The organism is Microbacterium aquilitoris, assembly GCF_031932285.1.
Classification (GTDB): domain Bacteria; phylum Actinomycetota; class Actinomycetes; order Actinomycetales; family Microbacteriaceae; genus Microbacterium; species Microbacterium aquilitoris.
The window spans coordinates 1-57,671 of the sequence record NZ_JAUZVT010000003.1; the positions used below are offsets into that span (position 1 = coordinate 1).

Consider the following 57,671-nt stretch of genomic DNA (forward strand, 5'->3'; position numbering starts at 1 on the left):
GCCCGCCGCCCCGGCGCCCGCCGCCCCGGCCGCCGCCGCGCCGGCCACGCCGCGCGCACCGCTCGCCGAGCGGCCGCTCGCGCACGCCGGCGTCGCCCGGCGGCCGTCCGCGAAGCCGGACTCCGCGCGCATCGGCCCGTTCACGAAGGTGCAATGGGCCGGCGTGGTCGTCCTCGGCGGCGCGGCCGTCCTCTACGTCGCGGCGATGGCGGTCCTCGCCGTCCGCTGGATCCTCAGTCTCGAGCCCCTCCAGGACTTCCTCGCCACCTACCCGGGCGAGTACCACCTGCCCGAAGGAGCGCCGGTCGGGTTCCCCGCATGGCTGAACTGGTCGCACTTCCTCAACGCGTTCTTCATCGTGCTCATCATCCGCACCGGGCTGCAGGTCAGGTCCGAGAAGCGCCCCGCGGCCTTCTGGATCTCGAAGAAGGACCGCAAGCGTCGCATGAGCCTGACGCTCTGGCTGCACCAGGCCCTCGACGTCCTGTGGCTAGCCAACGGTGTGATCTTCGTCGTGCTGCTGTTCGTGACCGGCCAATGGATGCGGGTGATCCCGACCTCGTGGGAGGTGTTCCCCAACGCGGTGTCGGCGGCTCTTCAGTACGTCTCACTGGACTGGCCGACCGAGAACGGCTGGGTGAACTACAACGCGCTCCAGCAGCTCGCCTACTTCGCCACCATCTTCATCGCCGCCCCCCTCGCCGCGATCACGGGTTACCGCATGAGTGCGGTGTGGCCGAAGCAGGCGACGACTCTGAACCGGATCTACCCCGTCGAATGGGCGCGCAAGATCCACTTCCCGACGATGCTCTACTTCGTCCTGTTCATCGTCGTCCACGTCGCTCTCGTGCTGTCGACCGGGGCCCTCCGGAACCTCGGCCACATGTACGCGGCGACCGGTTCGACCGACCCCGAGGCGTACGCCGACAATTGGACCGGCTTCTGGCTCTTCGCGCTCTCGATCGCCGTCACCGTCGCGGCCTACGTCGCGATGCGCCCGCTCGTCGTCGCCCCGATCGCGCGCCTCTTCGGTGAGGTCAAGAGCCGCTGACGCAGCGGGGGACCGGCCCCGGCGCACCGATTGCCTGACTGATGCACGATCGGTGGGGCAGATGTCACCGCCGTGCGCCGCCCGGGCGGCATCCGCCCCACCGGTCGTGCATCCGTCGCCTCACCGGCGCATCGGCAGAAAGTCCGACGGCGCGGCATCCGAAACGGGATGCCGCGCCGTCGAGTCTCGCGCTCGTGCGTCAGCGCACGAAGCGGACTTCCGTCAGCGTCTCGCCGAGGAAGGGTTCGGTGTGGTTCGCCCCGTCGAGCGTGAACCCGTTGCGCGTGTAGAACCGGTGCGCGCGGGGGTTGTCCTCGGCGACCCAGAGGTACAGGTCGGTGTCGTCCTCGGGCACGACGGCGTCGAACAGGCGCTGGCCGATGCCGGTGCCGTGCCACGCGTCGAGGAGGTAGATGAAGTACAGCTCGCGGTTGCGCGGTGCGTCGCGGTCGCGGGCGGGGCCGGACCCAGCGAAGCCCACGATCTCGCCGTTCACGAGGGCGGCGACCATGCGGAAATCGGGGCCCTGCTGAGCCCAGTGGGTCCACAGCTCGGCGAGTCGGCGGGCCGACACGTTCTCGAGGGCGGCCTTGCTGATGAGGTGGTCGTAGGTCTCGTGCCAGCACGTCGCGTGCACACGGCCGAGGGCTTCCGCATCCACGTCGCGAACGGGACGGACGACGGTGTCGGTCTGCAGTTCGGGCTCCATGGCCAGACTCTACGCACGGCTCGTCGGATCGTGAAATCGACAGTGGCGGGCCTGCGCGGGCCGCGCCGGCACTGTCGACAAGCGACAACGGATGCCGCACTGTGCGCGTGTACATGGCTAGGCTCACCGCTCGTGAACGTATGGTGGCGGACCCTGTTGACCCTGATGCGCGCGCGGGTGATGTATCGTCGCCGCGGACCGATCCCGCCCGATGCCGTCGGTCGCATCCGGCTCCGGACCCTGCCGACCGACATCGACCTGCTCGGCCACATGAACAACGGCCGGTACGCGTCGCTGTTCGATCTCGGCCGGTTCGACCTGCTGACCCGCACCGGCATCTGGCAGACGATGAACGAGCGCGGCTGGTACGGCGTGGTCGCGAGCGAGACCGTCACCTTCCGGAAGTCCCTCCAGCTGTGGCAGCGGTTCACCGTCGAGAGCCGCATCATCGGCCACGACGACAAGGCCGTCTTCCAGATGCACCGTGCCGTGGTGAAGGGAGAGGTCTACGCCGAGATGATCCTGCGGGTCCGGTTTCTCCGCCGCACGGGCGGGATCGTGCCCCTCGAGGAGCTCTTCGACGCCCTGCACCGCCCCGACACCCTGGCTCCGATCCCGCAGTGGATCCAGGACTGGGCCGCGGCATCCGCTCTGCCCTCGACCCGTGCGGAAGCGCCCAGCATCTGGCCCTAGCGCCCGGCCCTCGCGTGTCCCGCCGCGCGCGCCCGAGGCGCCCTTAGGCTGAGCCTCATGTCGGACACGTCTGTCGCGCCACAAGCGCCCACCGCCGACCTCGCCGAGCGGGCCATCGCCCTCGCAGAGCGCTGGGTCGCCGAATCCGCCGAGGTCGCTGTCGACCCCGCCGCCGAGCGTCTCGCGGGGGTGCTGAAGGACCCCAACGGCCTGCCGTTCACGCTCGGTTTCGTCGACGGTGTCATGCGGCCGGAGTCGTTGACGGCCGCGGCGACGAACCTGCAGCGGGTCGCCCCGCTCGCGCCGGCCTTCCTGCCCTGGTACCTGCGGGCCGCTGTCCGTGCGGGGGGTGTCGTCGCGCCCCTGCTTCCGACCCCGGTCGTCCCGATCGCCCGACGCGTGCTGCGCGAGATGGTCGGCCACCTCATCGTCGACGCCCGCCCCGACAAGCTCGGCCCGGCGCTCCAGACGCTGCGCGAGTCCGGCGCGCGCCTGAACCTCAACCTGCTCGGCGAAGCCGTCCTGGGCGAGTCGGAGGCGCTCCGTCGCCTCGAAGGCATCCACGAGCTCGTCCGCCGAGACGACGTCGACTACGTCTCGGTCAAGGTGTCGGCCATCGCCAGTCACCTCTCGATGTGGGCCTTCGACGAGATCGTCGAGCGCGTCGTCGAGCGGCTGCGTCCCCTCTACCTGTCGGCGGCGGAGGACGGCACGTTCCTCAACCTCGACATGGAGGAGTACCGCGACCTCGACCTGACGATGGCCGTGTTCATGCGCGTCCTCGACGATCCGCGCCTGCGCGACCTCGAGGCCGGCATCGTGCTGCAGGCCTATCTCCCCGACGCCCTCCCCGCCCTCCGCACGCTGACCGCGTGGGCGCGCGAGCGCGTCGCCGCGGGTGGTGCGCGCATCAAGATCCGTCTCGTCAAGGGCGCGAACCTCGCGATGGAGCACGTCGACGCCGTCATGCACGACTGGCCGGCCGCTCCGTACGACACCAAGCTCGACACGGACGCGAACTACGTCCGCTGCCTCGACGAAGCGCTCCGCCTCGAGAACACCGAGGCCGTGCGCATCGGCGTCGCCGGCCACAACCTCTTCCACATCGCGTACGCCTGGCTGCTCGCCGGTCAGCGCGGCGTGCAGCGCGATCTCGAGGTCGAGATGCTCCTCGGCATGGCGCAGGGCCAGGTGCAGGCCGTCGCGCGCGAGATCGGGCACGTCCTGCTGTACGTCCCGGTGGTGCGCCCCGACGAGTTCGACGTCGCCATCAGCTACCTCGTCCGCCGTCTCGAGGAGAACGCGTCGAGCGAGAACTTCCTCTCCGCCGCGTTCGACCTCGCCTTCGACCGCGCCATGTTCGTTCGCGAGCGCGACCGCTTCACGGCGTCGCTCGAGCGCGCCGCCGACCGCGCGCTGACCACGGGCCCGCGGCGCCGCCAGGATCGCACCGCGAACCCCGACGCCGGTGAGAACACGGTGACGACGGATGCCGCCCCCGCGACCCACGCCGACGACGCCGCTCTCACGCAGGTCGTCCTCGGGATCGCGGCCAGGGACTCCCGACCGACCGACCTCGGCGAGACTCAGCCCGCCGATGCCCCCGGACGTCCCGCCCTCTTCGGCGGCGACGCGTTCGTCGAGACCGCCGTGTTCTCCTCGCGCGAGACCGCGGTCTCCGCGGGTGCCCCCGGCTTCCGCAATACGGCCGACACCGATCCGGCGCTCCCCGCGAACCGTGAGTGGGCGCGATCGATCCTCGGCCGGGTCGCGACGTCGACGGCGGGGGATGCCGCGATCACCGCCGCCCGCATCGGCACCGAGTCGGAGCTCGGGGCGACCCTCGCCCGGGTGACGGCGGCGTCCGACGCGTGGGGTTCGCTGCCGGCTGCGGATCGAGCCGAGGTGCTGCTGCGTGCGGCGCGTGCGCTCGAAGGCCGCCGGGGCGAGCTCATCGAGGTCGCGGCATCCGAGACGGGGAAGACCCTCGCCGAAGCGGACGTCGAGGTCAGCGAGGCGGTCGACTTCGCCCGCTACTACGCCGCGACCGCGAGAGAGCTCGACAGCGTCAGCGGCGCGGTCTTCGTGCCGGCCCGTGTGACCGTGGTCACCCCGCCCTGGAACTTCCCCGTCGCGATCCCGGCGGGGGGAGCGCTCGCCGCGCTCGCGGCCGGATCGGGTGTGGTCTTCAAGCCCGCGCCCCAGGCGCGACGCTGCGCCGCCGTCGTCGCCGAGGCGATCTGGGAGGCGCTCGACGAGGCCGGTGTCGGTCGCGACGTCCTCGCCCTGGTCGACCTCGACGAGGGTGGGCTCGGAAAGCAGCTGATCACGCATCCGGTGGTCGACCGGGTGATCCTCACCGGGTCGTTCGAGACGGCGTCGCTGTTCCGCTCGTGGCGGCCCGACCTTCCGCTGCAGGCCGAGACGAGCGGCAAGAACGCCATGATCGTGATGCCGTCGGCCGACCTCGACATCGCGGCATCCGATCTCGTCCGTTCGGCGTTCGGTCACGCGGGTCAGAAGTGCTCGGCTGCGTCGATCGCGATCCTCGTCGGCCCGGTCGCCCGGTCGCAGCGTTTCTCTCGTCAGCTGGTGGATGCCGCGACCTCTCTCCGCGTCGGTTCGCCCGAGGACCCGCTGACCGAGGTCGGACCTCTCGTCGAGAAGCCCTCCGGCAAGCTCGCGTGGGCGCTCACGACGCTCGACGAGGACGAGCAGTGGCTCGTCGAGCCGCGCGAACTGCCGAGCGAGCGGTACGACGGTCGGCTGTGGAGCCCCGGCATCCGCACCGGGGTGAAGCCGGGGTCGCGCGTGCATCTCGAGGAGTTCTTCGGTCCGGTCCTCGGTGTCATGCACGCGCGTTCGCTCGAGCACGCGATCGAGCTGCAGAACGCGGTCGACTACGGGCTGACCGCGGGGCTCTACACGCAGAACCCCGACGACCTCGCGCTCTGGCTCGACCGCGTCGAAGCCGGCAACCTCTACGTCAACCGCGGCACGACGGGCGCGGTCGTCCAGCGTCAGCCGTTCGGCGGCTGGAAGCGCTCATCGGTCGGCGGGGGGGCGAAGGCAGGCGGCCCGAACCACCTCATCGGGCTCGGATCGTGGCGGCCGACGTCGGGCGCCGGAACGTCGTCGACGCTGCACCTGAAGGGTCTCGACTCGTCGATCACCGACGTCATCGAGGCCGCGCAGCCTGCCCTCGGCTACGAAGCGTTCGAGTGGCTCCGCCGGGCCGCGCTCTCGGATGCCATCGCGTGGAACCGCACCTTCGGCAAGGTCGTCGACGTGTCGCACCTGGTTGTCGAGCGCAACCTGTTCCGGTACCGGCCCGCGAGCGTCGAGATCCGTTCGACGACGGATGCCGCGCCTCAGGCGCTCGTGCGGGCGATCATCGCGGCGGTGCGCGCCGGCTCGGCGTTCACCGTCAGCACGCCGACGGGTCTTCCCGCCACGGTCCGCTCGGCGCTCACGGCGCTGGAGGTTCCGGTGTTCGTCGAATCGAACGAGCAGTGGATCGCGCGGATGGCCGGGCCTGCCGCGGAGGACGGCCCGTCGCGGGCCGATCGCGTGCGGCTGGTCGGGTCCCGCGCCGAGATGGACGAGGTCGCGGGAGCGCTCGCCGTGGCGATCGCCGGGGACCCCGACCTCGCCGTCTACGCCGACGAGATGACGCAGGCGGGGCGCATCGAGCTGCTCCCGTTCCTCCGGGAGCAGGCCATCTCCATCACCGCTCACCGGTTCGGGAACCCCGATCACTGGAGCGAATCGGTCATCTGACGGATGCCGGCGGTCTGATGTGCCTGGATTTATCGATCCGCAGAAGAAAACAACTTATCTTTCTGGATTCGACGGCGCTCGTGTTGTTTGAATAGTCGAGCGCTTCTGGGGAGCGCGCTTGGAACACTTCGGGGGGAGTGTGGCCCCGGGTCCGAGATCCTCTGGTCTCGGGCTCGGGGCATCCGTTCGTTCAGGCGTAACGCGGCAGGCGGACGGAGGCCTCGGGGTCCGCGTCGTCGCGTGGCGTCATGAACGAATCGACGAGCGCCCTCACCGTGAGGCCGAGCAGCGTCCACTCGCCCGCCGGGGTGCCGTCGGCTCCCGAGAGCTGATACGTCGGGTGGCCGAGTCGCTCGAGTGACCGGATCGCGAATCCCTCCGCCAGAGCGGCCATCGCCTCGGCGAAGTCCTCGATCGTCAGGCCCTCCCGGAGGCGCATGCCGTAGGCGTCGATGACGTACTGGTACACCTCGATGAAGGCTTCGATCGACTCCCGGTGCCGCTCGTAGCTGGCCTCGGTCAGCTCGGGCCACGTGTCCGCGGTCGTCCGCAGGGCGAGGGCGACACGGAACGACTGCGCGTCCAGGAGGTCGGTGGGATCCTCGGTCGTGAGCTCCGAGGCCTGCACGTGCGCGAGCGCTGCCCCGCGGATGATCTCCTCGCCCGAGGCGCCCGCGGCGATCAGCTCATCGACGCGGGCGCGGATCGCATCGGCCGGGCCGGCCACCCGCATCCGCACCATCGCCACAGCGAGGTCGCGGTGGTAGTCGGCCTGGTCGTCCCACAGGCGGTACGCCGCTCCGGTCGTCAGGCCTGCGCGGCGGAGGACGTCCTGCAGCCGGATGTGCTGCACTCCCGCGCTGACCCCGCGTTCGAGGAGCATCTGCATCCCGGCGCGCAGCAGGAGGGCTCTGGTCTGTTCACCCGTGCGTCTGGCCATGGTCTGCATCCTGTCAGTTACCGGCCACCCCGCGCGGCATGCATCCACCGGCTACGGCGTCGGTGCGACCTGCCATGATGGAATCCGGCGTGCCCGATCCGTCGGCTTCTGCAAGCTCCGTCGGGCCTCTGGACAGCGTCCGCCGCCCCGGAGACGAGGAGCGAGAATGACGACGCAGTCCGACACGGTCACCCGCATCGCCCAGCACCGTCGATACCTGATGTGCCGGCCCGAGCACTTCACGGTGTCGTACAGCATCAATCCGTGGATGGAGCCCTCGCGGCCCACCGACACCGCGAAAGCCGTACGCCAGTGGCAGGCGCTCCACGACGCGTACGTCGCGCTGGGCCACGAGGTCGAGCTCATCGACCCGGTGCCGGGTCTGCCCGACATGGTCTACACCGCAAACGGTGGTTTCATCGTGGGCGGTCGGGCGTTGGGCGTCCGCTTCCGCGTCGACGAAAGGCGCGGCGAGGAGCGTCCGTTCATGGACTGGTTCGCCGCGCACGGCTTCGAGGTCGTCGAACCCGTCGAGGTCCAGGAGGGCGAGGGCGATTTCCTGCTCGTCGGCGACACGATCCTCGCCGGGACCGGGTTCCGCTCCGTCGGCGACAGCCACCGCGAGCTGGGGCGGGTCTTCGAGCGCGAGGTCGTCTCGCTGCGCCTCGTCGACCCGCGGTTCTACCACCTCGACACCGCGATCACCGTGCTCGATCCCGTCGAGGGACCGGGCGGCGTCGAGCGGGCCAACATCGCCTACCTCCCCTCCGCCTTCGACGACGAGTCGCGTCGGATCCTCGCCGAGCGCTATCCCGACGCGATCCAGGTGTCGGATGCCGACGGTGCCGTCTTCGGGCTGAACGCGGCCAGCGACGGACTCCACGTCTTCGTCTCGCCCCGCGCGACCGCCTTCGCCGCGCAGCTCGAGGAGCGCGGCTACATCCCCGTCCCCATCGACCTGTCCGAGCTGCTGCTCGGCGGCGGCGGCATCAAGTGCTGCACGCTCGAACTGCGCGGAGGTGCGCGATGACCGATCTCGATCTGCCCACGTCGGACGCCGTGATCTCGGCCGAAGAGGCCCACGTCGCCCACAACTACCACCCGCTCCCCGTCGTCGTCGCCGAGGGCGAGGGTTCCTGGGTGACCGACGTCGAGGGCAAGCGGTACCTCGACCTGCTGTCGGCCTACTCGGCGCTCAACTTCGGGCACCGGCATCCGGCCCTCGTCGCCGCGGCGACCGCGCAGCTCGGCCGGCTCACGCTCACGAGCCGCGCGTTCCACAACGACCGGCTCGGCGCCTTCGCCGCGGCGCTCGCCGAGCTGTCGGGCAAGGACATGGTCCTGCCGATGAACACCGGCGCCGAAGCGGTCGAGACCGGCATCAAGGTCGCCCGTGCGTGGGCGTACCGGGTGAAGGGCGTCCCCGAGGGGCGTGCCAAGATCCTCGTCGCGTCGGGCAACTTCCACGGTCGGACGACCACGATCGTCGGCTTCAGCGACGACCCGCAGGCGCGGGACGGCTTCGGCCCGTTCGCGCCCGGATTCGAGATCGTGCCCTACGGGGATGCCGCGGCGCTCACCGCGGCGATCGACGACGACACCGCCGCGGTGCTGATCGAGCCCATCCAGGGCGAGGCCGGCGTCGTCATCCCGCCGGACGGGTACCTGCGCGCCGTCCGCGAGGCGTGCACGGCGGCGAATGTCCTCTTCATCGCCGATGAGATCCAGTCGGGGCTCGGCCGGGTCGGCACGACGTTCGCGTGCGAGCGCGAGGGTGTGGTGCCCGACCTGTACCTGCTCGGCAAGGCGCTGGGCGGCGGCATCCTGCCGGTGTCGGCCGTCGTCGGCGACCGCGACGTCCTCGGGGTGATCCACCCCGGCGAGCACGGGTCGACCTTCGGTGGCAATCCGCTCGCCGCAGCGGTCGGGCTCGCCGTCGTCGAGATGCTCGCGACCGGAGACCTGCAGCGTCGCGCGCTCGCGCTGGGCGACCACCTGCGCGCGCGCCTCGAGCCGCTCATCGGCGCGGGTGTCACGGGGATCCGCGTCGCGGGCCTCTGGGCGGGCGTCGACATCGACCCGGCGAAGGGGGCCGGGCGCGAGGTCGCGGAGCGGCTCCTCGCACGCGGCGTGCTGGTCAAAGACACGCACGGTCAGACGATCCGCATGGCGCCGCCGCTGGTCATCCGGGCCACCGAGATCGACTGGGCCGTCGAGCAGCTGCGCCTCGCGCTCGCGGACTGACCGCACGGCGAAACACTCCGGCAACACCGCCCGGATTAGGCTCGTCGCATGGGTGACCTCTTCGACGGATACGGCTCCACGCTGGCGCCTCGCAAGACCCCGTCCGGTATTCCGGCGTTCGACGAGATGTTCGCCGAGATCGCGCACCCGGGCGAGGCGGCCCGGTCCCGATCGTCGTATCGCGAGCTCTATCAGGCGCTCGCGCAGATGACCCAGGAGGAGCTGCGCGGGCGCACCGAATCGCTCGCCAGTTCCTACCTCGCGCAGGGCGTCACGTTCGACTTCGCGGGCGAGGAGCGACCCTTCCCGTTGGATGCCGTGCCCCGCGTCATCGCCTACGACGAGTGGTCGCGCATCGAGAAGGGCGTGCAGCAGCGCGTCCGCGCGCTCGAGGCCTTCCTCGACGACGCCTACGGGCACCAGCACGTCGTCCGCGACGGCGTGCTGCCGGCGAAGCTGATCGCGTCGTCGCAGTACTTCTACCGTCAGGCCGCCGGCATCCGTCCCGCCAACGGCGTCCGCATCCAGGTCTCCGGCATCGACCTCATCCGCGACGAGCACGGCGAGATGCGCGTTCTCGAGGACAACGTCCGCGTGCCGTCGGGGGTGAGCTACGTCATCTCGAACCGCCGGGTCATGGCGCAGACGTTGCCCGAGCTCTTCGTCTCGATGCGCGTGCGGCCGGTCGGCGACTACCCGAACAAGCTGCTGCAGGCGCTCCGCAACTCCGCCCCTCCCGGGGTCGACGACCCGAACGTCGTCGTCCTCACGCCGGGCGTCTACAACTCCGCGTACTTCGAGCACACGCTCCTCGCGCGTCTCATGGGCGTCGAACTCGTCGAGGGGCGCGACCTGGTCTGCCAGGGCGGCCGGGTGTTCATGCGCACGACGCGGGGACCGCGCCGCGTCGACGTCATCTACCGCCGTGTCGACGACGACTTCCTCGACCCGCTGCAGTTCCGGGCCGACTCGATGCTCGGCGCCCCCGGGCTCATGCTCGCCGCACGGCTCGGGAACGTCACGATCGCGAACGCGGTGGGCAACGGCGTCGCCGACGACAAGCTGCTCTACACGTACGTTCCCGACCTCATCCGGTACTACCTCGCCGAGGAACCGATCCTCAAGAACGTCGACACCTGGCGCCTCGAGGATCCGGGCGCCCTCGAAGAGGTGCTCGACCGGCTCGACGAGCTCGTCGTGAAGCCCGTGGACGGCTCCGGCGGCAAGGGGCTCGTCGTGGGCCCCGACGCGAGTCCCGCCGAACTCGACGCGCTCCGCACGAAGCTCCGCGCCGATCCGCGCGGCTGGATCGCACAGCCCGTCGTGATGCTCTCCACGATCCCGACCCTGGTCGACGACGGGATGCGTCCGCGCCACGCCGATCTGCGCCCCTTCGCCGTCAACACCGGCGACGAGGTGTGGGTGCTCCCCGGCGGGCTGACGCGCGTCGCCCTCCCCGAGGGGCAGCTCGTGGTCAACTCGAGCCAGGGCGGCGGCTCGAAGGACACCTGGATCGTCGGCGGCGACGCGCCGAATCGCGGCGAGTACGGGCAGTCGCAGTCCCTCGCCGGTCTCGTCGCCGAGCAGGCCACCGCGACCTCGGCCATCCCGATCATCTACGACGCACAGGACGAGCCGGATCACTCCCCGCAGGATCGGCCGCGCACCCTGTCCGAACAGCAGGAACAGCAGCAGCAGGGCAGTGACGCCGAGGGAGGGGATGAGGGATGCTGAGCCGCATCGCCGAGAGCCTGTTCTGGATCGGCCGCTACATCGAACGCTCCGACGGCACCGCCCGCATCCTCGACGTGCACCTGCAGCTCCTCCTCGAGGACCCGTGGATCGACGAGGACACCGCGTGCCGGTCGCTCATGGGCGTCATGGGTGCGACGCCCCCGAAGGGAGGCGGGGAAGTCACCCGCACCCACGTGCTCACGCTCCTGGCCGTCGACCGGGTCAACCCGTCGTCGATCGCATACTGCCTGCAGGCGGCCCGCGAGAACGCCCGTCGGGCGCGGGAGATCGTGTCGACCGAGCTCTGGGAGACGCTCAACACGACGTACTCCCGGATGCCACGCCGCCTCAATGACGAGAAGACCCACGAGTTCTTCCAGTGGGTCCGCGAACGGGCCGCGCTCGCCGTCGGCGTCACCGACAACTCGTCGAGCCACGACGAAGCGTGGCAGTTCTTCACGCTCGGTCGGGCCATCGAGCGCACCGACATGACCGCGCGGATGCTGGCGACGCGGTCGCTGACCGAGGCATCCGGTCCGTCCTGGACGACCATCCTGCGCTCGTGCGGCGCGTACGAGGCGTACCTCCGGACCTACCGCGGGATGCCGAGCTCGCAGAACGCGGCGGAGTTCCTGCTGCTCGACCGGCTCTTCCCGCGGTCGATCATCCACTCGATCCGCACGGCCGAGCAGTGCATGAGCGCGATCGACCCCGTAGCCGATCGCGTCGGGCACTCCAACTCGGTGCTGCGGGCTCTCGGACGTATGCGGAACGAACTCGAGTACCGCCCGATCGACGAGGTGCTCGCCGAGCTCCCCGCCCACATGCAGAGCGTGCAGTCGGTGACGCGCGAGGCGTCCGAGGCTATCCGGGCGCGGTTCTTCCCGACCCAGGCCGAACCCAGCTGGATCGGAGAGACCTCATGAAGCGCCTGCGCATCGAGCACACGACCGGTTTCGACTACCCGGGCGAGGTGGGGGCGTCGTACAACGAGGCGCGGATGCTGCCGACGACGAGCGACAGTCAGTTCGTCCTGAGCTCCCAGCTCGACATCGACCCGTCGACGAACGTGAACTACTTCGTCGACTACTTCGGCACGCGGGTGGCGGCCTTCGACGTGCTCGCCAAGCATTCGGCGCTGCAGATCACGGCGCGCTCGCTCGTCGAGGTGCGCGCACGGCCGCTGACCCACCCCGACATGTCGTGGGACGCCCTGGCGCGCGACGCGCAGCGGTCGATCGGCACGGTCGAGATGCTGTCGCAGACGCGGCGCACCGAGCCGCATCCCGAGGTCGCCGACCTCGCCGCGGGCATCGCCGCCCAGCACGAGAACCCCTCGCACGCGGCCCTGGCGATCGCGACGGCGATCGGTCAGGCCGTCGAGTACGTGCCGGGTGCGACCGAGGTGCAGTCGACCGGCGCCGAGGCATGGGCCGAGCGGAAGGGCGTGTGCCAGGACATGGCGCACATCGCCCTCGGCGCGCTGCGCTCGGTCGGCATCCCGGCGCGCTACGTGTCGGGATACCTGCACCCGAACCCCACCGCCGAGGTCGGCGTCCCCGTCATCGGGGAGTCGCACGCATGGATCGAGTGGTACGCGGGGTCCTGGCACGGCTTCGACCCGACGAACGACGCCGAGATCGGCGATCGTCACGTGACGGTCGGTCGCGGGCGCGACTACAACGACGTGCCGCCGCTGCGCGGCGTCTACGCGGGCCCGTTCAAGAGCCGTCTCGAGGTGAAGGTCCTCATCACCCGCGAGGCCTGATCGCGCGGACGAGGCTCCCCGTCAAGCGGGGGAGTCGTTCGGGTCGAGGGCTTTGAGGGTGTCCTCCTCGACGGCGTTGTCGGCATCGAGCTGATTCTCGGTGCCCTCGTCGCCGCCGGTCGGGTCGTCCTGTTCGGGGGTCGTGGATGCGTCGCTCATGGCGGTGACGCTACGCACCGCGGGCCGCGGCATCCGCCCCCTTGACAGTCGGCCGCCGACGGGAGGGGCTCGGGGCCGGGACTTCCCCCGAAGTCGACCGGTCCCCGATCCGCCGAATCGAAGCCTGATCCGACGGTTCCCCCGTGGCATACGATACGGGCGCGGCGGCGGGCGGGAAGGCGCTCGAGCGCCGCGATCCGGCGCGGATACGGTCGTCGCCCCGGTCGGGCCTTCCGATCGGCCGCCGAGTTTCATCCGATTGAGTGAACCATTCCTCCACCGGCTCGACGTAACCGCTGAGAGGCGTCAGTCGTGGCATGCTCCTAGGCGACCCGCACCGAACCGGACCTCGCCGCATCACGGAAACACGCCCCGATGACTTCACCCCCGCTCGTCACGACCGACACCGCGAACTCGCACATCGCCCTGCAGGGATCCGCCCGCGCCTCGTGGTTCTTCGTCGTCGCGGTCTTCCTCACGACGGTCGTCCAGGCCCTCGTCTCACCGACCGTCGCGTTGCTCGAGGGAGGCCAGCCGTGGCCGCTCCCCGTGCCGGTCGGGGCCGTGTACGTCCTCCTGACCCTCGGCTGCGCCGTGCAGGCCGGCGTCCTCTTCCTGTCCCAGCGGCTGCCGCGCTCCACGATCGTCGTCGTCGTCGGCATCCACCTCGCCCTGGCGACGGGACTCTCGGTGCCGACGTGGCTCATGGGGATGTCCCTGCCGATCTCGGTGGCGATCTTCCTCGCGGCAACGCGGTTGGCCGCCGCCCGGGCCATCGCCTGGTGCGTCGTGGTGATCCTGGCCGAGTCCGTCGTCCTGCTCTGGTGGGTCATGACGACGGGTGCGAGCCTCACCGCAGCGGTCGGGTGGATGGCGGCCCAGGTCGTGTCGATGGCGGCCCCGGCGGTCGGCGGGACGGCGCTCGGCCTCTGGTGGTCGGTGAAGGCGAGACGGATGCGGGTGGCCCGGCAGCAGGCTGAACTCGCCGCGCGTGAGCACGATGACCGCGTCGCCGATGCGCAGCGCCGCGAGCGGGCCCGGATCGCGCAGGAGCTCCACGACATCGCCGGGCAGCACCTCGCAGGACTCATCACGCTCGCCGACGCCGCCCTGAAGGTCGCGCCGACGCACGCCGGCCAGGCGTTGGCGTTGATGCAGGACGTCCGCGACGAGGGTCGGTTCGCGGCGGCGGGACTCGCCGGAGCCCTCGCGGATCTGCGCGCAGGCGACGTCGGCCCGTCCGACGCCACGCAGGACCTGCGGCATCTCGAGGAGCTGGTCGGCTTCTGGCGTGCGCGTGGTGTCGCCGTCGCGCTCACGGCGACCGGCGATCTCGACTCCCTTCCCGCCGTGGTCTCGGCGACGGCGTTCCGCTGCACGCAGGAGGCGCTGACGAACGCCGCGAAGCATGCGCCCGGGGCGCCGGTCGACGTCCGGATCTCGCGGAACGCCGACAGCATCGCCGTCACGGTCTCGAACGGACCCGCCGTCCCGGTCGGCGACCTGTCCGGCATCGGGCTCGGGTGGGGCCTCGGCGGCATCCGTGAGCGGGTCGAGATCCTGGGCGGCTCGTTCTCGGCAGGAGCGGATGCCGGTGGCGGCTGGACCCTGGCCGTCGGCATCCCGGTCGCCTCGGACGAGGGGACGGCGCCGTGACCGCCCCGCGTGCGCCGATCCGGGTCCTCATCGCGGACGACAACAGGTCGGTCCGGAAGGGCCTCCGCCTCCAGCTCGAAGCCGCCGGCGGCATCTGCATCGTCGGCGAGGTCGGCAACGGTCTCGATGCGGTGCGCGTCGCGCAGGCCGAGACGGTGGACGTCGTGCTCATGGACATGCAGATGCCGGGCATGAACGGCGCGGATGCCACGCGGCGGCTGCTCGCTGCCGAAGGCGACGTGCCCGCGGTCATCGTGATGACGAGCTTCGCGGTCGACGGCTACATCACCGACGCGATCGACGCGGGCGCGGTCGGATACCTCCTGAAGAGCTACGACTCCGACCAGGTGGTCGCCGCCGTCGAGGCCGCGGCACGCGGTGAGTCGATCGTGTCGCCGCGTGCCATCGCACCGGTTCTCCGGGAGTTCGTCCGACGGCGCGGCCCCGATCCGGACGTCGAGCGGCTCGCCTCGCTGAGCCCCGCGGAGCGGCGCGTGGTCGCCCTGCTCGCCTCGGGGATCACCGCGAACGAGGCGATCGCGGCATCGCTGCACGTCTCCGTCCACACGGTGCGGACGCAGTTGCAGTCGGCGCTGCGCAAGGTCGGCGTCGCGGACCGGACGCAGCTCGCGCTGTGGGGTGTCCGCAACCGGCTCGACTGACCTCGGGCTGCGCGGGAGTCGATTCAGGGACGCGGGCGGGCCGCGGCATCCTTCCGCGTCGCGATGTCCGCATCGGGGAGCCGGATCGGGGTGGTCCCGGCGACCTCGTCGCTGAACTCCTCGGGAGCGACGACGCTGATGGGCCGGGTCTCGTCGATCGTCACCGCGAACCGGCGCGACTCGTGGCGGTGCAGGCGGCCCGAGAAGAGCAGCCAGCCGCCGCCGACGGCGAAAGCGATGAGGGCCGCGGCCGCGCCGAGCAGGATGGCGGCGCGGGGGCCGAAGGCATCCGCCACCCAGCCCACGATGGGTGCGCCGAACGGCGTGCCGCCCATGAGGATCGCCATGTAGAGCGCGAGCACGCGTCCGCGGAGCGCCGGCTCGGTCGTCGTCTGCACGTACCCGTTCGCGGTCGTCAACGTCGTGACGGTCGAGAAGCCGATGAGCATGAGCGTCGCGGCGTAGGCGATGTAGACCGGCATGGCCGCCGACAGCGCCGATGCGACCGCGAAGAGTCCGAGCCCGCCGATCACCAGGCGCAGTCGCGCCCGGTCGCGGCGGGCCGCCAGGAGGGCGCCGGCGAGCGATCCGATCGCGAGGATCGAGCTCAGCACGCCGTAGCCGTCGGCGTTCTGCCCGAACTCGAGGGCCATCGTGGATGCCAGGATCGGGAAGTTCATGCCGAATGCGCCCAGGAGGAACACCATGATGAACGTCACGACGAGGTCGGGCCTGCCGCCCACGTAGCGCAGGCCGTCAGCCATCCGTGACGCGGTCCGGAGCTTCGGGCGCGGTACGAGTTCGGCGGGACGGATGAGGATCAGCGCCACGAGCATCGCGAGGAATGTGAGGGCGTTCACCATGAACACCCATCCGGTGCCGACCGCGACGATCACGATGCCGGCGACGGCGGGCCCGATCATGCGGGCCGTGTTGAAGGATGCCGCATTCAGTGCGACGGCGTTCGATGCGTTCTCACGTGCGACGAGGTCGGAGACGAAGGCCTGTCGGGTCGGGTTGTCGAAGGCGGCCACGATCCCGAGGGCGAAAGCGAAGGCGTACATCGTCCACAGGTTCATGCTGCCCGTGAGCAAGAGGACGCCGATGATGAGGCCGAGCAGCATGAGCGAGCCCTGCGTGAAGAACAGGAGCTTGCGGCGGTCGAACCGGTCGGCGACGAGACCGGTGACGCTGACGAGCAGCAGTGGGGGAGCGAACTGCAACGCCATCGTGACGCCCATGGCCGTCGCGTCGTTGTCGGTCAGCTGCGTCAGCACCACCCAGCTGAGGGCGGTCGACTGCATCCACGCGCCCACGTTCGAGACGAGGGCGCCGATGAACCAGACGCGGTAGTTGAACACCGAGAACGAGCGGAACATGGCGGAGCTCATCGGCCGGCCACCTCCTGCATGATCGCAGCGGCCTTCGCGAGCGTCGCGCGCTGCGCGGCGCTCAGTTCCTCGAACGCGTGCTCGAGCCACGAATCGCGCCGGCGGACGGTCTCGACGACCACCTCACGACCCGGCTCGGTGAGGTCGATGACGACCTTCCGGCGGTCGCTCTCGTCGGGGGTGCGGGTGAGGTAGCCGAGTTCCTCGAGGCAGTTCACGGTGCGGTTTATGGACGGCGCCGAGACGCGCTCACGCTCGGCGAGCTCGCCGAGCGTGTGGGGCCCGTGCACCTTGAGGCCGGCGAGGACGGCGAACTGCCCGTCGCTCATCGTGTCGACGGCGCGTTGCGAGCGGAGGCGCCGCGCGAGACGGAAGGTCGCCATGCGGAAGTCGGATGCCGCGAGCGCGAGCTCCGTCGTCGAATCGTCCGTCGTCGAGGTCTCGGGTGCGCTGCTCATTTTCGTTAGCATAACTCATTAGTCTGGCTAAGAGCTTTGAGTCCGGCATCCGTCGACCGCGTCAGCGCCCTAGGATTCGAGCCATGCCCGAGTTCATCGATGCACACGGCATCGCGATCGTCTACGACGTCCACCCGGCGCAGGGCAACCCGCGCGGCGTCGTCCAGCTCCTCCACGGCGTCGGCGAGCACGCCGGCCGCTACGGCAGCACCATCGCCGCCCTCACCGCCGCCGGCTTCACCGTCTACGCCGACGACCACCGCGGCCACGGCCGCACGGGACTGCGCCAGCACGGCGGCGATCACTCCCGCCTCGGGCGGCTCGGCCCCGGCGGCCTCCGCGCCACCGTGACGGGACTGCAGCTGTTCACCCGTGTCATCCGCGACGAGAACCCCGGGCTACCACTCGTCCTCCTGGGGCACTCGTGGGGGTCCTTCCTCGCGCAGAAGCTCGTGAACGCGGACCCCCGCGCGTACGACGCCGTCATCCTCTCGGGCTCGTCCCTCCTGTGGCCGGGGGACTTGAACGCCGCGCCCCTCAACAAGCGCTGGGCAGGATCGGACGCCACCGGCGTCGAATGGCTGTCGACGGATGCCACGGTCGGCCGTGCGTTCCTCGACGACCCGCTCACGACCACGGTGCCGTTGCCGAAGCTCTTCGGTCCGGTCGACACCCTGCGCCTGATCGGCAAGCCGAAGCGCGACCTCGGCGTCGACGTCCCCGTGCTCCTCCTGGTCGGCCGGGACGACCCGGTGGGCGGCCCGCGGAGCGTCCACCGCCTGGCCGACGCGTACCGCACGCGCTCCGGCCTCACCGACGTGACGACCCTCGTGTACCCCGAGGCGCGCCACGAGATCTTCAACGAGCGCTGCGCGCCGGAGGTGCGCGCCGACCTCGTCGCATGGCTCGACGCGCGCATCGCGCGGCGGGACGCGGCATCCGTCCCCGAGAGTGGATCCGCACCCGTTGCGGGCACGGGAGAATAGGACCATGCACGGCGAGTACAAGGTCCCTGGCGGCAAGCTGGTCGTCGTCGACCTCGAGGTGGAGGACGGCCGCATCGCGGACTTCCACCTCGCGGGCGACTTCTTCCTCGAACCCGACGACGCGCTGGCCGACATCGATGCGGCGGTGACGGGTCTGCCCGTCGAAGCCGACGTCGCGACGATCGCCGCCGCCGTCCGCGGCGCGCTCCCCGAGGGGGCGCAGCTGCTCGGCTTCACGCCCGAGGCCGTCGCCACCGCCGTCCGCCGCGCGCTCATCGTCGCGCCGGGCTGGGCCGAGTTCGAGTGGGAGGTCGTCCACGAGAAGGCCGTCTCGCCCGCGATGAACCTCGCGCTCGACGAGGTGCTCACCGCTCGCGTGGGCGACGGTCGACGCACCCCCACGCTCCGCATCTGGGAGTGGAACGAGTCCGCCGTCGTCATCGGATCGTTCCAGTCGTACCGTAACGAGGTCGACCCCGAGGGTGCCGCGAAGCACGGCTTCCAGGTCGTCCGACGCATCTCCGGCGGCGGCGCGATGCTGATGGCCGCGAACTCGATCGTCACCTACTCGCTGTACGTGCCGGCATCCCTCGTCTCGGGCATGACCTTCGCAGACTCCTACGCGTTCCTCGACGACTGGGTGCTGCACGCGCTGCGCTCGCTCGGGATCGACGCGACGTACCAGCCGCTCAACGACATCGCATCGTCGAAGGGCAAGATCGGCGGCGCCGCGCAGAAGCGCCTCGCCAACGGGGGAGTGCTGCACCACGCGACCCTGAGCTACGACATGGACGGCCAGGTGCTGACCGAGGTCCTGCGCATCGGACGCGAGAAGCTTTCCGACAAGGGCACGGCATCGGCGGCCAAGCGCGTCGACCCGCTCCGCAGCCAGACCGGCATGGCGCGCGCCGACATCATCGAACGCTTCAAGGAGACGTTCACCTCGCTCTACGGCGCGAAGGCGGGCTCGATCTCCGAGGAGGAGTACGCCGAGGCCGAGGCGCTCGTCGAGTCGAAGTTCTCGACGGACGCCTGGCTGCGCCGCGTTCCGTGACCGTCGAGATCCATCTCGGCGACAACCTGGAGGTCGCCCGGCGCCTGCCGGACTCCTCGTTCGCGCTCATCTACCTCGACCCGCCCTTCAACACCGGGCGTACCCAGGAGCGGGCGATCGAGTCCGCGGTCCGCACGGCGGGGTTGCAGCCCGATCCCGACGCGCCCGCGCCGGCCGTCGGTCCGGTCAAGGGCGGCTTCCGCGGCGCTTCCTACGCCCGCACGCGTGGCGCGTTGAAGCTGTACGACGACCGGTTCGACGACTACTGGGGGTTCCTCGAGCCGCGGCTGCGCGAGGCGTGGCGGCTCCTGGCCGACGACGGCACCCTCTACGTGCACCTCGACTACCGCGAGGCGCACTACGCGAAGGTCATGCTCGACGCCGTCTTCGGTCGGGAGTGCTTCCTCAACGAGCTCATCTGGGCGTACGACTACGGCGCGAAGTCGCGCAAGCGCTGGCCGAGCAAGCACGACACGATCCTCGTCTACGTCAAGGATCCGTCGGCGTACTTCTTCGACTCGGATGCCGTCGACCGAGAGCCCTACATGGCTCCGGGGCTCGTCACCCCCGAGAAGGCTGCTCGCGGCAAGCTGCCGACCGACGTCTGGTGGCACACGATCGTCCCGACCTCGGGGCGGGAGAAGACCGGCTACCCGACCCAGAAGCCCGAGGGCATCCTGCGGCGGATCGTGCAGGCGTCGAGCCGGCCGGGCGATCGGGTGCTAGACCTCTTCGCCGGCTCGGGGACGACCGGCGCGGTCGCCCACGCGCTCGGCCGCGACGCCGTGCTCGTCGACCACAGCCCCGAGGCGCTCGCCGTCATGCGAGCCCGGATCCCCGAGGCGACCGTCGTCGGCTGAGCCGCGGATCCGAGCAGCGAGGACTGACAGCGGATGCCGGGGCGCTGCGCCCCGGCATCCGTCTGCGGTCGTGGTGGACCGGTGTCCCGTCAGCCGCGACGGATGCGGGGTGCCGCCGCCCGCAGCCGGGCGATGTCGGCGTCGTCCACGACCTCGCGAGGCAGGATCATCGCCGGCCCGATGAGTCCGTGGATGCGCACCATCACCGAGTGCGGCGCCGTCGAGATGCGCCAGAAAGCGGAGGCCGCCACCGTCAGGCTCATGGTCGACGTGGTCACGGTGAGCCCCGCGTCGGTGACGGTGACGGTGAGGCGATCGCCCGTCGGGTAGAGCCCCTCGACGACCCGGGTCAGCTTCTGGGTGCCGAGGTGGCGGATCGCAACGAATCCGATCGCGATGAGCACCCCCCAGAAGCCGGCCATGACGAGGGAACGGACGTTCCCGTTCAGGGCGAACATTCCCAGACCGTAGAGCAGGACCATGGCGGTCCCAGCGATCCACAGTCCCGTCTGTTTCTTCTGCTGGTGATCGCGCGCGAGGCGCCCCGCCAACCCGTGATCGACGACCATGCTCTTGCCCGTCACAGTTTCCTGCACCCCGGCATCCGCCATCGCGACCCCCTCGCTCGTGCCCTCATCGTGGCACGCACCCCGTTCCGGTTCCACCCCCGGGGCCGGGGGGCTCAGTCCTGCAGGAAGCCGAGCAGCGCCTCGTTGACTTCGGCGCCGTGGGTCCACAGCAGGCCATGCGGAGCGCCCTCGATCTCGACGTACGTCGCCTCGGGCAGGAGCTCGCGGAACCTCCGCGCGGTCGCGTCGATCGGCAGGATGTTGTCGGCCGTCCCGTGCAGGATCAGCGCCGGCACCGTGACGGCGGGGATGTCGCTGCGGAAGTCGGTGGCCCAGGTCAGGGGAGCGGCGGCGATCGCGGCGTTGCCGGCCTGGTTCGCGACGGCGATCGACGCGTCGACGGCCTCCTGCGAGATGCGGGTCCCGAGGTAGTCGTCGAGGTTGTAGAAGTCCTGGAAGAACCCGGTCAGGAAGGCATACCGGTCCTCGGCGACGGCGGCAGCCGTGCCGTCGAAGAAGGCCTGGTCGCCGGCGCCGTCGGGGTTGTCGTCGGTCTTCAGCAGCCACGGCTCGAGCGAGCCGAGGAAGGCGACCTTGGCGATGCGGTCCGCGCCGTAGCGCGACAGGTAGCGTGCGATCTCGCCGGTTCCCATCGAGAAGCCGACGAGCACCGCGTCGGTGAGCTCGAGTTCCTCGATGAGCGCGCGCAGGTCGGCGGCGAAGGTGTCGTAGTCCGAGCCCGACGCCGTCTTCGTCGACGCGCCGAACCCACGGCGGTCGTAGGCGATGACGCGGTAACCGGCCTCGAGGAGCGCGGCCTGCTGCTTGCCCCAGGACTCCCCGTTCAGGGGGAACCCGTGGATCAGCACGACGGGCTGGCCGGATCCCTGATCGGTGTAGAAGATGTCGACGTCGACCGAGTTCTCGGTCCCCACGGTGATGTGCGCCACAGCGGCTCTCCTTCCGGCCGGAGTGGATCTCCGGCGACACCTCGACGCTATGGTCCGTGCAGGTGCCGAGCCAGGGCTTGACGGATCCTTCGTCCGTCGTTCACCGCCCGCCCGCCGGTACCGTGGCCTCATGGCGTCGATCGACCTGAACGCGGACCTCGGTGAGACCGTCGACGGCGCGCCGACCGCCGACGATGAGGCGATGTTCGCGGTCGTCTCCAGTGCGTCGGTGGCCTGCGGCGGACACGCCGGTGACGCCGCGTCGATGACGGATGCCGTCGCCCGCGCGACGGCTGCGGGCGTCGCGGTGGGCGCGCATCCCTCCTTCGTCGACCGGGCCGGCTTTGGTCGTGTCGCGCGCTCCGTCGCGCCCGACCTCCTTCGCGCGCAGGTGCGCGCGCAGATCGGCGCGCTCGTCGCCGCCGGCGCCGACCTCCGCTACGTGAAGCCGCACGGCGCGCTCTATCACTCCGTCACGGTCGATTCCGCGTCAGCGCAGGCCGTCGTGGCCGCCGTGGCCGACATCGCCCACGACCTCGGCAGGCCGCTGCCGTTGCTCGGGATGCCGGGTGTCGTCGTCGGGGCCGCAGCGGCCCGCGGCATCCCGTTCCTCATCGAGGCGTTCCTCGACCGCGGCTACCTGCCGTCCGGCGCGCTCGTGCCCCGCGGCGAAGCGGGCGCCCTGCTGCATGACGCGGGCGCGGTCGCCGCGCGGGCCGTCCGGCTCGCCGGCGACGGGCTCGTCGACGCGGTCGACGGGTCGATGCTCCGGGTGCAGGCGGCCTCCCTGTGCCTGCACGGCGACACCGCGGGGTCGGTCGCGATGGCGCGGGCGGTGCGGGCCGCACTCGACGCGGCGGGGGTCGCGGTGCGCGCACCGTGGTGATCCGCCCGTTCGGCGACAGTGCGCTCCTCGTTGAGGTCGACGGGCTCGCGGATGTCCTCGACCTCCACGCGCGACTCGCCGCCGCGACCCCGCCGGGCCTGCTCGATCTGGTCCCGGCGGCGCGGACGGTGCTGGTGCACGTCGACACCGCCGTCCTGCCGCTGTCCGCAGCCCGCACGTGGATCACCGCGTCGGAGAGCGCTGAGAGACGCACCGGCACGGCGCCGGCGCCGACCGAGGTCGAACTGCCCGTCGCCTACGACGGCCCGGACCTCGCCGACGCGGCATCCCTCGTCGGTCTCTCACCCGACGCGCTCATCGGGCGGCACCTCGCGGCGCGCTGGCGCGTCGCGTTCACCGGCTTCGCACCCGGGTTCGGGTACCTCGTCAGCGACGACTGGAACCTCGACATGCCGCGACGGGCGACGCCGCGCACCCGCGTGCCCCGCGGCGCGGTGGCGCTCGCCGGCGGGTTCACCGGCGCCTACCCGCGCGAGACCCCCGGCGGGTGGCAACTGATCGGCACGACGGACGCGCCCCTGTTCGACCCGAGCGCTGCCGAGTCCGTCCTCCTCCGCCCCGGAACGCTCGTGCGGTTCCGCCGCGTCGCCTCGGTGGCCGTCGCCGCGCCCGCGCAGGCCGTCCCGCCGGCGGGACCGCACGCGTTCGATGTCGTCGACCCGGGCGCCCTCGCGACGGTGCAGGATGCCGGTCGCCCCGGACGCCTGGCCGACGGGATCGCCCTCTCGGGAGCGGCCGACCGCCCGGCGTTCGCGGCTGCGAACCGGCTCGTCGGCAACGCCGAGGGCGCTTCGGCGATCGAGATCACCCTGGGCGGGTTCCGCGCGACCTCCTCCCGCGACCTCTGGATCGCCGTGACGGGTGCGTGGGGCACGGTCCGCATCGCCGACCGTGACGTCGACGCCTACCGCCCGGTGCCGTGGCCGGCCGGCACCGACCTCTCGATCGGCGCGTTCCGCGCCGGCGTGCGCGCCGTCCTGGCCGTGCGCGGCGGTGTCGCTTCAGCATCGGCGCTCGGGTCCGCCGCGACCGACTCGCTCGCAGGTCTCGGGCCGGCGCCGCTGCGCGCGGGCGACGCGGTCGCGACGGCGGATGCCGCGCGGCATCCGGTCCCCGCGGTGGACCTCTGGCCGTGGACGCCGCCGCCCGATGTGCTCGAGGTCGCGATCGCCGCGGGGCCTCGCGCAGCGTGGTTCACCCCCGAGGCGCGTCGGGCGCTCGTCGAGAGCCGGTGGGTGGTCGGGGCGCGGGCGGATCGCGTCGGCATCCGCCTCGATGGTCCGTCGCTCACGCGGACGCCGGACGCGGTGGGGCGCGAGCTCCCGAGTGAGGGGATGCTGCCGGGCGCCGTGCAGGTGCCGCCCGACGGCGTCCCGGTGATCCTCGGCCCCGACGGTCCGGTCACGGGCGGATACCCCGTGATCGGTGTCATCACGGCGGCGGGCCGGGCGGCGCTCGCGCAGGCTCGGCCGGGCTCTCATCTTCTGTTGCGGAGCGCAAGCCCCCGCCGGTGACACGCCCCGCCGCGTAGGGTCGGCGGCATGTCCCTCCGCCGCGCCTCCGCCGTCCTCCTGATCCTGGCGGGACTGGGTCTCGCCGGATGCGCCGCGGAGTCCGCTCCGCCCGCCGAGTCGAGCCAGGCGGCTCCCGAGAGCGACGCCGTCGAGTTCGCGCCGGCGTCGGGCGAAGTGATCACCGCCGAGCAGTACACACTGACCCTGCCCGAGGGATGGGGCTACCCCGACGGTGCTCCCGACGGCTTCGACGAGACGACCTTCGCGGCCGACCTGACCATCGAGGACGGCTACCGCGACAACGTCAACATCCTGGTCTCCCCCGGGGGAGAGGTGACCTCCGAGCAGGTCGAGGAAGCTGGGGTCGCCCAGCTCGAGGAGGCCGGCGCGTCCGACGTGAAGGCGCTCGAGCGCGTCACGGCAGCCGGCTCCGAGTCGGCCCACCTGTCGGCACGCGTCGAGCAGGGGGAGACGCCCTACGTGATCGACCAGTTCTACTTGGTCAACGCGGGACAGACCTACATCGTGACGTTCGCGTCGGATGTGGAGAAGTCGCAGGAGGAACGGGACGCCCTCGCGCAGTCCGTCCTCGTGACCTGGCAGTGGACCTGACCCACGCCCGCGAGTTATACCGCAGCCCGTCGAACTCGTCAACGATTCGACTGGACACGGCGCGTCGCGCGTCCTATAGTGGGTAGTTGCGCTCCCCTCTACTTGCCCTCATATGGTGGTCGGCTTGTGCCTGCGCCCCCGACGGTCTCCGTCGGCGCGCGCCGCAGGCGTTGACGGGAGTACTCCACCTGACGACAAGGAAAACCAGCCCTCCCCGGGCTCACGGAGGTAATCCCCTTGGCTGCTGCGCGCAACGCAACTTCCACCACCACCAACAAGAACGGTCGCGGAGCATCCCGCCTCTCGTTCGCCAAGATCTCCGACACGCTGGAGGTCCCTGACCTCCTCGCGCTGCAGACCGAGTCGTTCGACTGGCTCGTCGGCAACGAGGCATGGAAGGCACGCGTCGCTCAGGCGCAGGCCGAGGGCCGCACCGACGTGCCCGAGATCAGCGGCCTCGAGGAGATCTTCGAAGAGATCTCGCCGATCGAGGACCTGGGCGAGACCATGCAGCTCTCGTTCACGAACCCGTACCTCGAGCCCGAGAAGTACTCCATCGAGGAGTGCAAGGAGCGCGGCAAGACCTATGCCGCCCCGCTCTACGTCGAGGCCGAGTTCATGAACCACCTCACGGGTGAGATCAAGACGCAGACGGTCTTCATGGGCGACTTCCCGCTCCAGACCGCCAAGGGCACGTTCATCATCAACGGCACCGAGCGCGTCGTCGTCTCGCAGCTCGTGCGTTCGCCCGGTGTCTACTTCGACAAGACGCCCGACAAGACCTCCGACAAGGACATCGTCTCGGCGCGCGTCATCCCCAGCCGCGGTGCGTGGCTCGAGTTCGAGATCGACAAGCGCGACCAGGTCGGCGTCCGCATCGACCGCAAGCGCAAGCAGTCGGTCACCGTCTTCCTGAAGGCCCTCGGCCTGTCGAGCGAAGACATCATGCAGGAGTTCGCGGGCTTCAGCTCGATCGAGGAGACCCTCGAGAAGGACACCATCCTCACGAAGGAAGATGCGCTCCGCGACATCTACCGCAAGCTCCGTCCGGGCGAGCAGGTCGCCGCCGAGGCCGCCCGCGCGCTGCTGGACAACTTCTACTTCAACTCGAAGCGCTACGACCTCGCCAAGGTCGGTCGCTACAAGATCAACCAGAAGCTGGGCATCGACAAGGCCCTCAGTGACTCGGTCCTGACCGTCGAGGACATCGTCGCGACGATCAAGTATCTCGTCCGTCTGCACCGCGGCGACGTCAGCTACGACGGCGTCCGCAGCGGCAAGCCCGCCGAGATCCGCCTGGACGTCGATGACATCGACAACTTCGGCAACCGTCGCATCCGTGCCGTCGGCGAGCTCATCCAGAACCAGGTCCGCACCGGTCTGTCCCGCATGGAGCGCGTCGTCCGCGAGCGCATGACCACGCAGGACATCGAGGCGATCACGCCGCAGACCCTGATCAACGTCCGCCCCGTCGTGGCCGCGATCAAGGAGTTCTTCGGAACCTCGCAGCTGTCGCAGTTCATGGACCAGAACAACCCGCTCGCGGGTCTGACCCACAAGCGTCGCCTGTCGGCGCTCGGCCCCGGTGGTCTGTCGCGTGAGCGCGCCGGCGTCGAGGTCCGTGACGTCCACCCCTCGCACTACGGCCGCATGTGCCCGATCGAGACCCCGGAAGGCCCGAACATCGGCCTGATCGGTTCGCTCGCATCGTTCGCTCGCATCAACGCGTTCGGCTTCATCGAGACGCCGTACCGCCGCGTCGTGGGCAACAAGGTCACCGACCAGATCGACTACCTGACGGCGGCTGAAGAGGCCGACTACGTCGTGGCCCAGGCCGGTGTCGAGCTCAACGCCGACGGCACGTTCGTCAACGACCGCATCCTGGCCCGTCGCGGTCAGGGCGGCGAGGTCGACCTGTTCCCCGTCGACGAGATCGGCTACATGGATGTCTCGCCGCGCCAGATGGTGTCGGTCGCGACCTCGCTCATCCCGTTCCTCGAGCACGACGACGCGAACCGCGCCCTCATGGGTGCGAACATGCAGCGTCAGGCCGTCCCGCTGCTGCGCAGCGAGTCGCCGATCGTCGGCACCGGTATGGAGGGCTACGCCGCCATCGACGCGGGTGACGTCCTCACGGCTCAGAAGGCCGGTGTCGTCTCCGAGGTCTCGGCCGACGTCGTCACCGTCCAGCTCGACGAGGGTGGCACGCAGGACTACTTCCTCCGGAAGTTCGACCGCTCCAACCAGGGCACGTCGTACAACCAGCGCGTCGTGGTCTCGGCCGGTGAGCGCGTCGAGGTCGGCGAGGTCATCGCCGACGGTCCCGCCACCGAGGAGGGTGAACTCGCCCTCGGCAAGAACCTCCTCGTCGCGTTCATGACGTGGGAGGGTCACAACTTCGAGGACGCGATCATCCTCAGCCAGGAGCTCGTCAAGAACGACACCCTCTCCTCGATCCACATCGAGGAGTACGAGGTCGACGCTCGCGACACCAAGCTGGGCAAGGAGGAGATCACCCGTGACCTCCCCAACGTCAGCCCCGACCTGCTGAAGGACCTCGACGAGCGCGGCATCATCCGCATCGGCGCCGAGGTGCGTCCCGGCGACATCCTCGTCGGCAAGGTCACGCCCAAGGGCGAGACCGAGCTCTCGGCCGAGGAGCGCCTGCTCCGCGCGATCTTCAACGAGAAGAGCCGCGAAGTCCGTGACACCTCGCTGAAGGTTCCCCACGGTGAGCAGGGCACGATCATCGCCGTCAAGGAGTTCAACGCCGAGGACGGCGACGACGAGCTCGGCTCGGGCGTCAACCGCCGCGTCGTGGTCTACATCGCCCAGAAGCGCAAGATCACCGCGGGTGACAAGCTTGCCGGTCGTCACGGCAACAAGGGCGTCATCGCGAAGATCCTGCCCGTCGAGGACATGCCGTTCATGGCGGACGGCACCCCGGTCGACGTCGTCCTCAACCCGCTCGGCATCCCCGGTCGAATGAACTTCGGCCAGGTCCTCGAGACCCACCTCGGGTGGGTCGCGAAGCAGGGCTGGAAGGTCGACGGCTCGCCGGAGTGGGCTGCGAAGCTCCCCGAGCAGGCTCGCGAGGCCGCTCCCGGCACGAAGGTCGCCACCCCGGTGTTCGACGGCGCGTTCGAAGAGGAGATCGCGGGTCTCCTCGACTCCACGAACCTGACCCGCGACGGAGAGCGTCTCATCGACAGCTCCGGCAAGGCGAAGCTGTTCGACGGTCGCTCCGGTGAGCCGTTCCCGGCCGGCATCTCGGTCGGTTACATGTACATCCTGAAGCTGCACCACCTTGTCGACGACAAGATCCACGCACGCTCGACGGGCCCCTACTCGATGATCACCCAGCAGCCGCTCGGCGGTAAGGCCCAGTTCGGTGGCCAGCGCTTCGGTGAGATGGAGGTCTGGGCGCTCGAGGCCTACGGCGCCGCATACGCGCTGCAGGAGCTGCTGACGATCAAGTCCGACGACATCGTGGGCCGCGTCAAGGTCTACGAAGCGATCGTCAAGGGCGAGAACATCCAGGAGCCCGGCATCCCGGAGTCGTTCAAGGTCCTCATGAAGGAGATGCAGTCCCTCTGCCTGAACGTCGAGGTCCTCTCGGCCGACGGCACCGAGGTGAACCTGCGTGACAGTGACGACGAGGCCTTCCGTGCAGCGGAAGAGCTCGGCATCAACATCTCCACCCGGTTCGAGTCGACGTCGATCGACGAGATCTGACCCGTACCGGCAACGAACAGAATTCCGACACAGGAGAATCAGTGCTCGAGTCACACACCTTCGATCAGCTTCGCATCGGTCTCGCCACCGCCGACGACATCCGTCGTTGGTCCTTCGGCGAGGTCAAGAAGCCCGAAACCATCAACTACCGCACCCTGAAGCCCGAGAAGGACGGCCTCTTCGGAGAGCAGATCTTCGGACCTTCGCGCGACTGGGAGTGCGCCTGCGGCAAGTACAAGCGCGTCCGCTTCAAGGGCATCGTCTGCGAGCGCTGCGGCGTGGAGGTCACCAAGTCCTCCGTCCGTCGTGAGCGCATGGGCCACATCGAGCTCGCCGCCCCCGTCACCCACATCTGGTACTTCAAGGGCGTTCCCTCGCGCCTCGGATACCTGCTGGACATGGCGCCGAAGGACCTCGAGAAGGTCATCTACTTCGCCGCCTACATGGTGATCTCGGTCGACGAGGATGCGCGTCACCGCGACCTGCCGACCCACGAGGCGAACCTCCGCCTCGAGATCAAGAACATCGCCGACCGTCGTGACGCCCGCGTCGCCGACCGCCTGCAGAAGCTGGAAGACGAGCTCGCCGCCCTCGAGGCGGAGGGAGCCAAGGCCGACCAGAAGAAGAAGGCGAAGGACGCCGCCGAGAAGGAGATGACCACGATCCGCAAGCGCGGCGACGAGCAGGTCGCCAAGCTCGAGCGGATGTGGGACGAGTTCCGCGGACTCGAGGTCGGTCAGCTCAAGCAGGAAGACGACATCTTCCAGGAGCTGCAGGACCGCTTCGGTCAGTACTTCGAGGCCTACATGGGCGCGGAGTCGATCAAGCGTCGCCTGCTGGCGTTCGACCTGGCCGCTGAGGCCGAGTCGCTCCACCTGCAGATCTCCGAGGGCAAGGGCCAGCGCAAGATCCGTGCGATCAAGCGTCTCAAGGTCGTCAACTCGTTCCTGTCGACGGGTATGAGCCCCGCATCGATGGTCCTGGACGTCGTCCCGGTCATCCCGCCGGAGCTCCGCCCCATGGTCCAGCTCGACGGTGGCCGTTTCGCCACGTCCGACCTGAACGACCTGTACCGTCGCGTCATCAACCGCAACAACCGTCTCCGTCGCCTGATCGACCTCGGTGCCCCCGAGATCATCGTCAACAACGAGAAGCGGATGCTGCAGGAGGCCGTCGACGCCCTGTTCGACAACGGCCGCCGCGGTCGCCCCGTCACCGGTACCGGCAACCGCGCCCTGAAGTCCCTCAGCGACATGCTGAAGGGTAAGCAGGGTCGTTTCCGCCAGAACCTGCTCGGCAAGCGCGTCGACTACTCGGGCCGTTCGGTCATCATCGTCGGCCCGCAGCTGAAGCTGCACCAGTGTGGTCTGCCCAAGCAGATGGCGCTGGAGCTCTTCAAGCCGTTCGTCATCAAGCGCCTGATCGACCTCGGTCACTCGCAGAACATCAAGGCCGCCAAGCGCGCCGTCGAGCGCACCCGTCCCGAGGTCTGGGACGTGCTCGAGGAGATCATCCGCGAGCGTCCGGTTCTGCTGAACCGTGCGCCCACGCTGCACCGCCTCGGCATCCAGGCGTTCGAGCCGCAGCTCGTCGAGGGCAAGGCCATCCAGCTCCACCCGCTCGTCTGCGCCGCCTTCAACGCGGACTTCGACGGTGACCAGATGGCCGTGCACCTGCCGCTGTCGGTCGAGGCTCAGGCCGAGGCCCGCGTGCTGATGCTCGCCTCGAACAACATCCTGAAGCCGTCGGACGGCCGTCCGGTCACCCTGCCCTCGCAGGACATGATCATCGGTCTGCACCACCTGACGACCCTCAAGGAGGGCGCTGCCGGTGAGGGCCGTGTGTTCGGTTCCGTCGGCGAGGCGATCCTGGCCAAGGACGAGGGCACCCTCGACCTGCAGGCCAAGGTCCGCATCCGCGTCCCCGGCCTGACCTTCCTCGAGGGGGAGGCTCCGGAGGGCTACGAGCGTCACGGTCTGGTGGATGCCTCGCTCGGCCAGGCGATCTTCAACGACACCCTCCCCAAGGGCTACCCGTTCGTTCGCGAGCAGGCCGACAAGGGCAAGCTGTCGCAGATCGTCAACAAGCTGGCTGAGGAGTACCCGAAGACCGAGGTCGCGGCATCCCTCGACCGGATCAAGGACGCCGGCTTCTACTGGGCCACTCGTTCGGGTGTGACCGTCGCCCTCAGCGACGTCCTCACGCCGCCGAACAAGAAGGAGATCGTCGCCGCCTACGAGAAGCAGGCAGCGAAGGTCCAGGGCCAGTTCGAGAAGGGCCTCACGACCGACGCCGAGCGTCGTCAGGAGCTCATCAAGATCTGGACCGAGGCGACCGACGAGGTCCAGAAGGCGATGCGGGACAACTTCCCGGCCGACAACACCATCAACCGCATGGTGAGCTCGGGTGCCCGTGGTAACTGGCTGCAGATCCGCAACATCGCGGGTATGCGAGGCCTGGTGAACAACCCCAAGGGTGAGATCATCCCCCGTCCGATCATCTCCTCGTACCGCGAGGGTCTGTCGGTGGCGGAGTACTTCATCGCGACGCACGGTGCCCGCAAGGGTCTGGCCGACACGGCCCTCCGTACGGCGGACTCGGGGTACCTCACGCGTCGTCTCGTCGACGTCTCGCAGGATGTCATCATCCGCGAGGAGGACTGCGGCACGACCAAGGGTCTCGAGTTCACGATCGCCGCTCCCGGCGCCGACGGCGAGCTCGTCCGCGACGCGAACGTCGAGAACTCGGTGTTCGCCCGTACCCTCGCCGCCGCTGTGGTCGACGCTCAGGGCACCGTCCTGGCCGAGGCCGGCGACGACGTGGGCGACGTCCTCATCGACAAGCTGGTCGCCGGTGGCATCGAGAGCATCAAGGTGCGCTCGGTCCTGACCTGCGACTCGGCCGTCGGTGTCTGCGCGAAGTGCTACGGCCGTTCGCTGGCCAGCGGCAAGCTCGTCGACATCGGCGAGGCGGTCGGTATCATCGCCGCTCAGTCGATCGGTGAGCCCGGTACCCAGCTGACGATGCGTACGTTCCACACCGGTGGTTCGGCATCGGCGGACGACATCACCCAGGGTCTGCCCCGTGTCCAGGAGCTGTTCGAGGCTCGTACCCCCAAGGGTGCGTCCCCGATCGCCGAGGCCGACGGTGTCATCAAGATCGATGAGACCGACAAGGCCAAGAAGCTCATCCTGACTCCGGACAACGGCGACGAGCCGCACGTCTACCCGGTCCTCAAGCGCGCCACCCTCCTCGTCGAGGACGGCCAGCGCGTCGAGGTCGGTCAGCCCCTGCAGGTCGGCACGCTCGACCCCAAGGAGGTCATGCGTGTCATGGGTGCCCGCGAGGTGCAGAAGTACCTCGTCGGCGGCGTGCAGGGCGTCTACCGCTCGCAGGGTGTGCCGATCCACGACAAGCACATCGAGGTCATCGTGCGTCAGATGCTCCGCAAGGTCACGGTCGTCGACCACGGCGAGACGGACCTGCTGCCCGGTGAGCTGGTGGACTTCAAGCGCTACCAGCAGATGAACCGCGAAGCGGTCGCCGCGGGCAAGCGCCCCGCGTCGGGTCGTCCCGAGCTGATGGGTATCACGAAGGCGTCGCTCGCGACCGAATCGTGGCTCTCGGCCGCGTCGTTCCAGGAGACCACCCGCGTCCTCACGCAGGCGGCCATGGAGGGCAAGAGCGACCCGCTCGTCGGCCTCAAGGAGAACGTCATCATCGGAAAGCTCATCCCCGCCGGCACCGGCCTTGCGAAGTACCGCAACGTCGTGGTCGAGGCGACGGAGGAGGCCAAGAGCGAGCGGTACCCCAACCGCATCTTCGCCTCGGATGGTGCGTACAGCGACGCCGACCTGAGCTACGTCGACTTCGACAGCTTCTCGACCGACGACTTCACCCCCGGCAGCTATAACTGATTGAGGTGAGAGACGAGCGAGCTTGCTCGCTCGGCCGAGCCGATTGAAGTTGTCGAGCGACGCAGTCGTGAGAACAACTGATCGAGGTGTGATCGTCTGACCGAAGGCCCCTGGGACTCGTTCCCGGGGGCCTTCGGCGTTGCCGCGCGGAGGTGGCGCGGCGGGGCCACTACCGTGGACGCATGGCACGGGTGGGTGGGCGCAACGCCGCTTTCGCATGGTTCGTCGGCATCGTCAGCGCGGCGATCATCGTGACGTTGCTCGTCCTCGCGATCCCGATGTTCCCGGCGGCGTCGCAGTGGCTCGCCCAGATCGGACGGACGTCGGACGGATCAGACGGTGCCGGGGCTCCGTCGCCCGGGGCGTCGAGCGCCTCCGATGCCGCGTCATCGCCGCAAGGCTGCCGCGACCTCTACAACGACGCCGCGTGGGCGGTCCTGCGGCAGACCGACGGCGCCGTGGTCACCGCGTCGACGGACCCACCCGTCTCGACTGCGAAGGACGTCGTGGCCGCGCTCCAGCCCGCGGTCGTCCTCACGTGTCGCTGGACGTCCGATGCGGGTGAGATCTCGACGACGGTCGCGACCGTACCGACGGATGCCGGGGCCATCGCTGCCGCATCCCTCCCCGCCAAGGGTTTCACGTGCGCCGACGACGACGGGCGCGTCCGATGCGAACGCACGGATGGCGATCTGGTCGAGTCGATCGAGGCGGGCGGTGGCCGGTGGCTGTCGACGTCGCAGCAGGCGTGGCATCCGTCCCGGTACGCCGAAGGCGTGGCGGATGCGGTGTGGCCGGCCGAGGGGTGAGTCGTCGGTCCCAGATCTGAGCCCTCAGCCCCAGATCTTCGACACGATCGCCGCGGTGTAGCCCTGCGGTGCGAGGTTCGAGTACTGCGTGTCGATCGCCACTCCGTCGCGCCAGTAGACGGTGCGACCTACGGGGAGCCCCAGGTCGTCGGTGCCGCTCTTCTCGCACCGCAGGCCTTCGTCCGGCTCGTAGCAGAGGTAGCCGTCGTCGACGCCGAGCAGGTACAGGGCGTCGCGCGCTTCGCGCTCGGGGGAGTATCCGACGACCGTGACGAGACTCGTGCGGCTGGCGCCCGGGTCGGCCCACACGCAGACGCGGCTGCTGTCGGGACGGATGCCGCCGCCCATCCCCGGGGCGTTCAGCGGGATGCCCTGGAGGGTGGTGAGGATGCTGTCGCTCAGGATGCTCTTGCAATCCGAGGGGAGTGGAGTGGTCGACGTCGAGGGGCCGAACGGGAAGTCGGCGATCGCGACGGGTGTCATCGTCGGTGTGGGGGTTCCGGATGCCGCATCCGTCGGTGCGGGCCGGAGCGTGTCGGGCTCGGGGGCGCAGGCCGACACGGCGGCCGCGAGCGCGGCGGCGCCGAGGAGGGCTCCGACGGCCCGTCCGATGCGTGCGCGCCGAGAGGACATGGTCACCACGATACGCACACCGCGCCACGCCGCCTGAAGAAACGACGGGGCGCCTCCCCGGCGCCCGCGGAACGCCGGGATACGCTCGCTTCAGCGGTGGCGCACGCCCCCGCGTGAGGAGTGACACGGCAATGAGCGACCCCAAGTTCGGCGAGCGGAACGACCAGGCCAACGAGCCCGCTTACGGTGAGCCGATCGAGGAGCCGACGACCTCCGACGACTCCCGCGGTGTCGACGACGTCGTCGGCAGTGCGAACGACAGCCTCGCCGACGCGGAGGCCGCCTCGCGCACCTCGGATGAGCGCCCCCGCGGCGACCGTTCCTTCGACGTGACCGATCGGGGCTCCGACCTGTCGATCGACTACGGCAAGTACAGCGAACCCGACGCGCCCGTCGCCTCCAGCGCGGTCAGCAGCGAACCGCTCTACCGCCCGGCGGCCGAGACCCGCGACGATGCGGTGACCGAGGCCATGCCTCACGCCGACGCTCCCACCCGCGTCAACGAGTCCGTCCCCGCCGATTCGACGACGGATGCCGCGGCCCCCGCCGCGGCGACGGCTGCCGCCTCCCACGTAGACCAGACCCCGACGACGGTCACCTCCAGCGAGCCCGCCGCCGCGCCGACGGCCGCGTACTCGCAGCAGCCGATCTTCGTGCAGGCGCCGGAGGCTCCCCGCCCGCGCGGCAACCGCGGCGCTGCGGGCCTCATCGGCCTGCTCGCCGCGCTCGTTTTCGCCGCCCTCTACCTCGTGGCGATCCTCGGGCTGGATGCGCTCGAGAACGGACTCACGGTCGACACCGTCGCGCAGCGGCTCGTCGAGGTCGTGACGACGTGGGCGTTCTGGGTCCCCGTCGCCGTGTTCTTCCTCGGCTTCTGGCTGCTGGGCGCGTTCATCAATCGCGGTCGCTGGGGCCTGTGGGTCGTCTTCGGGCTGATCGTCGGTGCCGTCGCTTACGGCGGGCACATCCTCGGGCAGCTCTTCCAGGCCCCGTTCTGGTCCATCGCGCCGTCGCGCGCGAACGAGATCGTCGGCGAGCAGCTCCTCGCACCGCTCGCCGTCATCGCTTTCGTCCTCGGGCGCGAGATCACCATCTGGTTCGGTGCCTGGGTCGCCCGCCGCGGTCGTCGGGTCACCGAGCTGAACGACGAGGCGCAGCGCGAGTACGAGCGCACCCTCGAGGCCGGCCCCCAGCTCCACCAGTACTGATGACTGCCCGCGGCTGATGACCCAGCCCGCCGGCGTCGCAGCGCCGATCGCCACGTTCTTCGCGGCGGTCGGCTTCGCTGCGCTCGCGATCTGCGGATTCGGCTTCACGAGCCTGGTGACCGACACCGACGTCATCGCCGCACCGGGCCTCGGGCAGGGCGCCGGCATCGCCGCGATGCTGCTCGCGGCGGGCGCGTTCGCGGGCGCCGAGTACGGCGCGGTGCGCCGCGGACGGTACCCCGCCGCGGTGTGGGTCATGATCGCGACGGTGGCCGGTTATCTGGCGGGGATCGTGCTCGGGGGAGTGCTGACGGGTGCGGATGCGGCGCTCGCTCTGGGGGCGGCGGGCACGTTCTCGCTGTCCTGGTTCGCCCTCGTCCTCGCCGTCAACGCCGCCGCGGCGTCATGGGCCGGGATCGCCCTCGGGCGGACGCGCGCACGCCGACCCGAGTGGCCGTGGGAGCGCAGCGACGAGGACGAGTGACGGGCGCGGCATCCCGATGGCCGGAAATACCCCCGATCGGCCCGGATCTCCGCGAGAATGGGTCCGTGGAGCGCTCGCTCGAGACGCAGGTGAACCAGGCCGTCGAGGCCTGGTTGCGCTGGTTGCCGCGCTGGGAGCCCGCGACGCACCGTGGCCGGGTCGCTCCGTGCCGCCGATGTCTGGGGTCGCCGATCCTGTCGGCAGCGGGCCTCGGCTCCGACGTCCCGCACGGTGTGCAGCACGGCCTGTCGACGCGGATCAAGACGATCGTCGACTCGTCCGTCGCGCAGTACACCGAGCGCAACCTGCCCATGCTGCAGGCCGAGCTCGATCAGCAGGCTGATCGCAACAGGTCCCGCACCTACCGCCCGTCTGAGGGACTCGAGCCCGAGTTCGAGGGCCTTCCCCTCGACCCCGACCCGGTCCCCGGCGCGCCCTTTCTCTTCACGATCGCCGGCATGGCCGATGAAGCGGATGCCGCCGTGCCCGCGCTCCCGCCGCTCACCGAGGATGCGAAGGCCGCACTCCGGCAGGAGGTCCGGCTGGCCGACGAGTACGCGAGCATGGTCGGCCGCGAGGTGTGCACGATCCTCCTGCGCCACCGGCTCCGGATCCAGACCGCGGTCGCGCAGTACGTGGAGCCGCAGATCGCCGCGATGCTCGAGGAGCTGACACGGTCGCTGGATGCGCCGTTCGACACCGGCGAGGGACTCCCGGGCGTCTGACCGTACGCCTCACCTGCTCATTTAGGGTGGGGGGATGAACACGGGAGTCGACAGCGGTGCAGGTGTCGTCCTGGGACTGCTGTCGATCATCCTCGGCCTCGCCGTCTACGTCTGGGTCGCCCTCGCACTGTCGGCCGCCTTCCGGAAGATGGGCGAGGAGTCGTGGCACGCCTGGGTGCCGGTGCTGAACGTCGCCGTCCTCCTCCGTTGGGGTGGTTTCTCGCCCTGGCTCGCCCTCCTCGTGCTCGTCCCCGGCCCCGGGACCGTAGCGGTGTGGGTGCTGATCGTCGTGACGATCCACCGCCTGAACCCCGGTTTCGGCTACGGCACCGGGATGACGGTGGTCGGTGCGCTGCTGTTCCCCGTATGGGTCACGATCGTCGGGTTCGGGCCGGCGGAGTGGCGCGGTGCTCGTCCCGCCCACCTGCGACCCGCGTCACCGTCGCCTGCCCCCTCCCCGCTGTATCCGCCGCTCGACTCGTTCTCCTCGGAGTTCGGCGCCCCGCTCCCGCCGCCGGCGTTCCCCGCACCCGCCGAGCCCGCCCCGGCCGTCCCGCGCGCCGGGACGACACCGCAGCCCCCGGCATCCATCGCCCCGGAGCCGTGGACGCCGGTGGCGCACGATGCGCCCGCGGTCGAGCAGTCCGCTCCCGACGAGGCGCCTCTCGAGCAGCCCGATCCCACGTCACCGAATCCGACCTTCCGTTCCGAGTCGCCCTGGCGGGAGGACGTGGACGAGGTGTCCGCGGTGTCGCCTGCGCCCTTCCCGCCGAACGCAGCCCGCGGCGGGGCCGTCGATCCCGCCGCCGACCCGGGGATCATCTCCGCGGTTCCGGGCCGCGACGAGGCACCCGTCGCCTGGGTGCGCCCGGCTGCGGTGGGAGCCGACCGCGACGAGAGCGACGTGTTCCCGGAACTGACCGACGAGGTGTCCGCCGTGGCGGGCTCCCCGGCGGCGGGCGCGCCGGTCGCGGCGACGTCGTCGGTGTCGGCGCAGGAGCGCCTGCGCGATGAGGCCGACGCCGCTCCGATGGAGGACGAGCTCGAACGCACGGTCGTCGTCCGGCGTGGCCACGCCCGGTGGGAGCTCGTGCTCCCGGACGGGGCGACCGTGCCGCTGTCGGGAGACGTCGTCGTCCTCGGGCGCAACCCCGTCGCCGACCCCGCGCATGCTCGGGCGCAGCTCGTAGCGATCGCCGATCCGACGCGCACGGTGTCGAAGACCCACGCGCGTCTGGAGCGCCGCGGCGACGCGTGGCGCATCGTCGATCTGGGCTCGACGAACGGCATCCTGCTGCCGAATCTCGGGACGGACGTCGAGGTCGAACCGGGCGTCGACGCCGAGGTCGCCGATCGCTTCCTGCTCGGTGACGCATCGATCCGGCTGCAGCGGGTGGATGCCGGTTCCTGAGGCTCGAGTACCGTCACCTGAGCACTCGCGGTGAACACCGGCCTCGTTTGACCCGGGTTCGCGATCCCGCGTATCATTGACCGGGTGTGCGCATACGCGCGCCCTGCGACGTGCCTCGGTTCGGAGCAGGCGAGGCGAACGCATCCAGGGACAGGGCCTGCGAACAGGTCACCCCCACGGCATATCCATCACCCCGCACGTCGCACTCGCGGCGCGCTGATGGATCTGTGGTGAAACCACGAACGCTGTCACCGTGCAGCACCTGTGCGAGGCGAGAGCCGAGCGCAGATCGACAAGGAGAGAACGTGCCAACCATTCAGCAGTTGGTTCGCAAGGGTCGCTCGCCGAAGGTCACCAAGACCAAGGCGCCCGCCCTGAAGGCGAACCCGCAGCAGGCGGGTGTCTGCACCCGCGTGTACACGACCACGCCCAAGAAGCCGAACTCGGCGATGCGCAAGGTCGCCCGTGTGAAGCTCCGCAACGGGACCGAGGTCACCGCCTACATCCCCGGTGAGGGCCACAACCTGCAGGAGCACTCGCTCGTGCTGGTCCGTGGTGGTCGTGTCAAGGACCTCCCCGGTGTGCGTTACAAGATCGTCCGCGGCGCCCTGGACACCCAGGCCGTCAAGAACCGTAAGCAGGCTCGCAGCCGCTACGGCGCCAAGAAGGGTTGAGTTAGATGCCTCGCAAGGGACCCGCACCCCGCCGCGTCGTCGTCAACGACCCGGTCTACGGTGCTCCGATCGTCACCCAGCTGGTGAACAAGATCCTCGTCGATGGCAAGAAGTCCATCGCCGAGGCCATCGTCTACAACGCCCTCAAGGGCGTCGAGGCGAAGAACGGCCAGGACGCCGTCGCGACGCTCAAGAAGGCGCTCGACAACGTCCGCCCCACCCTCGAGGTCAAGAGCCGCCGCGTCGGTGGCTCGACCTACCAGGTTCCCGTCGAGGTCAAGCCGCACCGCGCGAACACGCTCGCGCTGCGCTGGCTCGTCTCGTACGCGAAGGGTCGCCGTGAGAAGACCATGACCGAGCGCCTCCAGAACGAGATCCTGGATGCCTCGAACGGCCTCGGTGCCGCGGTGAAGCGCCGCGAGGACACCCACAAGATGGCCGAGTCGAACCGCGCCTTCGCGCACTACCGCTGGTAATCAGCACCTCGGTGGCCGGCCGGGCAACCCCCGGCCGGTCACCTCGCGACATCCGTCACTACACGTAAGGACACCCCGTGGCACAAGAAGTGCTCACCGACCTCAACAAGGTCCGCAACATCGGCATCATGGCGCACATCGATGCCGGCAAGACGACGACGACCGAGCGCATCCTCTTCTACACGGGTGTCAACCACAAGCTGGGCGAGACCCACGACGGCGCCTCGACCACCGACTGGATGGAGCAGGAGAAGGAGCGCGGCATCACGATCACGTCTGCCGCCGTGACCTGCTTCTGGAACAAGAACCAGATCAACATCATCGACACCCCCGGTCACGTCGACTTCACGGTCGAGGTGGAGCGTTCGCTCCGCGTCCTCGACGGTGCCGTCGCCGTCTTCGACGGCAAGGAGGGCGTCGAGCCCCAGTCCGAGACCGTGTGGCGTCAGGCCGACAAGTACGACGTCCCCCGCATCTGCTTCGTCAACAAGATGGACAAGCTCGGCGCGGACTTCTACTTCACCGTCGAGACCATCATCAAGCGCCTCGGTGCCAAGCCGCTCGTGCTGCAGCTCCCGATCGGTGCCGAGAACGACTTCGTCGGCGTCATCGACCTCGTCGAGATGCGCGCACTGGTGTGGCCCGGTGACTCCAAGGGTGACGTCACCATGGGCGCCAAGTACGAGGTCCAGGAGATCCCCGCCGACCTCAAGGACCGCGCTGACGAGTACCGTCAGAAGCTCCTCGAGACCGTCGCCGAGTCCGACGACGAGCTGCTCGAGAAGTTCTTCGGCGGCGAAGAGCTGAGCCTGGCCGAGATCAAGGGCGCCATCCGCAAGATGACCGTCGCCGGCGAGCTCTACCCCGTGCTCTGCGGCTCCGCGTTCAAGAACCGCGGCGTCCAGCCGATGCTCGACGCGGTCGTCGACTACCTCCCGTCGCCCCTCGACGTGCCCGCCATCGAGGCGCACGACCCGAAGGACGAGGAGAAGGTCATCGAGCGTCACCCCGACGCCAACGACCCGTTCGCCGCGCTGGCCTTCAAGGTCGCCGTGCACCCGTTCTTCGGTCGCCTGACCTACATCCGCGTCTACTCGGGTCAGCTCGACTCGGGTGCGCAGGTCATCAACTCGACCAAGGGCAAGAAGGAGCGCATCGGGAAGATCTTCCAGATGCACGCCAACAAGGAGAACCCGGTCGACGCGGTCACCGCCGGCAACATCTACGCCGTCATCGGCCTGAAGGACACCACCACCGGTGACACCCTGGCCGACCCGAACGAGCCGGTCGTCCTCGAGTCGATGACGTTCCCCGAGCCCGTCATCGAGGTCGCCATCGAGCCGAAGACCAAGGCCGACCAGGAGAAGCTGGGCATCGCGATCCAGAAGCTCGCCGAAGAGGACCCGACGTTCCGCACCGAGCTCAACCCCGAGACCGGTCAGACCGTCATCAAGGGCATGGGCGAGCTGCACCTCGACATCCTCGTCGACCGCATGAAGCGCGAGTTCCGCGTCGAGGCGAACGTCGGCAAGCCGCAGGTCGCGTACCGCGAGACGATCAAGAAGACCGTCGAGCGTCACGACTACACGCACAAGAAGCAGACCGGTGGTTCGGGTCAGTTCGCGAAGATCCAGTTCGCCCTCGAGCCCCTCGAGGTCACCCCGGACAAGATCTACGAGTTCGAGAACAAGGTCACCGGTGGCCGCATCCCGCGTGAGTACATCGAGCCCACCAACCAGGGCTTCCAGGACGCCATGCAGGTCGGCGTGCTCGCCGGCTTCCCCATGGTGGGTGTCAAGGCGATCCTGACCGATGGCGCGTCGCACGACGTCGACTCGTCCGAGATGGCGTTCAAGATCGCCGGTTCGATGGGCTTCAAGGAGGCCGTCCGCAAGGCGAACCCCGTTCTCCTCGAGCCGCTCATGGCGGTCGAGGTCCGTACTCCCGAGGAGTACATGGGCGACGTCATCGGCGACCTGAACTCGCGTCGTGGCCAGATCCAGTCCATGGAGGACGGTGCGGGCATCAAGATCGTCCGCGCCCTCGTCCCCCTGTCGGAGATGTTCGGCTACATCGGCGACCTGCGCTCGAAGACCTCGGGTCGTGCGGTCTACGCGATGGAGTTCGACAGCTACTCCGAGGTCCCGCGCGCGGTGGCCGACGAGATCGTCCAGAAGACCAAGGGCGAGTAACACCCGCTCTTCGGATGCCGGGGGCCCGGCCCCCGGCATCCGCCCAAACTGAATATCGTCACGTCAACTACACTGACAACATCCCCGTAGAAACCCGGTCGCAATCCAGCGCCCGGATGACTACACGACAGTCCTGAGGAGGACCCAGTGGCCAAGGCCAAGTTCGAGCGGACCAAGCCGCACGTCAACATCGGAACGATCGGTCACGTCGACCACGGCAAGACCACGCTCACCGCTGCCATCTCGAAGGTGCTCGCCGACAAGTTCCCGTCGGCCACCAACGTGCAGCGTGACTTCGCGTCGATCGACTCCGCTCCCGAAGAGCGCCAGCGTGGTATCACGATCAACATCTCGCACGTCGAGTACGAGACCCCGAAGCGTCACTACGCGCACGTCGACGCCCCGGGTCACGCTGACTACATCAAGAACATGATCACCGGTGCTGCGCAGATGGACGGCGCGATCCTCGTGGTCGCCGCCACCGACGGCCCGATGGCTCAGACGCGTGAGCACGTCCTGCTCGCCAAGCAGGTCGGCGTGCCGTACCTGATGGTCGCGCTGAACAAGGCCGACATGGTCGACGACGAGGAGATCCTGGAGCTCGTCGAGCTCGAGGTCTCCGAGCTGCTCGCCTCGCAGGGCTTCGCCGAGGACGCTCCGGTCGTCCGCGTCTCGGGCCTCAAGGCGCTCGAGGGCGACGAGAAGTGGGTCCAGTCGATCCTCGACCTCATGGAGGCCGCGGACGAGAACATCCCCGACCCCGTGCGTGACAAGGACAAGCCGTTCCTCATGCCGATCGAGGACGTCTTCACGATCACCGGTCGTGGAACCGTCGTCACCGGTCGCGCCGAGCGTGGCACCCTCGCCATCAACTCCGAGGTCGAGATCGTCGGCATCCGCCCGACGCAGAAGACCACGGTCACGGGTATCGAGATGTTCCACAAGCAGCTCGACGAGGCCTGGGCCGGCGAGAACTGTGGTCTGCTCCTCCGTGGTCTCAAGCGCGACGACGTCGAGCGTGGCCAGGTCGTCGTGAAGCCGGGTTCGGTTACGCCGCACACCAACTTCGAGGGCACTGCCTACATCCTCTCGAAGGAGGAGGGTGGCCGTCACAACCCCTTCTACACGAACTACCGCCCGCAGTTCTACTTCCGTACCACGGACGTCACCGGCGTCATCTCGCTGCCCGAGGGCACCGAGATGGTCATGCCCGGTGACACCACGGACATGACGGTGGAGCTCATCCAGCCCATCGCCATGGAAGATGGACTCGGCTTCGCGATCCGTGAGGGTGGCCGCACCGTCGGCGCCGGCACGGTGACCAAGATCATCAAGTAAGTCCTTTCGGACTCACCGACAAGGGGTCGGGCCTTCGGGCCCGGCCCCTTCGTCGTTGCCGCAAGGGGTGCCGCCCGAATCCTCGGCGACCTAGACTGACCGCGCCGCGACACCCGCGCGGGCATCGATGGAGATGAGGGAGAGCATGGGAATCGACGACATCGTGGGCAAGGGGAAGCAGTTCCTCGAGCAGCACAAGGACGAGATCGAGAAGAACCTGAAGTCCGACCAGGCCGAGGACGTGAGCGACAAGGTGCTCGACGCGGCGGCCGAGTTCGTGAAGAAGGTGGCTCCCGACTCCGTCGACGCCAAGGTCGACGAGGTCCGCGACAACGTGGATCGGCGCATCGGCAACGAGTGACGATCGCGCGAAGGGGGCGGATGCAGCTCGCATCCGTCCCCTTCCGCGTCCCCGACCGGCGGTCCGCCGTCTGACAGAATGAACGTCGGATGGTGAGGATCGGATGACGCAGGTGAAGCGGGACGCGTCGTGAGCGGCATCCTCGTCCACGAGTGGCTGTCTCGGCACGGGGGCTCTGAGAACGTGTTCGACGTGCTCGGCGGGGTGTTCCCCGACGCCGAGCGGTGGTGCCTCTGGAACGAGAGCGAGGGACGATTCTCGGGCGTCCACGAGACCGCTCTGGCCCGGACCCCCCTCCGCGGGCACAAGGCGGCCGCCCTGCCGCTCATGCCGCTGGCTTGGCGGGCGCTGCCGGAGCGGGACGCCGACTGGGTTCTCTGCAGCAGTCACCTCTTCGCTCACCACGCGCGATTCCGCGGGGCCGCGCGCGAGGCGCCGAAGCTCGTCTACACCCACACCCCGGCGCGGTACATCTGGACGCCCGAGCTCGACGGCCGTGGCGGCGGCGTCGCCGCTCGTGCCGCATCCGCCCTGCTGAAGCCGCTCGACCGGCGCCGCGCAGCCGAGCCCGTCGCCATCGCCGCCAACAGTGCCTTCATCGCCGACAGGGTCGCGCGTAACTGGGGTCGCGACGCCACCGTCATCCACCCGCCGATCGACGTCGCACGTTTCGCCGACGCGCGGCCGACGGACGAGACGGATGCCGCCGTCGCCGACCTCCCTCGCGACTATCTGCTCGGGGTCTCGAGGTTCGTCCCGTACAAGCGCCTCGAGCTCGTCATCGACGCCGGGGTCGCCTCGGGCCTCCCCGTGGTCCTGGCGGGTGGGGGAGCGGACGAGGAGAGGCTCCGCGCGTACGCGGCGGATCGGCGGCATCCCGTCACGATCGTCCGCGACCCGTCGTCCATCCTGCTCGCCGCGCTCTACCGGGGCGCGCTCGCGCTCGTCTTCCCCGCCGTGGAGGATTTCGGCATCATGCCGGTCGAGGCGATGGCGGCGGGCACGCCCGTCGTGGGCAACGCCGTCGGGGGAGTCGCCGAGAGCGTCATCGACGGGGTCACCGGCGCGCTCGTCCACGAGTGGGCGGGCGAGGACCTGCGCGCCGCGGTCGAGCGCGCGGTGGCGTCGAGCCGCGAGGCGTGTGTGAGGCGCGCGTACGAGTTCGATCGTCCCGTGTTCGAAGCGCGCATCGCCGACTGGGTCGCGGAGAAGACGGCGTGAGCGGACTCCTCGTCGACGACCGGTACCGCGGTGCGCACGGGATCGGGCGCTACGCCCGCGAGGTGCTCGGTCGTCTCGATCGCGACTGGCGCGGCCTGGAGCTGGACGGCACGCCCTACAGCCCGTTCGACGCGTTCCGTGCCCTGCCGGATCTCGCCGCGGGATCCGTGGTCTACTCGCCCGGGTACGGGGCGCTGGTCCGCGCGCCGCGGCAGGTCCTGACGATCCACGATCTCATCCAGCTCGAGAGCCCCTGGCCCGGCCGCGCGAAGTTCCTCGCCTACTACGGCGGCCCCGTGCGGCGTGTGGTCCGGCGAGCCGGCATCGTCCTCACGGTGTCCGAGACCTCGGCCGAGGCGATCCGGCGGTGGCTGCGCGACGACGCCGTCGACGTCGTCAACGCCGGCAACGGGTGCTCCGCCGCCTTCACCCCCGACGGCCCGCGCGAGGTCGCATCCGACCCGTACGTCCTGTTCGTCGGGAACGTCCGGGCGCACAAGAACCTCGACGTCGTGCTGCGCGCCCTCGCGGTGACCAGCGGCATCCGTCTTCGCGCGGTCGTGCCGGCCGGCGAGTCGGACCAGGTGCGGCAGGCCGCCGAGCGACATGGAGTCGAGGCCCGGGTCGACGTGGTGAGCGGTGTCGACGACGCGCGGCTCGCCGAGCTCTACCGGGGCGCCGCCGCGACCGTCATGCCGTCGTTGCTCGAGGGGTTCGGACTGCCCGCCCTCGAATCCGTGGCGAGCGGGACGCCGGTCATCCATTGGGCCGGATGCCGCGCCGTCGCCGAGATCGTGGACGGGCACGGCCCGGCGATGACCGACGCGCACGATGCGCACGAGTGGGCCGCCGCGATGACGGATGCCGCCGCATCCCCTCGCGCCGTCGACCCGCCGCGCGGCACGTACGACTGGGATCGCACGGCGGGGATCGTCTCCGCGACGCTCGCGCGTGCGGGCGGGTGAGCGGGTGCCGGGTGAATTCGCGCTCCGGGGCGAACGTATAGAGTGACTGGGCGGCACCGGTGGCGTGTGGCTCCGGCCGCCGTAACGCAGCCCGGCCACCGCAGCGAACGTGCTCGGTCGGACACGATCTGATTCGGGGATGTCGGCGGCGCCGTGGCGTGTGGACGTCCTCCCGATCGATGAGGGGTGCGCGCGTCGGCGGGGGCGATGCCCCGCCAAGGGCGAGTGGGCGCGAGCCTGCCGCAGACATGCGCCGAACGACGTGTTCGGCTCGTCGCCGCACGGGGGCGAGGATGCGATATGGATAAAGTGGGGATCTATGCGATTGATTGAGTACGACGCGTCCGAATTGACTCCTGAGGAGTGGCGCGACGGGGGCGAGGCTCGAGCGTTCAACCCGACGATCGCAGAGGTCGATGGCGGCTACGTCATCGCCTATCGCGTCGTCCAGGTCGACTCCGACCATCGGCGCATCGCCACCGCCCGCCTCGACGCCGATCTGGCGTTGGTGCCGGGCAGCGTCCGTCCTCTGTCGGACGAGATCGCATTCGCTGACGAGGGGCTCCCCGAGCGTGCGAAGACCTGGCACGCGGACCCCGTGTACCTGTGGCTGCGCGGCCGGCTCTACCTCCTCTGGAACGACGGGGGTGCTCGTCCGAGCAACCACCAGTTCCTTCTCGAGATGACGTCCGACGGTCAGCACCCGGCGTCGCCCGCCCGGGAGCTGACGACCCTCGACCGACGCCCGATCGAGAAGAACTGGACCCTCTTCGAGGCGGACGGCGAGGTCTACGCGAGCTACTCCTACCGGCCGCACCGCGTTCTCCGCGTCGACCTGGACAGCTCCGACATCCGCATCGTCGCGACGACGGCGCACCGCAGCAACTTCACGACGGACTACGAGCGCATCTTCGGCATCATTCGTGGCGGGGCACAGCCCGTCCGCCGCGGCGACAGCTTCCTCACCCTCGCGCACACGAGCTTCAAGACGGCCGACGGCCGTGTCTACCGGGGCGTGCTGCTCGAGTTCGAGGCGACGGCCCCCTTCCGGATCACCCGGATCGACGAGGTGCCCTTCGACCTCCCGAACCCCCGCGGCGCCAACTTCAAGCACGAGAAGCTCAACCCCGACGTGCACGAGGTCGTCTATCCGCGCGGCATGGTCCAGCGCGGCGACGACTGGGTGGTCGCCTACGGTCTCAACGACGAGGAGTGCGCTGTCGCCATCGTCCCCGGGGACGCGATCACGTCCGCCCTCGGTACGCAGGTGCGCAGCATCTTCACCACCGCGGATGCCCGTGCCCGCCTGACCTCGCTTCCTACCGAGGACGTCAGTTCCGGCTCGTCACCGAGCCTGCCGGTGTTCTGGTACGACGCGAAGAACAAGCTCTTCGACCCGTTCCCCGCCGGCCGTCGTTTCAAGACGGGCAACTTCGGCGACCTCGCCTCGCGCTGGGCGGCGAAGCGGGTTTCGGGCGTCGAGCTGCGCGAGCCCGCTCCCGGGGCACCTCGGCTGCTCGCGATCGGCTCCGTCCTGCAGCGCGCGACGGACGGCGATGTCGTCTGGGGGTCGGGCGTGAAGGGTGGCTCCGATCCGCTGCCGGTCGGGATCGACCTGGACGTGCGCGCGGTGCGTGGACCGTACTCACTGGAGTATCTGGCCGAGGCGGGCGTGTCGACGGAGCGCGTCACGCACACCTTCGACCCGGGCGTGCTCTTCCCGACCCTCTTCGCCTCGGAACTCGCTCAGACGCCCGACCGTCCGGGGCTCCGGATCGTGCCGCACTACCGCGATGACCTGGTCCTGCGCCGGAAGCACTACGAGCACCTCGATGCCTTCATCTCGGTCGACACGACTCCGCTCGGCATGATGCGAGCGATGAAGGGTGCGGACCGCGTGATCGCGAGTTCGCTGCACGGCATCATCTTCGCCGAGGCGATGGGGATCCCCGCCTACTGGTTGGCCCCGGTTGGCGGCGAGGACGAGCTCAAGTACTACGACTACTACTACGGCACCGGTCGTACGGACGTGAAGCGGTTCGAGTCGATCGACGACGCGATGCGGGCAGACCCCATGCCGCTTCCGACGTTCGACATCGAGGCGTACCTCGCGACGTTCCCCCACGACGCGGTCGACCGCCTGACCTCGGACATGATCCGTCCTGGCCAGCGGTTCCCGTTCACGCAGTGGGGACTCCACCACTTCGCCCGCAACTTCCAGCTGGCGGGTTTCGGCATCCGCGATCAGCAGGGCGTCTGGATGACGGAGCCCCGCGCCGCACTCAGCGGCGAGCTCGAGGGAGCTCCGGGCGACGTTTTCGACGTCACGATCACCTTCGCCCCCGGCGACCCCACCCTGTTCGCCAACTCGCAGAGCCTGCGCGTCCAGGCGAACGACGGCCCCGCGCAGGTCGTGCGGTGGCGCCCGGGCGGACGCGACCCCGTCGAGGTCACCTTCCAGGTGACCGCTCGCTCGACGAACCCCCTCCTGCAGCTGGACTTCGGTGTGACCCCCTCGCCGGCGACGACGAACATCACCCTCGTCGACAAGCTGGCCCGCCGCGACCCGACCGGGCTGCTCCGGAAGATGATCCCCGCAGCGCCGCTCGGCAAGAAGCCGCGCTACGGCGTCATCAAGGCGGTGCGGGTGTCGTCGCTCACGCGACGCGCGTGACTGCGCCGCGGGTGGGGCGTCCCTCGGGGCGCCTCACTCGCGCGGCGGGATGTCCGCGGGGTAGAGGCCCCGCAGATTCGCCAGCTCTTTCTTGTAGGTGAGCGCCTCGCTCATTCCCCACTTCTCGGCGAAGTCGAGTGACTGGCGGCCTTTGTCCTTGCCGGTGAAGTGCAGGACGAAGTGCTCGAAGCCGCCCGCGACGAAGTGGCGCGGCCGGCAGTTGAACGCGGCGTAGTCGAGTTGGGCGTAGAAGCCGTCGACCGCGAAATCCGGGTTCGTCATCATCTGATAGACGAGCGCATCCTGATCTCCACCCGTCCAGTACCCGTAGACCGAGTCGTCCCACCACTCGCGTGCCTTGGCCAGATCGGTCGCGATGGTGGCGTCGATGAGCTTCCGGCCCAGCTCGGTGTTGCGGATCAGCATCGTGCCCGAACTCATCCAGGTCCAGAGGCCGGTGTCCTTCGGGCTCGCGCAGAAGATGATCGTCGCATCCGGATGCGCCTCGATGAAGCTCGTCAGGGTCGTCTTGCGGCCGGTGAAGAACGCGTCGTCGTCGATCCAGAAGAGCCAGTCGAACAGCGGCAGGAACTTCTTGATCTTGGCGAGCTTCAAGAAGAAGTTCTTGTGCTGAGCGGGTTCGGCCACTGGGGCGATGTCGAAGATGTAGGTGTACCCGTGGGCGCGCGCGTAGAGCTCGTGATTGACGTGCGCGTTCGTCCGCAAGCGGTCGCAGTAGCTGATGATCCCGACCCGCGGACCGGTTGGCTCGCTCATGGTCGGGATGTTACGGCACGGGTCGGAACGACCGCAGGCACTTGCGCTTCGCGGTGGCGCAGGGCATGTGGACGGATGCCGCCGGGTAGGATTCTCGTGCCTCACACCGCATACCGGCGCGCGCGCGTCAGACAGGTCTCGCTTTGTCTCTTCCCCCTGATGTCATCGTCTGTTCGTTCTTCACCGATGACGAGTACTACCGCGGATGGGCCAAGAAGCTCGAGGAGAACCTCGACGATCTGGGCATCGCGCACGTCTTGCGTGAGGTGCACAAGGAGCCTGGTCAAGACTGGGCTGACATCTGCCGCCAGAAGGTCGCCTTCCTCGACACCGTGTGCCGTGAGAACCCGGACGCGCGCGTGTTCTGGACGGATGTCGACTGCGAGATCCTCGACCTTCCCGCGTACGTCCGCAACTTCACGGCCGACATCATCGGCTTCCAGCATGGTTTCTCCCGCCCGATGGAGATCGGCTACAAAGCCGCCACTCGTTTCTGGGCGCCGAGCTTCATCGGCGTGAACACGACCCCGGCGGCCCGGAAGTTCGTCTCGGATGCCGCCGACTTCGAGCGCCTGTCGACGCTCAAGGCCACGGATGACTACTTCTTCGAGGAGTCCTGGCGCGCGAATGCGGACTCGCTCAGCTTCCAGGTGATCCCCGCCGGCGGCGTCCTGGGACGCGGTAACGGCGACGTCACCGCCTTCTACGCGTTCGGGTCGAGCGGCAACGTTCCGCAGTTCCGGAACCTGGTCGTGCAGCACACCGCTCCCGGAGCCAAGGCGGCTCCGACGTCCCGCGAGGCCGGCGCGATCGCCTGGAAGGTGCGCGTCAAGGTCGCCGCCTACCGGGCGCTCAAACAGGTCGACGCCGTCGTGACGCGGGTCGCGCCGCAGCGTGCGCCTCTCGTGCGCGACTGGGTCAAGCAGCATCCGCTCATCCACCGCATCCGTCCGATCACGCCTCCCAAGGCCGACAACCACCGTTCCCGCCTTCTTGCGCAGGCTGTGGCCGTCGGTCAGCGGGGCGACCTCGAGCGTTTGGACGCGATCGAACGTCGGCTGCACGCCGGTGGCATCCTCTCCGCTGCGGAAGCCGCCACCGTCGATGCGGCGAAGGCGTTCGCGTCGTACGCCACCTTCGGGTCCCCGGCCGCTGACTCGGCCGACACGACCGCGGCGGTGCCCCTCGTCTGGTGGCCCCGTCCCTTCCCCGGCAACTTCGGGGACTGGTTGAGCCCGCTCATCGTGGCGAGCGTCGCGAACACTCCGGTGGAGTTCGTGCCGGCGACGGGCAACGCGCGCAAACCGCATCTCGTCGGCCTCGGTTCGATCGCGAAGTTTGCGAACGAACACTCCGTCGTGGTGGGTTCCGGTGCGTCTGCGGGCGATGCGGAGCTCCACCCCGGGGCGCGGTACCACTCGCTCCGTGGTCCGCTGACCGCCGACATCCTCACCGCCCGCGGCGGCCCCGCCGTCACCACCTTCGGCGATCCCGGAGTGCTCCTGCGTCGCGTCCTGCCCATGGAGCGCCCCGAGACGAACGGCCGGCTGGCACTCGTCCGTCACTTCACCCACGCGACGCTCCCGGTGCGCCGGCCCGCCGGCCTCGATGAGATCAGCGTGCTCCAGTCCAGCCCCGAGAGTCTGCGGACGTTCATCGAGAAGCTGCACCAGTACGACGGCATCGTCACGAGCGCGATGCACGTCGCGATCGCGTGCCACAGCTACGGCATCCCGGTAGCGTTGATCGGGTTCGAAGGTGCGGCGAGCACCGTCGCCGGCGACGGGATGAAGTACCGCGACTACTCGCTCGGCGCGGGTCTCGAGCGGCTCTGGGAGCCCCAGCAGCTGATCCTCGACCTGCGCAACGTCGACCTTCGGTCGATGCTCGACTCCGAGTACGTCGCCGAGGAGAAACTCGACGAGGTCGAGGCAGCCATCAAGAACGCCGTCGCCGACTGGCGAGATATCGTCGCCTGAATGTTCCGGGACATCTTCGCGGCGTTCGCCCAGCAGTTCCCGCGCTGGCGGGAGCGGCGCATGATCATCGCGCTCCTCGTGCTGATGGCGATCCTGCCGGTCGGGGAGCTCCTCGTCCTGCAGGTGTTCTCGAACCTGTTGGTCGAGGCTTCGCAGTCCCTCGCCGGACAGCTCGGCACGGTGGTGCTCCTCCTGTCGCTCTTCCTCGCGGGGTTCGCGGTGACACGAGGGCTCCAGCACGGGACGAAGTTCTGGCGTGTGCGCATCTTCCGCGCCGCGTTCGCCGACCTGCAGGACCGAACCGGAGCAGGCGCCGCGAACTGGCAGTGGGCGAGGGCCTTCGGCGTCTCGTCGATCATCGCCGACCTCATGCAGATCGTCGCGGTGCTGGGCGTGCTCTTCTACTTCGATCTCGTCATCGGAGGCGTGAGCGCCGTCCTGACGGTCGTCGTGATCATCCCCCTGTCGCTGCTGTACCGGCGTCAGCTGCGGGTTCAGCTCGAGTTGATGGATGCGCCGGTGAAGCGCGTCGAGGCGCCCATCCGGGAGCGCATCTACTCCGGCGAGTTCGCCGCGATCGCGGCATCCGCCGGAAGTGGGATCGCCCTCGCGCTCGTCGTGCTCCGGATCTTCTCCGGCGGGCTCGATGTCGCCACGGCGATCGTGCTCGCCATGGCCCTGCGCATTTACTTCGGCCGCATCGCGGCGCTGTCTCCGACGTTCATGCGCTTCGCGCGTGACTCACTGCGTCACCAGCGGGACGTGGAGCGGTATCTCGCCCGAAACGGGGGCGCCCCGGATCCGGCTGCCGACGGCGATTTCGACAGCGATACCGACGCCGACCCGGATGCGGTCGCCGCTTCCGTCAGGGACGAGAAAGCCGAGAGCCGGCGTCGATCGGCTCTGGTCGGCCGGATCCTCCTCGAGGCGCAGCGGGGCGAGAGCGCCCGCTTCCACCGGGCCGCGTCGCAGCTCTGGTCGAACGGCGATGTGACCGTGCCGGAGCGTAACGCGATGCGAGGCGCCGAGGCCTTCCTGGCTTACGCGACCGCGACCTCGGCCGAGGCGGTAGCCGACGATCCGGTTCCACTGTTCTGGTGGTCCAAGCCGTTCCCGGGTTCTTTCGACGAGTGGCTGAACCCCTATCTCCTGGGAGCATCGACAGGGCGGGCGGTGCGATTCGCTGCCGCGACGGGCGCGCAGGAGGTCCCGCCCCATCTCATGATGGGCGGGTCGCTCGCGTCCCATGCGCAGTCCCGCTCGATTCTCGTCGGAACGGGTGTGTCCAAACTCGAGGCCACCGTCGAGCCGACGGCCGAGTTCATCTCCCTCCGCGGACCGCTCACTCATCGCGTCGTCCGCCGCAACGGCGGCAGCGTCACCGACAGCTTCGGCGACCCCCGCCTTCTCCTCCGGCGCGTGCACCCGCTCACGCTCGGGGGCAACAACGGGCGGCTGGCCTTCGTGCGCAACCACTCGGATGCCGGCGTCCCCTACGTGCTCGCCGAGAACATGGATGAGATCTCCATCACCGGTTCCGCGCCCGAGCAGGTCGTCGGCCTCGTCGACCGACTCGCGACCTATCGCGGCGTCGTGACGACGAGCCTCGGCGTCCTCGTCGTCTGCCAGAGTTACGGCATCCCGAGCGCCCTCGCCTGTGAGGACGAGAGCCGGCGGATCAAGCGTATGGACATGGAGCTCCGTGACCACCTGCTGGGTTCGGGTGCAGAGGGGGACTGGGAGCTCCACAAGGTTCCCCTCGACCTCGGCCGCGTGCCGTGGTCGCTCCGCCTCGTCGGTGAGAGGATCGCCGACACCAAGCTGGACGAGATCTCGGCGGCGCTCGAGTTCGGACTGAGCCGGCAGGCCGAAGCGGTCGCTGACGCCCTCGAGCGCGAGCTCGCGGATCAAGAGCTCCCGGGCGATGGCTGACCGTCAGGGTCGTCGTCTTCGCGTCACGCAGCTGCTCGCCGACCCGAACCGGTCCGCTCGCCCCGTCGAGAACCCCTACACGTCGCTGCTCGTCTCCTCGTTGCCGGACGAACGGATCGAGACGCGGTACTTCGGATGGGCGGACGTGCTCACCTCGGACGCTGACGTGGTCCACATGCACTGGCCCGAGAACTCCCTCCGGCATCCGCGAACGGCTGTGCGTCTCCTCAAGCGCGCCCTGTTCCTGCTGTTCATCCTGCGCCTCCGGATGCGTCGGATCGCCGTCGTGCGGACGGTGCACAACGCGCGGCCGCACGAAGAGGGGGACCGCGGTGAGCGATGGATCCTCGGCCTGCTCGAGGCTCGGACGACGCTGTGGGTGACGCTCAACGACGTGACGCCGACGCCGGACCCCCGCAGGACGGTGGTCATCCCGCACGGGCACTATCGGGATCGGTTCGCCTCTCCGGCGCTGGAGCCGCGGCGAGGGAATCTCGTCCACTTCGGGATGCTGAAGCCCTACAAGGGCGTCGATGAACTGATCAGCGCCTTCGCCGCCGTGCCCCACGAGCTCGATTACCGCCTGCACATCGTCGGGGAGAGTCACGACGGGCCGCTGACCGAGCGGGTGCGCGCGGCTTCGCGCCGCGATGAGCGGATGGATATCGACCTGCGGTTCGTCGACGAGACCGAACTGGCGGATGCCGTCGGTGCCGCGGAGATCGTCGTCCTGCCGTACCGCGCGATCGAGAACTCCGGCTCGGCGCTGCTCGCCCTGTCGCTGCATCGCCCTGTCATCCTCCCCGAGTCCCCTTCGACCCGGCTCCTGGAGGAGGAGTTCGGTGACGAGTGGGTCGGCCTCTACCGGGGACCGCTCACCGCCGAGACCCTCCAGCGCGCAGTCGAGGACCTCCGCGATCGACCGAGGGACGCCGCCGGCCCCGACATGTCGGAACGCGACTGGCCGCGCCTCGGCTCGCTGCTGGCCGATGCATACGACCGCGCTGCCGCATCGCTCAGGCGCCGGGCCTGATCACAGGCCGCCGACGAATGTGAGGATGGCGGCCACCTTCGCCGTCCACGAATGGGATTGGGCGAGTTGCGCGCCGGATCCGTTCGGCTCGCGCCTCTCCAGAGCCGCCTGCAGTGCGCGCTGGGCCTCCGCCTCGTCGGCGTAGGTGTAGACCCCGTTCGAGGGATCGGAGGCGATGACCGGAGTGCGACGCGAGACCACGTTCAGCCCGCTCGCGAGGTACTCGTACAGCTTCATGGGGCTGCGACCGGCGTTGCCGGGGTCATCCGACAGGGGCAACAGGCCCACGCGGGCCGCCGCGAAGCGCGCGGGGAGCTCGTCGTAGGGGAGAGCGCCGAGGACGGCGACGTTGTCGGGGAGCCTCGGGGGCTCGCCGGTGAGCGGCCCGATCAGCTCGAACCGCACGTCACGGTGCGCACCGGCCCAGCGTGCCGTCTGCCCCCAGTCGAATCGCCGGTCGAGGGCGCCGGCGTAGACGCACGTCTCGGCGCGGGTGCCGTTCGTCTCGGTGAACCGCGCCGTGTCGACACCGTTGGGCACGACGATCGCGGGCACGCGCACGTCGCCGAGGCCCCGCAGCACCTCGACCGACGTCGCGATGACACCGTCCACGTGGTGGAGGGCGTCACGCTGCAGACCGGCCTTCATCCCGCGCGGGTACTCGTCGGTCGGGCGGTAGACGACGATGTCGGCGAGCTCTCGCACGGACTGGTGCCACATCAGCGGTTGGTCCACGAGGACGAGGTCGAACCGGTCGAGCCGGCGCCGTCGTAGTTCGGTGGCGACGGAGAAGGTGCCGATGCCCGCGGGGAGCGCGGTACGCGGCACGATGTGTCGCACCCCCGAGGCGTCCACTTCATCCGAGGGCGTTGCGCGCGCGCGACTGCGAGGGACGCGACCGAGCACGCGATGGACCATCGAGATCGGCGTCGAGAGGTGGACGACGTCGTGGCCGAGGCGGGCGAGTTCCGCGGAGAGGTGGTGGCTGCCCACGCGGAAGATCCCGTGGCTGTCGGTGTGGCTGACGAAGAGGATGCGCATGGGCTGATTCACGGCGTCTGTGCCGCCGATGTGCTCCAGAGGTCATCAGGGAACGCCTCGAGCAACGCCGCGGCATCCCACCCGCGGAGTGGAGGGGCAGGAGGTGTGTCGAGAGCGGCGCGCCAGTCGGATGCCGTGACGGGAAGCGCTCGGCCCGTCCCCGCGTAGTAGTCCTCGTACTTGAAAGCCGGCTCGGTGCTCGCGGCGACGAGGACGGCGGGGACGCCGAACGCCTCCGCGACGACGATCCCGTGGAGCGAGCTCGCGATCACCGACTCCGCCGATGCGATCTGCCGGACCTTCTCGAGCGCCGGTCCCCTCGGCGACAACGCCGTCGGGGGGAAGCGGTGCCGGTCGTGCAGATTGGGGACGAGGACGGTGCCGCCGGAGCCGCGCACGATGCCGAGCTCGTCGTCCGTCCACAGGTGGGGGAGGAGGAGAGCCGGGTCGCCGAACACCTCGCTCGAGCGGTTCCCTCCCTCACGCAGGCGGGCCGCGGTCAGCGGGCCGCGCACCGCGCGGACGTCGAGGTCCCTCGGGATCGGGGCGGGCTCCTTGACGTTCGCCCCGCTTCCCCAGACGACGTCGCCGGGGCGAGCGAGGTGCAGGATCGAGCCCACGGCGAGGATGCGGCGCAGCTCCGGCCGCTCCTCGAGTCCTCGCGATCGTGCGATGCGGGCCACGATCTCCGGGCCGAGCAGGTCGCCGAAATTGTTGACACGCGGACCCACGTGGATCCGTGCCGTCACCCGACCGGATCCGAGCTTCCGGCGAGGGTTCCAATACACGACGCGCGGCACGGTCCCTCATCTCGGTCGGCGAACGCCCCGAGCCTAGTCGACGGATGCCGCGCCCCCTCCGCCGGGCCGAGCGCAGCGATCCGCCGATTCGGTGAGGCCAGGGACATCTGTGAGGATGGGGGCCGACTGTAGACATATCGAGAGGCTGCGACAGGTGCGGATCAAGAAGTGGCAACTTTTCGCGGGCGGTGCTGTCGTGCTCGCCGGTGGGCTCACGACGGCGATCATCGTCTCCAACTCCTTCGCCTCGAACGGCGTGGCGCCCACGACGCGGCCGACGGCCGAGGCGCAGCAGACGCCCACCCCGACACCGACTCCCGAGCCGCAGCCGGCACCGGAGCCGCAGTCCGCGCCGTCGTACGGTGATCTGGTCGGGTGGGATCAGGCAGGGACGACCACGGTCGCCCGGGTGCTGCCGCAGGTCGGCGATGCCGCGGCCGGGTCCGTCGCCGCGTACGTCGACGCTCCCGTGGTCGACAAGCAGACGACGGTCCTCCAGTCCGTCGCGAAGGTCGATGCGGGTGCGCAGTACACCTTCACGGCGCAGGTCCGCTCTGCCACGGCGTTCCCCGAGCCGGTCGACGCGAAGATCGTCGTCGGCGACACCGAGATCCCCCTCCCCGACATCAGTGCCGCATGGTCCGAGGTGACCGCGGACGTCCGCGTTCCCGCAGGCGCCGACACCGTGGCGGTGGGCCTCGTCGTCACCGGCCCGGTGCGCGGCCTCGGGCTCGACGCCGTCTCGCTCACTGCGGTGACCGGCGGATCGAACGCCGTCGCCAACGGCTCGTTCGAGGACGTCAAGACGGACGACCGCATCCTCAACCGCTCCCTCATCCTGCCGGCGAGCCGACCCGTGCTGGCCGTCCGGCTGCCCGAGGGCGCCGCTTCCTGGAAGGCTCTGGATGCCGCCGGCAAGGTCGCCGCGTCCGGTAAGGCCGATCTCTCGAGCCCCATCAGCAGTGTCGACCTGACCGGCCTGCCTCAGGGGTACTACGACGTCTCGGTCGAAGCGGGCGGCACGTCGGTGTCGACGCTTCTCGGCGTCGTCGATTTCGACGGGGTCGAGATCGCGAAGGACGACCGGTTCGGGGTGGGCCTGCACATCGAGAACGGGATCTACGCTGGCGCCGCCGACCTCGCGGCATCCCTCGGGATCGGGATGGCGCGCAACGACGTCCTCTGGCGCGACAACGAGACAACGAAGGGGAGATACGACTTCGCGGACCACTACGTCGACGGCTTCGCCCGCCTCCACGCGCACGACATCAAGGTGCTCGGCATCGTCAACTACGGCAACTGGCTCTACGGCAACGGGCAGGTTCCGGTGTCGGGCAACGCCATCGCCGCCTACGGCAAGTACGCGGCTGCGATCGCCGACCGCTTCGACCTGGTCGGGCTCGAGGTCTACAACGAGTTCAATCACGCTCGCTTCAACAAGTCCTCCTGCGGCACCTCGCCGCGCTGCTACGTGCCGCTGCTGAAGTCCGTGCATGACCAGGTCCGCAAGGTCGACCCGAAGCTCCCGATCATCGCGGGGGCGACGGCGCGGTACGAGTCGGACTGGTTCGACGGGCTGTGGCGCGCGGGCGGACTGAGGTACTCCGACGCCGTGAGCTTCCACCCGTACGAGGTCTCGAGCAAGCCCGAATCGCTCGCCGGCATCATCGACGAGGCGAACAGCAGCATGACGGCGAACGGCAAGACGACCCGACCGATCTGGATCACCGAACTCGGAAGCTCGTCGAAGACGGGCGGCCGCACGGTGTCCGCTCAGGCGGACTACCTGGTCCGGACCGCGACGACCGCCCTCGCCGGTGGAGCCGAGAAGTTCTTCTGGTACGACCTCATCAACGATGATCCGGATCCCGGCAAGCACGAGGGCAACTTCGGCATGTACTACCAGAAGAGCAAGGGCGTCGCGGCCCTCCAGCCCAAGCCGGTCGGCTACGCCCAGGCCCTGATGATCTCGCAGCTCCAGGGGCGTGCGTTCGCGGCATCCGAGTCGGTGGGCAAGGGCATCCAGTCGCACCGTTTCGGCGACGAGGCGAACGCGGTGCGCATCGTCTGGTCGCCCGCCGGCAAGGGCACGATGACGCTCAAGAGCGACGTCCCGGTGGCGGTGACGAACATGAACGGGGCCACCCGGTCGGTCGCGCCCGTCGACGGCGTCGTGACGATCCCCGTGAGCCCGCGCCCCCAGTTCGTCCAGACGAGCGCGGCGCCCGCCAACTCGACTCCGACGCCGACGCCGACGGTCTCCCAGGCTCCCGCCGAATAGACTGTGACCCATGCCTCCTGAGACCCGTCGCGGCGCCCGCGAAGCGGCCGCCCGAGCTGCGGGAGACGCGTCGCCGTCGACCGATGCCTCCACCGAAGCCAAGCCCAAGGCCTCGCGTCGCCGAATCGTGGGCCGCGTGGTCCTCGGCCTCGTGATCGTCGTCCTGGGGCTCTCCGCGTGGTTGGCCGTGAAGGTCGTCATCGCGAAGAACGGCCTCGAGTCCGCGCAGGCGGCGGTCGCGTCCATTCAGAACGGCGGGCAGGTCTCCGAGGCCATTCCGCGGCTCTCCTCGGGCGCGGCGGATGCGG

General features: G+C 69.6%; 47 protein-coding genes (1 of these 47 running past the window's edge). 36 read left to right on the plus strand and 11 right to left on the minus strand.

The features are described 5' to 3' along the window. A partial coding sequence (locus Q9S78_RS13535) for a cytochrome b/b6 domain-containing protein (RefSeq protein ID WP_311870735.1) occupies positions 1 to 1,051 on the plus strand: 1,051 nt, incomplete at its 5' end. 199 nt (positions 1,052 to 1,250) lie between these two features. Here Q9S78_RS13535 and Q9S78_RS13540 read toward each other — a convergent pair. After that, positions 1,251 to 1,760: a GNAT family N-acetyltransferase gene (locus Q9S78_RS13540; RefSeq protein ID WP_018187424.1), complete on the minus strand. Its 510-nt coding sequence runs from the start codon at positions 1,758 to 1,760 to the stop codon at positions 1,251 to 1,253. Positions 1,761 to 1,892: 132 nt separating this feature from the next. Here Q9S78_RS13540 and Q9S78_RS13545 point away from each other — a divergent pair, with 132 nt between their 5' ends. Together Q9S78_RS13545 and Q9S78_RS13550 are read left to right on the plus strand one after the other, a co-directional pair. After that, entirely contained in the window at positions 1,893 to 2,453 is a 561-nt protein-coding gene (locus tag Q9S78_RS13545; protein ID WP_028497530.1) for an acyl-CoA thioesterase, read from the plus strand. A gap of 57 nt (positions 2,454 to 2,510) precedes the next feature. Continuing rightward, on the plus strand, positions 2,511 to 6,233 hold the full coding sequence (locus tag Q9S78_RS13550; RefSeq protein ID WP_311870737.1) for a proline dehydrogenase family protein: 3,723 nt from the start codon (positions 2,511 to 2,513) through the stop codon (positions 6,231 to 6,233). 190 nt (positions 6,234 to 6,423) lie between these two features. Here the strand turns inward: Q9S78_RS13550 and Q9S78_RS13555 are convergent, their stop codons facing one another. Beyond that, positions 6,424 to 7,173: a hypothetical protein gene (locus Q9S78_RS13555; RefSeq protein WP_018187421.1), complete on the minus strand. Its 750-nt coding sequence runs from the start codon at positions 7,171 to 7,173 to the stop codon at positions 6,424 to 6,426. A 166-nt stretch (positions 7,174 to 7,339) separates the two neighbouring features. Between Q9S78_RS13555 and ddaH the strand changes: the two genes are divergently transcribed. From ddaH to Q9S78_RS13580, 5 genes are read left to right on the plus strand one after another with little or no spacing between them, the layout of a single operon-like run. Continuing rightward, the gene (gene ddaH / locus Q9S78_RS13560) at positions 7,340 to 8,203 is read left to right on the plus strand and encodes a dimethylargininase (protein ID WP_311870739.1); all 864 of its coding nucleotides are present in this window, start codon (positions 7,340 to 7,342) and stop codon (positions 8,201 to 8,203) included. Next, on the plus strand, positions 8,200 to 9,417 hold the full coding sequence (rocD, locus tag Q9S78_RS13565) for an ornithine--oxo-acid transaminase (RefSeq protein WP_311870741.1): 1,218 nt from the start codon (positions 8,200 to 8,202) through the stop codon (positions 9,415 to 9,417). The genes ddaH and rocD overlap by 4 nt, the downstream gene beginning before the upstream one ends. Before the next feature lie 48 nt (positions 9,418 to 9,465). Next, a complete protein-coding gene (locus Q9S78_RS13570) occupies positions 9,466 to 11,151 on the plus strand; it encodes a circularly permuted type 2 ATP-grasp protein (RefSeq protein WP_018187418.1) in 1,686 nt (561 codons plus the stop codon). Beyond that, entirely contained in the window at positions 11,145 to 12,077 is a 933-nt protein-coding gene (locus Q9S78_RS13575) for an alpha-E domain-containing protein (RefSeq protein WP_116227505.1), read from the plus strand. Before Q9S78_RS13570 ends, Q9S78_RS13575 begins: the two co-directional genes overlap by 7 nt. Further along, the gene (locus tag Q9S78_RS13580) at positions 12,074 to 12,919 is read left to right on the plus strand and encodes a transglutaminase family protein (RefSeq protein ID WP_018187416.1); all 846 of its coding nucleotides are present in this window, start codon (positions 12,074 to 12,076) and stop codon (positions 12,917 to 12,919) included. Before Q9S78_RS13575 ends, Q9S78_RS13580 begins: the two co-directional genes overlap by 4 nt. A 21-nt stretch (positions 12,920 to 12,940) precedes the next feature. Here the strand turns inward: Q9S78_RS13580 and Q9S78_RS13585 are convergent, their stop codons facing one another. Further along, entirely contained in the window at positions 12,941 to 13,078 is a 138-nt protein-coding gene (locus Q9S78_RS13585) for a hypothetical protein (protein WP_018187415.1), read from the minus strand. A 375-nt stretch (positions 13,079 to 13,453) separates the two neighbouring features. Between Q9S78_RS13585 and Q9S78_RS13590 the strand changes: the two genes are divergently transcribed. Next, complete coding sequence (locus Q9S78_RS13590) at positions 13,454 to 14,734, plus strand: sensor histidine kinase (RefSeq protein ID WP_020098620.1); 1,281 nt, start codon at positions 13,454 to 13,456, stop codon at positions 14,732 to 14,734. Continuing rightward, positions 14,731 to 15,396 carry a response regulator transcription factor gene (locus Q9S78_RS13595; protein WP_020098621.1) on the plus strand — a complete coding sequence of 222 codons (666 nt, stop codon included), beginning with the start codon at positions 14,731 to 14,733 and terminating at the stop codon, positions 15,394 to 15,396. The genes Q9S78_RS13590 and Q9S78_RS13595 overlap by 4 nt, the downstream gene beginning before the upstream one ends. A gap of 23 nt (positions 15,397 to 15,419) precedes the next feature. On the opposite strand, the gene Q9S78_RS13600 is transcribed toward Q9S78_RS13595, so the two are convergent. Continuing rightward, entirely contained in the window at positions 15,420 to 16,787 is a 1,368-nt protein-coding gene (locus tag Q9S78_RS13600; RefSeq protein ID WP_311870743.1) for an MFS transporter, read from the minus strand. Continuing rightward, positions 16,784 to 17,245, minus strand: coding sequence for a MarR family winged helix-turn-helix transcriptional regulator (locus Q9S78_RS13605; RefSeq protein ID WP_311870745.1), 462 nt, complete (start codon positions 17,243 to 17,245; stop codon positions 16,784 to 16,786). The genes Q9S78_RS13600 and Q9S78_RS13605 overlap by 4 nt, the downstream gene beginning before the upstream one ends. Before the next feature lie 83 nt (positions 17,246 to 17,328). Here Q9S78_RS13605 and Q9S78_RS13610 point away from each other — a divergent pair, with 83 nt between their 5' ends. The 3 genes from Q9S78_RS13610 to Q9S78_RS13620 are packed head-to-tail and all read left to right on the plus strand — an operon-like array spanning position 17,329 to position 20,145. Further along, positions 17,329 to 18,231, plus strand: a complete 903-nt coding sequence (locus Q9S78_RS13610) for an alpha/beta fold hydrolase (protein ID WP_116227502.1) — start codon at positions 17,329 to 17,331, stop codon at positions 18,229 to 18,231. A 4-nt stretch (positions 18,232 to 18,235) separates the two neighbouring features. Beyond that, positions 18,236 to 19,285: a lipoate-protein ligase LplAB gene (lplAB, locus tag Q9S78_RS13615; RefSeq protein WP_018187382.1), complete on the plus strand. Its 1,050-nt coding sequence runs from the start codon at positions 18,236 to 18,238 to the stop codon at positions 19,283 to 19,285. Then, the gene (locus tag Q9S78_RS13620) at positions 19,282 to 20,145 is read left to right on the plus strand and encodes a DNA-methyltransferase (RefSeq protein WP_116227501.1); all 864 of its coding nucleotides are present in this window, start codon (positions 19,282 to 19,284) and stop codon (positions 20,143 to 20,145) included. The genes lplAB and Q9S78_RS13620 overlap by 4 nt, the downstream gene beginning before the upstream one ends. Positions 20,146 to 20,234: 89 nt before the next feature. Here Q9S78_RS13620 and Q9S78_RS13625 read toward each other — a convergent pair whose 3' ends face one another. Together Q9S78_RS13625 and Q9S78_RS13630 are read right to left on the minus strand one after the other, a co-directional pair. Then, positions 20,235 to 20,756, minus strand: a complete 522-nt coding sequence (locus tag Q9S78_RS13625) for a hypothetical protein (RefSeq protein WP_116227500.1) — start codon at positions 20,754 to 20,756, stop codon at positions 20,235 to 20,237. Positions 20,757 to 20,827: 71 nt separating this feature from the next. Then, on the minus strand, positions 20,828 to 21,664 hold the full coding sequence (locus Q9S78_RS13630; protein ID WP_018187379.1) for an alpha/beta fold hydrolase: 837 nt from the start codon (positions 21,662 to 21,664) through the stop codon (positions 20,828 to 20,830). Between the two features lie 130 nt (positions 21,665 to 21,794). On the opposite strand from Q9S78_RS13630, the gene pxpA reads away from it, so the two are divergent. The 6 genes from pxpA (at position 21,795) to Q9S78_RS13660 (ending at position 33,158) form a co-directional block, all read left to right on the plus strand. Then, a complete protein-coding gene (pxpA, locus tag Q9S78_RS13635) occupies positions 21,795 to 22,550 on the plus strand; it encodes a 5-oxoprolinase subunit PxpA (protein ID WP_311870748.1) in 756 nt (251 codons plus the stop codon). Continuing rightward, entirely contained in the window at positions 22,544 to 24,085 is a 1,542-nt protein-coding gene (locus Q9S78_RS13640; RefSeq protein WP_311870750.1) for a 5-oxoprolinase subunit B/C family protein, read from the plus strand. The genes pxpA and Q9S78_RS13640 overlap by 7 nt, the downstream gene beginning before the upstream one ends. A 27-nt stretch (positions 24,086 to 24,112) precedes the next feature. Continuing rightward, the gene (locus Q9S78_RS13645) at positions 24,113 to 24,697 is read left to right on the plus strand and encodes a hypothetical protein (protein WP_311870752.1); all 585 of its coding nucleotides are present in this window, start codon (positions 24,113 to 24,115) and stop codon (positions 24,695 to 24,697) included. A 237-nt stretch (positions 24,698 to 24,934) separates the two neighbouring features. Next, positions 24,935 to 28,432: a DNA-directed RNA polymerase subunit beta gene (gene rpoB, locus Q9S78_RS13650; protein WP_018187375.1), complete on the plus strand. Its 3,498-nt coding sequence runs from the start codon at positions 24,935 to 24,937 to the stop codon at positions 28,430 to 28,432. Between the two features lie 41 nt (positions 28,433 to 28,473). Then, on the plus strand, positions 28,474 to 32,349 hold the full coding sequence (gene rpoC, locus Q9S78_RS13655) for a DNA-directed RNA polymerase subunit beta' (RefSeq protein ID WP_018187374.1): 3,876 nt from the start codon (positions 28,474 to 28,476) through the stop codon (positions 32,347 to 32,349). Between the two features lie 182 nt (positions 32,350 to 32,531). After that, positions 32,532 to 33,158, plus strand: coding sequence for a hypothetical protein (locus Q9S78_RS13660; protein ID WP_311870754.1), 627 nt, complete (start codon positions 32,532 to 32,534; stop codon positions 33,156 to 33,158). A 24-nt stretch (positions 33,159 to 33,182) separates the two neighbouring features. Here the strand turns inward: Q9S78_RS13660 and Q9S78_RS13665 are convergent, their stop codons facing one another. Further along, a complete protein-coding gene (locus Q9S78_RS13665) occupies positions 33,183 to 33,791 on the minus strand; it encodes a hypothetical protein (protein WP_311859845.1) in 609 nt (202 codons plus the stop codon). A 131-nt stretch (positions 33,792 to 33,922) separates the two neighbouring features. Between Q9S78_RS13665 and Q9S78_RS13670 the strand changes: the two genes are divergently transcribed. The 12 genes from Q9S78_RS13670 (at position 33,923) to Q9S78_RS13725 (ending at position 47,520) form a co-directional block, all read left to right on the plus strand. Beyond that, on the plus strand, positions 33,923 to 34,999 hold the full coding sequence (locus Q9S78_RS13670) for an ABC transporter (RefSeq protein WP_311859843.1): 1,077 nt from the start codon (positions 33,923 to 33,925) through the stop codon (positions 34,997 to 34,999). A gap of 16 nt (positions 35,000 to 35,015) precedes the next feature. Beyond that, positions 35,016 to 35,483, plus strand: a complete 468-nt coding sequence (locus Q9S78_RS13675; protein WP_311870756.1) for a DUF6121 family protein — start codon at positions 35,016 to 35,018, stop codon at positions 35,481 to 35,483. Positions 35,484 to 35,548: 65 nt separating this feature from the next. Next, a complete protein-coding gene (locus Q9S78_RS13680) occupies positions 35,549 to 36,208 on the plus strand; it encodes a hypothetical protein (RefSeq protein WP_018187370.1) in 660 nt (219 codons plus the stop codon). Positions 36,209 to 36,242: 34 nt separating this feature from the next. After that, complete coding sequence (locus Q9S78_RS13685) at positions 36,243 to 37,619, plus strand: DUF5684 domain-containing protein (RefSeq protein WP_311870758.1); 1,377 nt, start codon at positions 36,243 to 36,245, stop codon at positions 37,617 to 37,619. A gap of 305 nt (positions 37,620 to 37,924) precedes the next feature. After that, positions 37,925 to 38,293 (plus strand): 30S ribosomal protein S12, encoded by a 369-nt coding sequence (rpsL, locus tag Q9S78_RS13690; RefSeq protein WP_018187369.1) that lies wholly within the window; start codon positions 37,925 to 37,927, stop codon positions 38,291 to 38,293. 5 nt (positions 38,294 to 38,298) lie between these two features. Further along, positions 38,299 to 38,769, plus strand: a complete 471-nt coding sequence (gene rpsG / locus Q9S78_RS13695) for a 30S ribosomal protein S7 (protein ID WP_018187368.1) — start codon at positions 38,299 to 38,301, stop codon at positions 38,767 to 38,769. Between the two features lie 77 nt (positions 38,770 to 38,846). Next, the gene (gene fusA, locus Q9S78_RS13700; protein WP_028497534.1) at positions 38,847 to 40,961 is read left to right on the plus strand and encodes an elongation factor G; all 2,115 of its coding nucleotides are present in this window, start codon (positions 38,847 to 38,849) and stop codon (positions 40,959 to 40,961) included. Positions 40,962 to 41,108: 147 nt separating this feature from the next. After that, positions 41,109 to 42,299: an elongation factor Tu gene (tuf, locus tag Q9S78_RS13705; RefSeq protein WP_018187366.1), complete on the plus strand. Its 1,191-nt coding sequence runs from the start codon at positions 41,109 to 41,111 to the stop codon at positions 42,297 to 42,299. Positions 42,300 to 42,444: 145 nt separating this feature from the next. Further along, on the plus strand, positions 42,445 to 42,660 hold the full coding sequence (locus tag Q9S78_RS13710; protein ID WP_018187365.1) for an Rv0909 family putative TA system antitoxin: 216 nt from the start codon (positions 42,445 to 42,447) through the stop codon (positions 42,658 to 42,660). A 129-nt stretch (positions 42,661 to 42,789) separates the two neighbouring features. Then, on the plus strand, positions 42,790 to 43,881 hold the full coding sequence (locus Q9S78_RS13715) for a glycosyltransferase (protein WP_311870760.1): 1,092 nt from the start codon (positions 42,790 to 42,792) through the stop codon (positions 43,879 to 43,881). Next, positions 43,878 to 44,846, plus strand: coding sequence for a glycosyltransferase (locus tag Q9S78_RS13720; RefSeq protein ID WP_311870762.1), 969 nt, complete (start codon positions 43,878 to 43,880; stop codon positions 44,844 to 44,846). The genes Q9S78_RS13715 and Q9S78_RS13720 overlap by 4 nt, the downstream gene beginning before the upstream one ends. A 319-nt stretch (positions 44,847 to 45,165) precedes the next feature. Then, the gene (locus Q9S78_RS13725) at positions 45,166 to 47,520 is read left to right on the plus strand and encodes a polysaccharide pyruvyl transferase family protein (protein WP_020098636.1); all 2,355 of its coding nucleotides are present in this window, start codon (positions 45,166 to 45,168) and stop codon (positions 47,518 to 47,520) included. Between the two features lie 33 nt (positions 47,521 to 47,553). On the opposite strand, the gene Q9S78_RS13730 is transcribed toward Q9S78_RS13725, so the two are convergent. After that, entirely contained in the window at positions 47,554 to 48,297 is a 744-nt protein-coding gene (locus Q9S78_RS13730; RefSeq protein ID WP_116227491.1) for a glycosyltransferase family protein, read from the minus strand. A gap of 143 nt (positions 48,298 to 48,440) precedes the next feature. Between Q9S78_RS13730 and Q9S78_RS13735 the strand changes: the two genes are divergently transcribed. The 3 genes from Q9S78_RS13735 to Q9S78_RS13745 are packed head-to-tail and all read left to right on the plus strand — an operon-like array spanning position 48,441 to position 53,241. After that, positions 48,441 to 50,276, plus strand: a complete 1,836-nt coding sequence (locus tag Q9S78_RS13735; RefSeq protein WP_018187360.1) for a glycosyltransferase family protein — start codon at positions 48,441 to 48,443, stop codon at positions 50,274 to 50,276. Next, positions 50,277 to 52,208, plus strand: coding sequence for a hypothetical protein (locus tag Q9S78_RS13740; protein WP_311870764.1), 1,932 nt, complete (start codon positions 50,277 to 50,279; stop codon positions 52,206 to 52,208). It abuts the gene before it with no gap. Continuing rightward, positions 52,201 to 53,241, plus strand: coding sequence for a glycosyltransferase (locus Q9S78_RS13745; protein ID WP_311870765.1), 1,041 nt, complete (start codon positions 52,201 to 52,203; stop codon positions 53,239 to 53,241). Before Q9S78_RS13740 ends, Q9S78_RS13745 begins: the two co-directional genes overlap by 8 nt. Here Q9S78_RS13745 and Q9S78_RS13750 read toward each other — a convergent pair whose 3' ends face one another. Together Q9S78_RS13750 and Q9S78_RS13755 are read right to left on the minus strand one after the other, a co-directional pair. Continuing rightward, the gene (locus Q9S78_RS13750; protein WP_311870767.1) at positions 53,242 to 54,282 is read right to left on the minus strand and encodes a glycosyltransferase family protein; all 1,041 of its coding nucleotides are present in this window, start codon (positions 54,280 to 54,282) and stop codon (positions 53,242 to 53,244) included. It abuts the gene before it with no gap. 8 nt (positions 54,283 to 54,290) lie between these two features. After that, positions 54,291 to 55,031: a polysaccharide pyruvyl transferase family protein gene (locus tag Q9S78_RS13755; protein ID WP_311870768.1), complete on the minus strand. Its 741-nt coding sequence runs from the start codon at positions 55,029 to 55,031 to the stop codon at positions 54,291 to 54,293. A 205-nt stretch (positions 55,032 to 55,236) separates the two neighbouring features. Here Q9S78_RS13755 and Q9S78_RS13760 point away from each other — a divergent pair, with 205 nt between their 5' ends. Beyond that, entirely contained in the window at positions 55,237 to 57,363 is a 2,127-nt protein-coding gene (locus tag Q9S78_RS13760; protein ID WP_311870769.1) for a cellulase family glycosylhydrolase, read from the plus strand. 10 nt (positions 57,364 to 57,373) lie between these two features. Continuing rightward, positions 57,374 to 57,671, plus strand: the 5' portion of a protein-coding gene (locus Q9S78_RS13765; protein ID WP_018187354.1) for a DUF4012 domain-containing protein. 1,484 nt of this gene lie beyond the right edge of the window; the window shows 298 of its 1,782 coding nt (coding positions 1–298); the start codon lies at positions 57,374 to 57,376; its stop codon lies beyond the right edge, outside the window.

Coding starts and splice junctions, on each gene's coding strand:
- Q9S78_RS13540 (WP_018187424.1), bottom strand. CDS start 1,760: ATGGAGCCCGAACTGCAGACCGACACCGTCGTCCGTCCCGTTCGCGAC.
- Q9S78_RS13550 (WP_311870737.1), top strand. CDS start 2,511: ATGTCGGACACGTCTGTCGCGCCACAAGCGCCCACCGCCGACCTCGCC.
- Q9S78_RS13555 (WP_018187421.1), bottom strand. CDS start 7,173: ATGGCCAGACGCACGGGTGAACAGACCAGAGCCCTCCTGCTGCGCGCC.
- ddaH (WP_311870739.1), top strand. CDS start 7,340: ATGACGACGCAGTCCGACACGGTCACCCGCATCGCCCAGCACCGTCGA.
- rocD (WP_311870741.1), top strand. CDS start 8,200: ATGACCGATCTCGATCTGCCCACGTCGGACGCCGTGATCTCGGCCGAA.
- Q9S78_RS13570 (WP_018187418.1), top strand. CDS start 9,466: ATGGGTGACCTCTTCGACGGATACGGCTCCACGCTGGCGCCTCGCAAG.
- Q9S78_RS13575 (WP_116227505.1), top strand. CDS start 11,145: ATGCTGAGCCGCATCGCCGAGAGCCTGTTCTGGATCGGCCGCTACATC.
- Q9S78_RS13580 (WP_018187416.1), top strand. CDS start 12,074: ATGAAGCGCCTGCGCATCGAGCACACGACCGGTTTCGACTACCCGGGC.
- Q9S78_RS13585 (WP_018187415.1), bottom strand. CDS start 13,078: ATGAGCGACGCATCCACGACCCCCGAACAGGACGACCCGACCGGCGGC.
- Q9S78_RS13590 (WP_020098620.1), top strand. CDS start 13,454: ATGACTTCACCCCCGCTCGTCACGACCGACACCGCGAACTCGCACATC.
- Q9S78_RS13600 (WP_311870743.1), bottom strand. CDS start 16,787: ATGAGCTCCGCCATGTTCCGCTCGTTCTCGGTGTTCAACTACCGCGTC.
- Q9S78_RS13605 (WP_311870745.1), bottom strand. CDS start 17,245: ATGAGCAGCGCACCCGAGACCTCGACGACGGACGATTCGACGACGGAG.
- Q9S78_RS13610 (WP_116227502.1), top strand. CDS start 17,329: ATGCCCGAGTTCATCGATGCACACGGCATCGCGATCGTCTACGACGTC.
- lplAB (WP_018187382.1), top strand. CDS start 18,236: ATGCACGGCGAGTACAAGGTCCCTGGCGGCAAGCTGGTCGTCGTCGAC.
- Q9S78_RS13625 (WP_116227500.1), bottom strand. CDS start 20,756: ATGGCGGATGCCGGGGTGCAGGAAACTGTGACGGGCAAGAGCATGGTC.
- pxpA (WP_311870748.1), top strand. CDS start 21,795: ATGGCGTCGATCGACCTGAACGCGGACCTCGGTGAGACCGTCGACGGC.
- Q9S78_RS13645 (WP_311870752.1), top strand. CDS start 24,113: ATGTCCCTCCGCCGCGCCTCCGCCGTCCTCCTGATCCTGGCGGGACTG.
- Q9S78_RS13660 (WP_311870754.1), top strand. CDS start 32,532: ATGGCACGGGTGGGTGGGCGCAACGCCGCTTTCGCATGGTTCGTCGGC.
- Q9S78_RS13665 (WP_311859845.1), bottom strand. CDS start 33,791: ATGTCCTCTCGGCGCGCACGCATCGGACGGGCCGTCGGAGCCCTCCTC.
- Q9S78_RS13670 (WP_311859843.1), top strand. CDS start 33,923: ATGAGCGACCCCAAGTTCGGCGAGCGGAACGACCAGGCCAACGAGCCC.
- Q9S78_RS13675 (WP_311870756.1), top strand. CDS start 35,016: ATGACCCAGCCCGCCGGCGTCGCAGCGCCGATCGCCACGTTCTTCGCG.
- Q9S78_RS13685 (WP_311870758.1), top strand. CDS start 36,243: ATGAACACGGGAGTCGACAGCGGTGCAGGTGTCGTCCTGGGACTGCTG.
- rpsG (WP_018187368.1), top strand. CDS start 38,299: ATGCCTCGCAAGGGACCCGCACCCCGCCGCGTCGTCGTCAACGACCCG.
- Q9S78_RS13710 (WP_018187365.1), top strand. CDS start 42,445: ATGGGAATCGACGACATCGTGGGCAAGGGGAAGCAGTTCCTCGAGCAG.
- Q9S78_RS13725 (WP_020098636.1), top strand. CDS start 45,166: ATGCGATTGATTGAGTACGACGCGTCCGAATTGACTCCTGAGGAGTGG.
- Q9S78_RS13730 (WP_116227491.1), bottom strand. CDS start 48,297: ATGAGCGAGCCAACCGGTCCGCGGGTCGGGATCATCAGCTACTGCGAC.
- Q9S78_RS13740 (WP_311870764.1), top strand. CDS start 50,277: ATGTTCCGGGACATCTTCGCGGCGTTCGCCCAGCAGTTCCCGCGCTGG.
- Q9S78_RS13745 (WP_311870765.1), top strand. CDS start 52,201: ATGGCTGACCGTCAGGGTCGTCGTCTTCGCGTCACGCAGCTGCTCGCC.
- Q9S78_RS13750 (WP_311870767.1), bottom strand. CDS start 54,282: ATGCGCATCCTCTTCGTCAGCCACACCGACAGCCACGGGATCTTCCGC.